The 52,128-nt window shown below is 67.0% G+C and carries 53 protein-coding genes; 25 read left to right on the top strand and 28 right to left on the bottom strand.

Features of this window, described 5'->3' with window-relative positions; translation table 11 throughout:
* The first annotated feature begins 330 nt into the window (after window positions 1-330).
* From panD to ABZ004_RS37650, 4 genes are all read left to right on the top strand, one after another.
* A complete protein-coding gene (gene panD / locus ABZ004_RS37665; RefSeq protein ID WP_355686658.1) occupies window positions 331-750 on the top strand; it encodes an aspartate 1-decarboxylase in 420 nt (139 codons plus the stop codon).
* 33 nt (window positions 751-783) lie between these two features.
* Window positions 784-2,217 carry an aminopeptidase P family protein gene (locus ABZ004_RS37660; RefSeq protein ID WP_355686657.1) on the top strand — a complete coding sequence of 478 codons (1,434 nt, stop codon included), beginning with the start codon at window positions 784-786 and terminating at the stop codon, window positions 2,215-2,217.
* A gap of 634 nt (window positions 2,218-2,851) precedes the next feature.
* Window positions 2,852-3,490, top strand: a complete 639-nt coding sequence (locus ABZ004_RS37655) for a nucleotidyltransferase domain-containing protein (RefSeq protein ID WP_355686656.1) — start codon at window positions 2,852-2,854, stop codon at window positions 3,488-3,490.
* 9 nt (window positions 3,491-3,499) lie between these two features.
* Window positions 3,500-3,913, top strand: coding sequence for a VOC family protein (locus tag ABZ004_RS37650; RefSeq protein WP_355686654.1), 414 nt, complete (start codon window positions 3,500-3,502; stop codon window positions 3,911-3,913).
* 102 nt (window positions 3,914-4,015) lie between these two features.
* Here the strand turns inward: ABZ004_RS37650 and ABZ004_RS37645 are convergent, their stop codons facing one another.
* Together ABZ004_RS37645 and ABZ004_RS37640 are read right to left on the bottom strand one after the other, a co-directional pair.
* Window positions 4,016-4,546 carry a GNAT family N-acetyltransferase gene (locus ABZ004_RS37645; protein ID WP_355686653.1) on the bottom strand — a complete coding sequence of 177 codons (531 nt, stop codon included), beginning with the start codon at window positions 4,544-4,546 and terminating at the stop codon, window positions 4,016-4,018.
* A gap of 297 nt (window positions 4,547-4,843) precedes the next feature.
* Window positions 4,844-6,799 carry a M13-type metalloendopeptidase gene (locus ABZ004_RS37640; RefSeq protein ID WP_355686651.1) on the bottom strand — a complete coding sequence of 652 codons (1,956 nt, stop codon included), beginning with the start codon at window positions 6,797-6,799 and terminating at the stop codon, window positions 4,844-4,846.
* Between the two features lie 193 nt (window positions 6,800-6,992).
* On the opposite strand from ABZ004_RS37640, the gene ABZ004_RS37635 reads away from it, so the two are divergent.
* Complete coding sequence (locus tag ABZ004_RS37635; RefSeq protein ID WP_355686649.1) at window positions 6,993-8,138, top strand: superoxide dismutase; 1,146 nt, start codon at window positions 6,993-6,995, stop codon at window positions 8,136-8,138.
* On the opposite strand, the gene ABZ004_RS37630 is transcribed toward ABZ004_RS37635, so the two are convergent.
* Complete coding sequence (locus ABZ004_RS37630; RefSeq protein ID WP_355686647.1) at window positions 8,139-8,432, bottom strand: HU family DNA-binding protein; 294 nt, start codon at window positions 8,430-8,432, stop codon at window positions 8,139-8,141. It lies immediately after the preceding gene.
* Between the two features lie 137 nt (window positions 8,433-8,569).
* Window positions 8,570-9,349 carry a phytanoyl-CoA dioxygenase family protein gene (locus tag ABZ004_RS37625; protein WP_355686645.1) on the bottom strand — a complete coding sequence of 260 codons (780 nt, stop codon included), beginning with the start codon at window positions 9,347-9,349 and terminating at the stop codon, window positions 8,570-8,572.
* A 72-nt stretch (window positions 9,350-9,421) separates the two neighbouring features.
* Between ABZ004_RS37625 and ABZ004_RS37620 the strand changes: the two genes are divergently transcribed.
* The 5 genes from ABZ004_RS37620 (at window position 9,422) to ABZ004_RS37600 (ending at window position 13,180) form a co-directional block, all read left to right on the top strand.
* Window positions 9,422-10,222: an AraC family transcriptional regulator gene (locus tag ABZ004_RS37620; RefSeq protein ID WP_355686644.1), complete on the top strand. Its 801-nt coding sequence runs from the start codon at window positions 9,422-9,424 to the stop codon at window positions 10,220-10,222.
* A gap of 94 nt (window positions 10,223-10,316) precedes the next feature.
* Window positions 10,317-11,333, top strand: a complete 1,017-nt coding sequence (locus tag ABZ004_RS37615; protein WP_355686642.1) for an LCP family protein — start codon at window positions 10,317-10,319, stop codon at window positions 11,331-11,333.
* The gene (locus ABZ004_RS37610) at window positions 11,330-12,130 is read left to right on the top strand and encodes a YndJ family protein (RefSeq protein ID WP_355686640.1); all 801 of its coding nucleotides are present in this window, start codon (window positions 11,330-11,332) and stop codon (window positions 12,128-12,130) included. Before ABZ004_RS37615 ends, ABZ004_RS37610 begins: the two co-directional genes overlap by 4 nt.
* Window positions 12,127-12,648, top strand: coding sequence for a DUF1990 domain-containing protein (locus tag ABZ004_RS37605; protein WP_355686638.1), 522 nt, complete (start codon window positions 12,127-12,129; stop codon window positions 12,646-12,648). The genes ABZ004_RS37610 and ABZ004_RS37605 overlap by 4 nt, the downstream gene beginning before the upstream one ends.
* A gap of 67 nt (window positions 12,649-12,715) precedes the next feature.
* Window positions 12,716-13,180 (top strand): GNAT family N-acetyltransferase, encoded by a 465-nt coding sequence (locus tag ABZ004_RS37600; protein ID WP_355686636.1) that lies wholly within the window; start codon window positions 12,716-12,718, stop codon window positions 13,178-13,180.
* A 48-nt stretch (window positions 13,181-13,228) separates the two neighbouring features.
* Here ABZ004_RS37600 and ABZ004_RS37595 read toward each other — a convergent pair whose 3' ends face one another.
* The 6 genes from ABZ004_RS37595 to ABZ004_RS37570 all read right to left on the bottom strand — a co-directional run bounded on the left by ABZ004_RS37595 (window position 13,229) and on the right by ABZ004_RS37570 (window position 20,010).
* Window positions 13,229-14,245 carry a BadF/BadG/BcrA/BcrD ATPase family protein gene (locus ABZ004_RS37595; RefSeq protein ID WP_355686635.1) on the bottom strand — a complete coding sequence of 339 codons (1,017 nt, stop codon included), beginning with the start codon at window positions 14,243-14,245 and terminating at the stop codon, window positions 13,229-13,231.
* Window positions 14,242-15,495 carry a 6-phospho-beta-glucosidase gene (locus ABZ004_RS37590; protein ID WP_355686633.1) on the bottom strand — a complete coding sequence of 418 codons (1,254 nt, stop codon included), beginning with the start codon at window positions 15,493-15,495 and terminating at the stop codon, window positions 14,242-14,244. Before ABZ004_RS37590 ends, ABZ004_RS37595 begins: the two co-directional genes overlap by 4 nt.
* Window positions 15,492-16,400 carry a carbohydrate ABC transporter permease gene (locus ABZ004_RS37585; RefSeq protein WP_355686632.1) on the bottom strand — a complete coding sequence of 303 codons (909 nt, stop codon included), beginning with the start codon at window positions 16,398-16,400 and terminating at the stop codon, window positions 15,492-15,494. The genes ABZ004_RS37590 and ABZ004_RS37585 overlap by 4 nt, the downstream gene beginning before the upstream one ends.
* Before the next feature lie 13 nt (window positions 16,401-16,413).
* Complete coding sequence (locus ABZ004_RS37580; protein ID WP_355686630.1) at window positions 16,414-17,391, bottom strand: sugar ABC transporter permease; 978 nt, start codon at window positions 17,389-17,391, stop codon at window positions 16,414-16,416.
* Window positions 17,391-18,719: an ABC transporter substrate-binding protein gene (locus ABZ004_RS37575; RefSeq protein WP_355686628.1), complete on the bottom strand. Its 1,329-nt coding sequence runs from the start codon at window positions 18,717-18,719 to the stop codon at window positions 17,391-17,393. Before ABZ004_RS37575 ends, ABZ004_RS37580 begins: the two co-directional genes overlap by 1 nt.
* Window positions 18,720-18,810: 91 nt before the next feature.
* Window positions 18,811-20,010: an ROK family transcriptional regulator gene (locus tag ABZ004_RS37570; RefSeq protein ID WP_355686627.1), complete on the bottom strand. Its 1,200-nt coding sequence runs from the start codon at window positions 20,008-20,010 to the stop codon at window positions 18,811-18,813.
* 166 nt (window positions 20,011-20,176) lie between these two features.
* Here ABZ004_RS37570 and ABZ004_RS37565 point away from each other — a divergent pair, with 166 nt between their 5' ends.
* Window positions 20,177-21,847, top strand: coding sequence for an ABC transporter ATP-binding protein (locus ABZ004_RS37565; RefSeq protein WP_355686662.1), 1,671 nt, complete (start codon window positions 20,177-20,179; stop codon window positions 21,845-21,847).
* Window positions 21,844-23,604: an ABC transporter ATP-binding protein gene (locus ABZ004_RS37560; RefSeq protein WP_355686625.1), complete on the top strand. Its 1,761-nt coding sequence runs from the start codon at window positions 21,844-21,846 to the stop codon at window positions 23,602-23,604. The genes ABZ004_RS37565 and ABZ004_RS37560 overlap by 4 nt, the downstream gene beginning before the upstream one ends.
* Here the strand turns inward: ABZ004_RS37560 and ABZ004_RS37555 are convergent.
* A complete protein-coding gene (locus ABZ004_RS37555; RefSeq protein WP_355686623.1) occupies window positions 23,589-23,972 on the bottom strand; it encodes a hypothetical protein in 384 nt (127 codons plus the stop codon). The genes ABZ004_RS37560 and ABZ004_RS37555 overlap by 16 nt on opposite strands.
* A complete protein-coding gene (locus tag ABZ004_RS37550; RefSeq protein ID WP_355686660.1) occupies window positions 23,972-24,640 on the bottom strand; it encodes a uracil-DNA glycosylase in 669 nt (222 codons plus the stop codon). Before ABZ004_RS37550 ends, ABZ004_RS37555 begins: the two co-directional genes overlap by 1 nt.
* A gap of 804 nt (window positions 24,641-25,444) precedes the next feature.
* Between ABZ004_RS37550 and ABZ004_RS37545 the strand changes: the two genes are divergently transcribed.
* Together ABZ004_RS37545 and ABZ004_RS37540 are read left to right on the top strand one after the other, a co-directional pair.
* Complete coding sequence (locus ABZ004_RS37545; protein ID WP_355686622.1) at window positions 25,445-25,660, top strand: hypothetical protein; 216 nt, start codon at window positions 25,445-25,447, stop codon at window positions 25,658-25,660.
* Window positions 25,661-25,794: 134 nt separating this feature from the next.
* Window positions 25,795-26,325, top strand: a complete 531-nt coding sequence (locus ABZ004_RS37540) for a hypothetical protein (protein ID WP_355686620.1) — start codon at window positions 25,795-25,797, stop codon at window positions 26,323-26,325.
* Between the two features lie 269 nt (window positions 26,326-26,594).
* Here the strand turns inward: ABZ004_RS37540 and ABZ004_RS37535 are convergent, their stop codons facing one another.
* Entirely contained in the window at window positions 26,595-27,557 is a 963-nt protein-coding gene (locus ABZ004_RS37535) for a hypothetical protein (protein ID WP_355686619.1), read from the bottom strand.
* 303 nt (window positions 27,558-27,860) lie between these two features.
* Between ABZ004_RS37535 and ABZ004_RS37530 the strand changes: the two genes are divergently transcribed.
* On the top strand, window positions 27,861-28,316 hold the full coding sequence (locus tag ABZ004_RS37530) for a GNAT family N-acetyltransferase (RefSeq protein WP_355686617.1): 456 nt from the start codon (window positions 27,861-27,863) through the stop codon (window positions 28,314-28,316).
* Window positions 28,317-28,338: 22 nt separating this feature from the next.
* Here ABZ004_RS37530 and ABZ004_RS37525 read toward each other — a convergent pair whose 3' ends face one another.
* From ABZ004_RS37525 to ABZ004_RS37515, 3 genes are read right to left on the bottom strand one after another with little or no spacing between them, the layout of a single operon-like run.
* Window positions 28,339-29,217: a neutral zinc metallopeptidase gene (locus tag ABZ004_RS37525; RefSeq protein ID WP_355686616.1), complete on the bottom strand. Its 879-nt coding sequence runs from the start codon at window positions 29,215-29,217 to the stop codon at window positions 28,339-28,341.
* Complete coding sequence (locus tag ABZ004_RS37520; RefSeq protein WP_355686614.1) at window positions 29,217-30,509, bottom strand: neutral zinc metallopeptidase; 1,293 nt, start codon at window positions 30,507-30,509, stop codon at window positions 29,217-29,219. The genes ABZ004_RS37525 and ABZ004_RS37520 overlap by 1 nt, the downstream gene beginning before the upstream one ends.
* A gap of 41 nt (window positions 30,510-30,550) precedes the next feature.
* Complete coding sequence (locus ABZ004_RS37515; RefSeq protein ID WP_355686612.1) at window positions 30,551-31,807, bottom strand: neutral zinc metallopeptidase; 1,257 nt, start codon at window positions 31,805-31,807, stop codon at window positions 30,551-30,553.
* A gap of 203 nt (window positions 31,808-32,010) precedes the next feature.
* On the opposite strand from ABZ004_RS37515, the gene ABZ004_RS37510 reads away from it, so the two are divergent.
* Complete coding sequence (locus ABZ004_RS37510) at window positions 32,011-32,778, top strand: glucose 1-dehydrogenase (protein WP_355686610.1); 768 nt, start codon at window positions 32,011-32,013, stop codon at window positions 32,776-32,778.
* 36 nt (window positions 32,779-32,814) lie between these two features.
* Window positions 32,815-33,225: a PPOX class F420-dependent oxidoreductase gene (locus ABZ004_RS37505; RefSeq protein WP_355686608.1), complete on the top strand. Its 411-nt coding sequence runs from the start codon at window positions 32,815-32,817 to the stop codon at window positions 33,223-33,225.
* 6 nt (window positions 33,226-33,231) lie between these two features.
* On the opposite strand, the gene ABZ004_RS37500 is transcribed toward ABZ004_RS37505, so the two are convergent.
* Genes ABZ004_RS37500 through ABZ004_RS37490 form a run of 3 tightly spaced genes read right to left on the bottom strand, consistent with a single transcriptional unit; the run spans window position 33,232 to window position 34,998 of the window.
* Window positions 33,232-34,023 carry a class I SAM-dependent methyltransferase gene (locus ABZ004_RS37500; protein WP_355686606.1) on the bottom strand — a complete coding sequence of 264 codons (792 nt, stop codon included), beginning with the start codon at window positions 34,021-34,023 and terminating at the stop codon, window positions 33,232-33,234.
* A gap of 50 nt (window positions 34,024-34,073) precedes the next feature.
* On the bottom strand, window positions 34,074-34,565 hold the full coding sequence (locus ABZ004_RS37495; RefSeq protein WP_355686605.1) for an NUDIX hydrolase: 492 nt from the start codon (window positions 34,563-34,565) through the stop codon (window positions 34,074-34,076).
* The gene (locus ABZ004_RS37490) at window positions 34,558-34,998 is read right to left on the bottom strand and encodes a GNAT family N-acetyltransferase (protein WP_355686603.1); all 441 of its coding nucleotides are present in this window, start codon (window positions 34,996-34,998) and stop codon (window positions 34,558-34,560) included. The genes ABZ004_RS37495 and ABZ004_RS37490 overlap by 8 nt, the downstream gene beginning before the upstream one ends.
* Before the next feature lie 170 nt (window positions 34,999-35,168).
* On the opposite strand from ABZ004_RS37490, the gene ABZ004_RS37485 reads away from it, so the two are divergent.
* Window positions 35,169-35,591, top strand: a complete 423-nt coding sequence (locus ABZ004_RS37485) for a hypothetical protein (RefSeq protein WP_355686601.1) — start codon at window positions 35,169-35,171, stop codon at window positions 35,589-35,591.
* Window positions 35,592-35,623: 32 nt separating this feature from the next.
* On the opposite strand, the gene ABZ004_RS37480 is transcribed toward ABZ004_RS37485, so the two are convergent.
* The 5 genes from ABZ004_RS37480 to ABZ004_RS37460 all read right to left on the bottom strand — a co-directional run bounded on the left by ABZ004_RS37480 (window position 35,624) and on the right by ABZ004_RS37460 (window position 40,235).
* Window positions 35,624-36,313 (bottom strand): sortase, encoded by a 690-nt coding sequence (locus ABZ004_RS37480; protein WP_355686599.1) that lies wholly within the window; start codon window positions 36,311-36,313, stop codon window positions 35,624-35,626.
* A 130-nt stretch (window positions 36,314-36,443) separates the two neighbouring features.
* A complete protein-coding gene (locus ABZ004_RS37475; RefSeq protein ID WP_355686597.1) occupies window positions 36,444-37,208 on the bottom strand; it encodes an RNA methyltransferase in 765 nt (254 codons plus the stop codon).
* The gene (locus ABZ004_RS37470) at window positions 37,205-37,393 is read right to left on the bottom strand and encodes a hypothetical protein (RefSeq protein WP_355686596.1); all 189 of its coding nucleotides are present in this window, start codon (window positions 37,391-37,393) and stop codon (window positions 37,205-37,207) included. Before ABZ004_RS37470 ends, ABZ004_RS37475 begins: the two co-directional genes overlap by 4 nt.
* A gap of 108 nt (window positions 37,394-37,501) precedes the next feature.
* A complete protein-coding gene (locus tag ABZ004_RS37465) occupies window positions 37,502-39,400 on the bottom strand; it encodes a hypothetical protein (RefSeq protein WP_355686594.1) in 1,899 nt (632 codons plus the stop codon).
* Between the two features lies 1 nt (window position 39,401).
* Window positions 39,402-40,235: a class I SAM-dependent methyltransferase gene (locus ABZ004_RS37460; RefSeq protein WP_355686592.1), complete on the bottom strand. Its 834-nt coding sequence runs from the start codon at window positions 40,233-40,235 to the stop codon at window positions 39,402-39,404.
* A 148-nt stretch (window positions 40,236-40,383) separates the two neighbouring features.
* Between ABZ004_RS37460 and ABZ004_RS37455 the strand changes: the two genes are divergently transcribed.
* Entirely contained in the window at window positions 40,384-41,883 is a 1,500-nt protein-coding gene (locus ABZ004_RS37455; RefSeq protein WP_355686590.1) for an AMP-binding protein, read from the top strand.
* A 43-nt stretch (window positions 41,884-41,926) separates the two neighbouring features.
* Window positions 41,927-43,165 carry a cytochrome P450 gene (locus ABZ004_RS37450; RefSeq protein WP_355686588.1) on the top strand — a complete coding sequence of 413 codons (1,239 nt, stop codon included), beginning with the start codon at window positions 41,927-41,929 and terminating at the stop codon, window positions 43,163-43,165.
* Here the strand turns inward: ABZ004_RS37450 and ABZ004_RS37445 are convergent.
* Genes ABZ004_RS37445 through ABZ004_RS37435 form a run of 3 tightly spaced genes read right to left on the bottom strand, consistent with a single transcriptional unit; the run spans window position 43,137 to window position 46,404 of the window.
* Window positions 43,137-43,358 carry a phosphopantetheine-binding protein gene (locus ABZ004_RS37445; RefSeq protein WP_355686586.1) on the bottom strand — a complete coding sequence of 74 codons (222 nt, stop codon included), beginning with the start codon at window positions 43,356-43,358 and terminating at the stop codon, window positions 43,137-43,139. The genes ABZ004_RS37450 and ABZ004_RS37445 overlap by 29 nt on opposite strands.
* Window positions 43,358-44,458, bottom strand: a complete 1,101-nt coding sequence (locus ABZ004_RS37440; RefSeq protein ID WP_355686585.1) for an SDR family oxidoreductase — start codon at window positions 44,456-44,458, stop codon at window positions 43,358-43,360. The genes ABZ004_RS37445 and ABZ004_RS37440 overlap by 1 nt, the downstream gene beginning before the upstream one ends.
* Window positions 44,455-46,404: an AMP-binding protein gene (locus ABZ004_RS37435; RefSeq protein WP_355686583.1), complete on the bottom strand. Its 1,950-nt coding sequence runs from the start codon at window positions 46,402-46,404 to the stop codon at window positions 44,455-44,457. The genes ABZ004_RS37440 and ABZ004_RS37435 overlap by 4 nt, the downstream gene beginning before the upstream one ends.
* 150 nt (window positions 46,405-46,554) lie before the next feature.
* On the opposite strand from ABZ004_RS37435, the gene ABZ004_RS37430 reads away from it, so the two are divergent.
* Window positions 46,555-47,883: a condensation domain-containing protein gene (locus tag ABZ004_RS37430; protein WP_355686581.1), complete on the top strand. Its 1,329-nt coding sequence runs from the start codon at window positions 46,555-46,557 to the stop codon at window positions 47,881-47,883.
* 217 nt (window positions 47,884-48,100) lie between these two features.
* Here ABZ004_RS37430 and ABZ004_RS37425 read toward each other — a convergent pair whose 3' ends face one another.
* The gene (locus ABZ004_RS37425; RefSeq protein ID WP_355686579.1) at window positions 48,101-48,433 is read right to left on the bottom strand and encodes an Lsr2 family protein; all 333 of its coding nucleotides are present in this window, start codon (window positions 48,431-48,433) and stop codon (window positions 48,101-48,103) included.
* Window positions 48,434-48,574: 141 nt separating this feature from the next.
* Between ABZ004_RS37425 and ABZ004_RS37420 the strand changes: the two genes are divergently transcribed.
* The 4 genes from ABZ004_RS37420 to ABZ004_RS37405 all read left to right on the top strand — a co-directional run bounded on the left by ABZ004_RS37420 (window position 48,575) and on the right by ABZ004_RS37405 (window position 51,985).
* Window positions 48,575-49,087, top strand: coding sequence for a VOC family protein (locus ABZ004_RS37420; protein WP_355686578.1), 513 nt, complete (start codon window positions 48,575-48,577; stop codon window positions 49,085-49,087).
* A gap of 133 nt (window positions 49,088-49,220) precedes the next feature.
* Entirely contained in the window at window positions 49,221-50,165 is a 945-nt protein-coding gene (locus tag ABZ004_RS37415) for a hypothetical protein (protein ID WP_355686576.1), read from the top strand.
* A 1-nt stretch (window position 50,166) separates the two neighbouring features.
* Entirely contained in the window at window positions 50,167-50,880 is a 714-nt protein-coding gene (locus ABZ004_RS37410; protein WP_355686574.1) for a class F sortase, read from the top strand.
* Between the two features lie 163 nt (window positions 50,881-51,043).
* Window positions 51,044-51,985: a zinc metalloprotease gene (locus ABZ004_RS37405; RefSeq protein WP_355686573.1), complete on the top strand. Its 942-nt coding sequence runs from the start codon at window positions 51,044-51,046 to the stop codon at window positions 51,983-51,985.
* Window positions 51,986-52,128: the final 143 nt, after the last annotated feature.

Raw genomic sequence — 52,128 nt, 5'->3', positions numbered from 1 at the left:
TCTACTACGTCCTCACCCGAACACGAACCACTTGACATCCATAGGAGCATCCCCAACAGTGGGGCCGCCACCCCCGGCGGCCCCACCGCCAAACCCACCCACCGCCCCACCCACACCCACCTCGCACTCACCTCGCACCCACGCCCACCTCGTCAGACCACCACCCTCCACGCCGCACCCACACTCCACGCCCACCCCGCCAGACCACCATCTCCTCACCCCACGCCCACACCTCGCCAGACCACCGTCCATTCCCCCCGCGCCAAGCCCGCAGCCTGGAAGGTGACGGCTGCCACTGACAGTGATGGGTGGGGGCTGCAAGATGTGCGCATGCTGCGCGAGATGATGAAGTCCAAGGTGCACCGGGCCACCGTTACCCAGGCGGACCTGGACTATGTCGGGTCCTGCACCCTCGACGCGACCTTGATGGAAGCGGCGAACCTGCTGCCCGGCGAGAAGGTCGACATCGTCGACATCACCAACGGCAACCGGTTGAGCACGTATCTGATCGAGGGCCCGCGCGACTCCGGCATCGTCGGCATCAACGGCGCCGCCGCGCACCTGATCCACCCCGGCGATCTCGTCATTCTGATTGCCTACGGGATGCTCGACACCGCCGAAGCCAAGATCTTCGAACCGAGCGTAGTCTTCGTGGACGAGCAGAATGCGATCACCCGCATCGGCTCGGACCCCGCCGAGGCCCTGCCCGACACCGGCACCCTCCGCGGCGATCAACTGCACACGCGCTGACCAACGAGCGCTGACGACGAGGACGGGTCGACGATGACCGAAAGCACCCAGAACGCTCCGAAGACGGCGACGCACGACAACGAGCCGCAGGAAAAACTTCGCCAGTTCATGAACTCCGGCTGGGGCGACATCGAGCGCGCCGACGTCACGCTCAGCGACGTCGGTACCTGGGCCGCGAAGCGCCGCGACGCCCTCTCGCAGGCCTTCCCCGGTGAGCGCCTGGTGATCCCCGCCGGCACGTACAAGGTCCGCTCGAACGACACCGACTACGTCTACCGTCCGCACACCGACTACGTCTGGCTGGTCGGCGATCAGACCTCCGACGCGGTCCTCGTACTGGAGCCCAACGGCACCAGCGGCCACGACTCGGTGCTCTACTTCCGCCCCCGCGCCGACCGCGCCGAGGGCGAGGAATTCTGGCGCGACCGGATGTACGGCGAACTCTGGGCCGGCCGCCGTCCCTCGCTGACCGAGACGGCCAAGGAGTTCGGGATCGAGACCCGGCACGTCGACCAGCTGGCCGGCGTACTGAAGAGTGACGTTCCCACCCGCGTACGCCGTGGCGAAGAGGGCTCGATCTCCTCGCTGCTGAGCGGCCTCGGCACCGATGCCGAGCGTGACAAGGAGCTCGCGTTCACGCTGTCCGAGCTGCGCCTGGTCAAGGACGCCTTCGAGCTCGAGCAACTCCGCGACGCCTGCGCGATCACCCACCGCGGCTTCTCCGACGTGCTCAGCGAGATGGACAAGGTCCGCAAGTACGGCGAACGCTGGATCGAAGGCACGTTCTGGCGCCGGGCTCGCGCGGAAGGCAACGACGTCGGCTACACCTCGATCGCCGCGGCCGGCCCGCACGCGACCACGCTGCACTGGATCGAGAACGACGGCCCGGTCAACGACGGCACCCTGATGCTGCTCGACATGGGCGTGGAGAACCGCAACCTCTACACCGCGGACGTCACCCGCACCTTCCCGGTCAGCGGCGAGTTCACCCCGCGTCAGCGCGAGCTCTACCAGTTGGTCCTCGACGCCCAGAACGCCGGCATCGAGGCCCTGCGCCCCGGCGTACCGTTCCGCTCCGGCCACAACGCCTCCATCGAGGTTCTGGTCCGCGGCCTCGAAGCGATGGAGTTGCTGCCGGTCTCCGCCGACGAGGCGCTCGACCCGAGCAGCGGCATCTACCAGCGCTACACCCTGCATGGCGTCAGCCACATGCTCGGCCTCGACGTCCACGACTGCGCCGCGGCCCGCAACGAGAAGTACAACAAGGGCAATGTCGAAGCCGGCTACGTCCTCACCGTCGAACCCGGCCTCTACTTCCAGGCCGAGGACCTCACCGTCCCCGAAGACCTCCGCGGCATCGGCATCCGCATCGAGGACGACATCCTCATCACCCCAGCCGGCACCGAAAACCTCTCCAACGCCCTCCCCCGAGACGTAGAAGCCCTCCAAAACTGGATGGCCTCCTAACCGTCCGCACGGCGGGAGGACCCACCCGACCTCCCGCCTACTCCGCTCCGTCGCGGCTTGCCACCGCCCCGCGCTCAGTTCCTCCTCCTGCTCGGATCCGGGACCGCTAGCGCCGGGCAGTAACGGAGCCCGTTGCCTTCTCCCTGCACCAGGGAGGACGCCAGGCGGCACTCCCGCCCGCCCCTCCCCGCCAGGCCTAACCCCGCGCCGGTGTCCTGCACCCGGAAGTCGCCGTCGGCCGGGCGATTGCTCCGCGCCCGTCCTCCCCCGCCACGCCCAGCCCACGGCGGGATTGCCTCGCGCCCGACCGAAGCCGTCCCGACGGACAGGAGGTAGCCGAGGGCAACTAGTGCACCTGAGCGCAATTCCGCCATCGGTGTACACCGTCCCAAGGTGCACTACCTGTCCGTCGGGACATCAGACCCTCAACAACAAGCACCTAGAAACCCGGCCGTCTGCAGACCAGCTGCCGGCCTCATCGCGGATGTCGTCGGCCTGGGTCCGGGCCTCCTCGAGATGCGGGCAGCCTCCCGGCAGATCGAGGGCCGGCTCCTCCTGGATGGTGGAGCCGGTCGGTTGCAAGACCCTGAGAATCCGGTCGTCTTACGGCAGCGCGCCCGGTAGCCTCCGGCGAGTGAGGCAGGAGGAGGCGCGGCGCAAGGTGGCGGCGTTGGCCGACGGACGGGATCGTTGGCTGCTCCAGACCGTGTCCGCAGTACGGGCCCATGGAGTCTGGCTCGTCGGCTCACTCGGGTCGGGGACCGGCGACGAGTGGAGCGACGTGGACCTCATCGTCGTCGGCGGCGAGTTCCTTCTCGACGAGGCGCTACTGACTCTCGAGATGCCAGGCAACGGGCCGCTCGGCGGCGCCTACACCGGCGCGATGTACGACATCGACGGTCTCCCGCTCTGGGTCGACTGGTACCGCTGGCCGTCCGGCGCCCCGATCCCTCGCGAAGCTCAGCTGCTCGCCGGCACCGGCTCTGTCGGCAGGCTCGACCTTTCAGCAACGCTCGAGCTGGTTGGCCGCGAGCCACCGGGTCCTGCACCGGATCCATACGTGTTCGCGCTTGCCATGCTCCCGTTGGCTGCGAAGCACCTTGCCCGAGGTGATCTGGAGAAGGCAGCGGCGATGGCAGCCATGTTGCAGGCGCCTTCCAACATGCCAGTGGGTGCTGCGCTCTCCGCAGTACTCGATCGGATCGAAGGGCACGAGGAAGCTACCGCAACAGTTCGCCGCTACCTTGAGATCGTGCGGGCTCTGGCGAGCTAGGAGGGTTCTGTGTCTGAGTATCCGGTTTTGCTTCATACCGTGATCGATGCCGCGGACTGCAGGGGGCTGGCGGAGTTTTATCGGGAGTTGCTTGGGCTGCGGTATCGGGAAGGGGAAGAGCCGCCGACGGATGGGAGTCCGGATGAGGCGGACTGGTTGGTGTTGCTTGATGGGGATGGCAAGCGGGTGGTGACCGTTCAGCGGAAGAACGACACCACGCCGCCGACCTGGCCGTCCGAAGAGGTTCCGATGCAGATGCACCTGGACTTCAAGGTTGCGACGGTCGCGGAGTTGGAGCGCCATCGCAGCCGGGCCGAGGAGTTGGGCGCGCGGCTGCTCCTCGATCGTTCAGACGATGAGGGCGAACCTCTTTACGTGCTTGCCGATCCAGCCGGGCACCCGTTCTGCCTGCTCGTGCAATAGAACCAAGCCGTCGGGAACAGAGCAGCACTGAGGCTTCAGGGACAGCGGAGTACTAGGCCCTCGGGGACAGCGGAGTGCTAAGCCTTCGGCGACAGCGGAGTGCTAAGCCTTGGGGGACAGGAAGACGACGATGTCGGTCTCGGGGCCGCGGACTTCTGGTTCCGTCCAGCCGATTCGGCGGTAGAACGCGATGGTGTCGTGCGCCTGGTTCCAGGTGAGCAACCATGCCCGCGAACCTTGTTCCTCGACCGCCGTCGTCAGAAGCCGCCGCCCGAGCCCGGTACCTCTCGATGAGGCCAGCACGCCGAGTTCGTCGATCTCGAAAGCTCCTACCAGGAGCTCCTTGACCTGCTCCTCGCCCAACCGCTTCAGCACATTCCCATAAGCGCGATCCGTCCGGAACGGCGCCGGCGTCACCCAGCCGGTAACAAACCCAGCGATCCGCCCGTCATCGCCGCGCTCCACCAACGCGCGGAATCCATCCCGGTGCGCGTCCTCCTCCAGCCGCGCCCGGAACGCAACCCGAGTCTCCTCCGGATCCCGGTGCTCCCACGGCGGCGCCGTGAACACCTCCACATACGCAGCCGTCAACTCATCGGCGATCCCCAACACATCCACCCCAAAGCTCTCCACGCCCCAAACCTACCTGCGGCCAGGATCAGCAATCCGCTACAGAAGGTGGGCTCAGCCCCTCTCGGCAGGGTTCCCCCACTCGTAGAACAAGGGGGGAAGCAGACCAGGAGGAGTGAAGCCCACTGATCGCCAGGGCTCGGGCGATCAGGCGGAGCGGCGACGGAGACCGAGACGGGGACGGCGTACCCCTGCTCGGCGAAGAGATCGACGGCGACCAGGTCCGGTGCTCTGGTCGCTGTGCTGACCGAGCACGCCGAGTACGGCGGCTGGGGTTGCGTGGCGGGCGACTCGGACCGGCTACCAGATGCGGACTCGCTCTTCCGGAGCTAGCCACATGGTGTCGGCGGGGGTTGTGGAGAAGGCGGTGTGGAATTCGTCGAGGTTGCGGACTACCGCGTTGCAGCGGAACTCCGGTGGGGAGTGGGGGTCGAGGGCGAGGCGGCGGATGACTTCGGCTTCGCGGGCCTTGGAGGACCAGGCGGCGGCCCAGGAGAGGAAGAAGCGGCGGTCGCTGGGGATGCCGTCCACCACCGGCAAAGGAGCACCAGCAAGAGAGAGCTGGTACGCCGTGTAGGCGATCGACAGGCCGCCGAGGTCGCCGATGTTTTCGCCCAGGGTGAGGGCACCGTTGACATGGTGGCCCGGGGCACCCGACGGTTCCAAGGCGTTGTACTGCTCGATGAGCTTGTTGGCGCGCTCCTCGAAGGCGGCGCGGTCCTCGTCGGTCCACCAGTCGTTGAGGTTGCCCTCGCCGTCGTACTTCGAGCCCTGGTCGTCGAAGCCGTGACCGATCTCGTGCCCGATGACGGCGCCGATCGCGCCGTAGTTGACCGCGTCGTCGGCGTCCAGGTGGAAGAACGGCGGTTGCAGGATGCCGGCCGGGAAGACGATCTCGTTCATCCGCGGGTTGTAGTACGCGTTCACCGTCTGCGGCGTCATCTTCCACTCGGTCCGGTCGACCGGCTTGCCGAGCTTGGCCAGGTCCCGCGCGGTTTCGACCGCCATCGACCGGCGGACATTGCCGACCAGATCGTCGGCGCTGATCTCGAGGGCGCTGTAGTCCTTCCACTTGTCCGGGTAGCCGATCTTCGGCGTGAACCGGCCGAGCTTGTCGAGCGCCCGCTGCCGGGTCTCCGGGCTCATCCACTCCAGCGCATTGATCCGCTGCCGGTACGCCTCGACCAGGTTCGCGACCAGCTCGACCATCCGGGCCTTCGCGGCCGGCGGGAAGTGCTCCGCGACGTACAGCTGCCCGAGCGCCTCACCGAGCGCGGACTCGACGACGCCGAGCCCCCGCTTCCACCGCTCGCGGAGCTCCTGCGCACCGGTCAGCACCCGGCCGTAGAAGGCGAAGTTCTCGTCCACGAAGATCGTGCTCAGCAGCGGGGCCGCGCTGTGCACGATCCGCCAGTTCAGCCAGACCTTCCAGTCCTCGAGATCGAGCTCCTGCAAGGCAGCAGCCGCAGCCTGCAGATACGAGGGCTCCCGCACGATCAGCGAGGCGAACGCATCCTCCGGTACGCCGGCGCCGGCCAGCCACGCCGACCAGGAAAGCCCAGGTGTCAGCGCCTCCAGAGCGGCCCGGTCGAGCTTGTTGTAGGTCAGCGTGACGTCGCGATCCTTCACCCGGTCCCAGTGCGCCGCAGCGAGCCGGGTCTCCAGTGCCATGATCCGGTCAGCGCTACCGGCCGGATCGGGCAGGCCGGCCAGCTCGAACATCCGGGCCACATGTGCGACGTACGCCGTACGCACGCTCTCGAAGTTGTCCTCGCGGTAGTACGACTCGTCGGGCAGGCTCAGGCCGCCCTGCATCACGTGCACGATGTACTCGTCGGACTTCTTGGCGTCCGCGTCGACGCCGTAGTAGAAGAGCCCGGGCACGCCCTGGAGCTCGAGATTGCCGAGCGCCTCGACGAAGCCGTCCAGGTCCTTGACCGAACCGACCAGCTCGAGCTGGTCGGCGATCGGTGTCGCGCCGAGGCTCTCGATCCGCTCGGCGTCCATGAAGGACCTGAACAGGTCACCGATCTTGCGCGCCTCGCTGCCCTCGGGGTGCTCGGTCGCGGCGGTCTTCTCGACCAGCGTCCGCACGCTCAGCTCGGCGCTGTCGATGAGCGCGATGAACGAGCCGTAGATCGCCTTGTCGGCAGGGATCTCGGTCCGGTCCAGCCACGGTCCGTTGGCATGCAGGTACAGATCGTCCTGCGGCCGGACCGTGGTGGACAGGTCGTTGAACTCGACCCCAGCTGTCATCGGCACTCCCGTTGTCCTCGATCGATCGACACACCCCGTTGCGGAAGACAGTACCCGGCGGACGGAGCGCGCCGTTCTCGTTATCCACAACCGCTGAACCGTTCAGGTCCCCCGCCCGTTGTCCTACGTTGAAAGCACAACGAAGCCGCTGAGCCGGCTGCCGCGGGCTCAGGCAACCTGGAGGTCCCCCGCCATGCCTCGCCCGCTGAACCAAAGATCGCCGTACCAAAGGTCGCAGTACCAAAGAACCGGCCGCACCCTCGCCCTGCTCGGAGTCTCCACGCTGCTCCTCGGCAGCCTCACCGCCTCCGCCCTCACCGCCGCCACGGCCGCCCCCGCACCAACGTCCGCAGCGCCAACGTCCGCAGCGACGACGTCCGCAGCGCCGACGATCGCGACACCGGCCGCCCGCCCGATGACCGTCTCCGGCCACCACGACGACATGAACTGCGACCCCATCCGCTTCGGCACCACAAGCACAGCGAACCCCGCAGCCACCAGCACAGCGCACACGGCAGCGGTCTTCCCCACCCACATCGATCTCCCGGCCAACTTCCAGCCCGAAGGCATCGCGATCAAAGGCACCACCGCGTACTTCGGATCGCGCCTCGACGGCGACATCTACGCGGCCGATCTCCGCACCGGCAAAGGCCGCGTCATCACCCAAGGCCCCGGCACACCTTCACTAGGCCTCAAGATCGACAACCACGGCCGCCTCTTCGTCTCCGGCGGCTCCGGCGGCGACGGCCGGGTGATCGACACCAGAACCGGCAAGCTGCTCGCCAGCTACAAGTTCACGACCGACACATCAACCTTCGTCAACGACGTCATCCTGACCAAGAACGCCGCCTGGTTCACCGATTCGCGCCAACCCGTCCTCTACAAGCTCTCCAGCCGAGGCAAGGTCACCACACTCCCGCTCAGCGGCGACTACGTCCACGACCCCGTCAACCTGAACGCGAACGGCATCTCGCTCACCCCCGATGGCCGTGCCCTGATCATCGTCCAGTCGTCCACAGGCTTCCTGTTCCGGGTCGACCCGCGAACCGGCGTGGCCCGCAAGGTAGACCTCGGCGGCGCAGTGATGACGGCCGGCGACGGTCTCCTGCGCAGCAACGACACCCTGTACGTCGTTCAGAACCGGCTGAACAAGATCGCCGTTCTCGACCTGACCCGCGACGGGCGCAGCGGCCGGCTGGTCCGCGAGATCACCAGCGCCGACTTCGACGTACCGACGACCGCGGCCTTCTTCGGCAACAGGATCTACCTGCCGAACGCCCGCTTCACGACGCCGCCGACGCCCACCACGCCGTACTGGGCGACGGCAGTCCGGCGTTAGTCAGTTGATCGTGCGGAGGTTGCCGCGGGCGGCGGCCTTCAGGCGGCTTCCGCACGAGAGGCGGACGGAGTAGGCGGCCGGGATCGAGAGCGGCTCGCCGGTCTGCGGGTTCCGGCCGGTGCGCGGCGCGCGCAGCACCCGCTCGATGCTCAGCAGACCGGTCAGCGAGACCTTGTCCCCCTTGTGCACGGCCTCGGTGACGACGTCGCCGAGCGCGTCGAGGACCTTCTCGGCCTGGTTGCGCGGGATGCCCGCCTTGCCCGCCACACCGGCGACCAGCTCGTTGCGATTCACGGCTCTCCTCAGGATTCGAGACCCCCGCAGCGGCACACGTACGCCGCTCCGGCCGGTCGCGAAAACCTTAACCGAAATGAATGTCGTTAGCGAGAGGAGTCCGGAATCCGGTCGAAATCCGCCGCCGCGACGCCAGATCAGAGCCCGTCCTGGTCGTGCCAATCCGACTGCCACCGCGCATCCACAGCATCATCGGCCCGCTGATACCGAATGTCCGTCGACAGCCGGACGCCCGCCGAGACGTTGTCCAGCGCCGCATGAATCGTGTGCGCCGTATGGACCACGACATCCCCGGCCGCATAGTCCGCAACCAGCCAGCGCGCGTCGTACTCTGCCGCCAAAGCCGGCAGATCAGCCGTGATCGAGGCCGCCGGCCGCTGCGACTGCCGGTCCTCCCGCAACACCCGGTGATGGCTCCCTTCGAGGTAGGTCAACCCGCCCAGAGCCACCGGACAATCACCCAGCGGGATCCACGCCGACAGCACCTGATCGGTCCCTTCGCGCAGATAGACCAGGTCGTAGTGCGCCTGCGTCGCCGTCCCGACCCCGTTCTCGCCCGGCCGCGTCTGCCGGATGATCTTCCGCCGATGCAGAAACGCCTCCCCGCCCAGGAACCACTCGAACCACCCCCGCAACCCAGCACAGAACGCCGCGTACTCCGCCCCCGGCACGATCTCCCCGAACAACACCTTCCGAAACGCAGCCCGATCCTCCACCGCCGGAATCCGCGCGAAGTAGTACTCCCGAAACGCCCGTACGTCGTCCGCCGCCAGCAACCCTCGCAGGAACAGATACCCGTCCCGCGTCAACCGAGCCCGTAACGCATCCCGATCCCCGAACTCCTCCTCCGGTACTGCGGCAAGCCACCCCAAGCGCCCAGGAGATTCATCCAGCACATACCCGTTAGAAGTCGGCATACCCCAGATCCCATCAGCCCTCGCCGCGAAGCTGAATGGACTAGAGCAACCATTTCTTGGACTCTTGTCACCATGACCGACTGGTCGACCTACCTGACCCCAAGCACTGTCCATCGGCAACTTGGACTCTTCTGCCTCGGAGCCGGCGAGCAGCGAACAGCCGCCGCCAACGAACGCGCCCTCGGCTGCCACGCCGTCGTCTTCCTCCGCCACGGCACCGGTCACCTCCTCCACGGCCCCGGCCGCACCCTCCACGAGGTGACCGCACCCGCGCTCCTCTGGCTCTTCCCCGGCGTCCTGCACGGCTACCGTCCCGCCACCGCGTGGGACCAGGCCTGGGCCCTCTTCGGCGGCCCGGCGACCGATGCCCTCACCACCCTCGGCCAGCTGGACCAGACCAGTCCCGTACGCCGGTACGCCGACCCGCGGCCGCTCGAGCGCGCCTTCACCCGGCTGCTCCGGATCGCCCGCGCGCCTACCCCCGAAGTACCGGCTGCCGGTGCCCTGTTCGACCTGATCGCCACGGCGACCGCAACCGGCGAGGACGGCATCACCGACCAGCTCAAGCAGCTCGCCCGCCGACCCGCCTCGATCCAGACCTACGCCGCGGAACTCAACCTCTCCGTCAGAGAACTCCGGGAGGCCGTCCGGCGAGCGACCGGATCGACACCGCAGGAGGTGGTCCTGACGGCTCGGCTGAACGAGGCGAAGACGTTGCTGGCCGAGTCGGATCTCCCGATCGCGACGATCGCGCGGCAGGTCGGGTACGACGACCCGGCGTACTTCAGCAGGCTGTTCAGCGCCCGCGTCGGGCAGTCACCACGCGAGTTCCGCCGGATTGGTTCGATCGCAGGCCCGAATTCATCCCTTTGACCGAGGCCGGCCCGGTCCACGGTCTGAAAGTATCGGGGCGGAACCCTCCGCCGGGGTGACGCGGAGCGTGCGGCGTTCCCGATACGGTCGAGGCATGAGTCAACAACAGCCCCTCGACCAGCGCTACCCCGGTTTGCCCGTTCACACGAAGCGGCGCAACTGGTTCGGCCGGCTCATCGGACTGATCGTTCTGTTGTTCATCCTGATGCTGATCTGCGTGCCGTTGTACGCGTGGAGCCGGATCGACAAGGTCGACGCGTTCCCGGCCGGCAAGCGCCCGGCGGAGACCTCCGGTACGACGTACCTGATGGTCGGATCCGACAGCCGGGAAGGGCTGAGCACGGCCGAGAAGAAGAAGCTCGGCACCGGCAGCACCGGAGGTCAGCGGACCGACTCGATCATGCTGATGCACGTACCCGAGTCCGGCCCGACGGTGCTGATCAGCGTGCCGCGCGACAGCTACCTGCCGATTCCGGGACACGGCAAGGACAAGATCAACGCCGCGTTCTCATTCAAGGACGGCGGTCCGAAGCTGCTGATCCAGGCTCTGGAGAACTACTCCGGCTTGCGCATCGACCACTACGTCGAGGTCGGCTTCGGCGGCTTCGCCTCGATCATCGACAGCGTCGGCGGCGTGCAGATGTGCTTGCCCAAGGCAATGAAGGACCCGCTGGCCCACATCAACCTGCTGAAGGGCTGCCAGCAACTCGACGGCACCAAGGCGCTCGGCTACGTGCGATCCCGGCACGTCGACGCGTCCGGGGACCTCGCCCGGGTGGAACGGCAGCGCGAGATGATCGGTGCCGTGGCGAAGAAGGCGGTCACCTGGAAGACGGTCATCAACCCGGTCCGGTACTACAACGTCGCCACCTCCGGCGCCGATGCGCTCACCGTGGACAAGCAGATGGGCCCGTTCGATCTGTTCAAGTTCGCCCGCGGAATGAAGGCGGTCTCGAGCGGTGGCAACGGCATCACGCTGACCTTGCCGGTCGCCAAGGCCAACTACCGGACTCCCGGTGGCGCCTCCGCAGTCCTCCTGGACGACGTGAAGTGTCGCGCTCTCTTCAAGGCGCTCAAGGAAGACAAGACCACAGGTCTGAAGGCCGCTTGACCGTCCTGATCCATCTGGTCGTGAGCCTGGGCATGCTCGTCATCGTGCCGCTCGGGCTCACCCTGATTCCCGGTACGACGACCGTCCGCCGCTGGTGGGCGGTCGTCGCCGTACCCGGCGCGGTGTCGCTCTGGCTCCCCCGCGGCCCGCTCTCGATCACCCTGGCGTCGATCTACCTCGCCGGAACGCTCACCCTCGTAGCACACGCAGCCGCAGACTTCAGCAAGCGAAGGACCTTACGAGCAAGAGAGATCGCGCTCTACACCGCTTTGGCGACACCCTGCATCGCAGCACTAGCGCTAGTAGCCGAGCGCGCGTCGTACGAGCTGTTCGGCTTCAAGCTGACAGTCCTTTCCCTGACCGTCGCCCACTTCCACTTCGCCGGCTTCACCGCAGCGCTGATAGCAAGTCTCGTAGCTGGCCCAGGGCGAGCAGCGACGGCAGCGGCAATCAGCGTGCCGTTGGGAACCGGCATCGTGTTGCTCGGCTTCTTCCTGGGTGACCCGGTCGAGCTCGCAGGCGCCGTAGTACTGACAGTCGGCATGTGGCTGGTGGGCTGGGCCCTCTGGCGCAGGTCCCGAGACACGGATCGCCTGACCGCAGTACTGCTCACCATCTCTGCCGCTGTGCTGGTGGTCACGATGCTGCTGGCGGTGAGTTGGGCGTTGGGGCATGTGGTGTCGACGCCCTACCTGCCGTTGGAGTGGATGGTTGCCACACATGGTGTTGCGAACGCGGTTGGGTTTGGGCTCTGTGGGTTACTGGCCTGGCGACGACTGAAAGTGGGTGAGGGATGAAGCTGGCGGATCTGAGTGGGCTGAGGTTCAACTACGACGTGGTGGGCTCGACGCGTGACGAGGCGACGCCGGTCGGGTATCACCGGATGGAGCTGACGGAGCCGATCGGCCACGGCGACGAGGTGTTTCGCCGGGCGGCGGAGGCGTTGATGAGCTGGAAGATGCACAGCGCCGCCGGCGTACGGATCAAGGCGACCGACAGCCCGGCAGTGATCGGCACGAACTCACTCGGCCGACTCGGCATCGGATCGCTCGGTCTACCGATCCCGTGCCGCGTGGTGTGGACAGTGGACGAGCCGGACCGCGTCGGCTTCGGCTACGGCACCCTGACCGGGCATCCCGAGGCAGGTGAGGAGTCGTTCCTGATCACCCGCGAGGGCGACGAGGTGTTCTTCACCCTGCGCGCCTACAGCCGCCCAGCAACCTGGTACACCCAGCTCGGCGGACCACTAGGCCGCCGAGCCCAAGCCTTCTTCGCCCACCGCTACGCCACCACACTCAAACGCCTCGCGCGGTAGTGGACTGGGGAAACAGCCGGGAATTGGATCTGTAGGAGATCACCGGCCGGCCACCAGACTGACAGGCATGCCATCTGTCGAAGTCCGGTCAGCCACGCCCGAAGACATTCCCCAGCTCGTCGACGCCTATCAGTGGTTGTTCGCGCCACCCGGCACCACTCCGCAGGACTGGGACCCGAAGACCGCCACCGACCGCATCGCCCGCACCATCGAGGGCCAAGGCAGCAACCTCCTGGTGGCCGTCGACGGCGACGAGGTGGTTGGCTTCTGCTCGATGTATCTCGACCTCGTGTCGATCCGGTTCGGCCAGCGCTGCTGGGTCGAGGACCTCGCCGTCGACCCCGGCCGCAGGTCAGCAGGCTCCGGCGCCGCTCTCCTCAAGGCCGCCTGGCAATGGGCGGCAGCGAACGGCGCCTCGCACCTGGAGCTCGACTCCGGCATGGCACGCGTCGACGCACACCGCTTCTACGACCGGCACCAGCCCGCCACCCACTCGATCACCTTCGGCTGGAACAAAGCGCCACAGCAGTAGGGCGGTCCCGCACGGATCGGGACCGCCCTGGCTCAGGACCCGCCTGGCTCAGGCTGCCGATGGTGGCGCGAAAGCCGCCCGCAGTTGCGCGTGCGCGGTAGGAGCCGCCTTCGTGCGATCGAGCCCTAGCAGCGCAGCGCCGACGACAGGCGGTACGTCGACCACGTGCGGCACCGCCTTCGGAGCAGCGGCCGACAGCAGTCGCACGACCTGTTCCATCAACAGCGGGTGCCCAGCAGTCAGTACGCCGCCGCCCAGCACCACGTCCGTCGGCTCATCCAGCAGGTCGAGGCGCCGCATCGCCACGACAGCCATAGCGACCACCTCTTCCGCCTGGTGCCGAACCACTTCCGCCGCGACCGCGTCTCCACCGGCAGCAACCTGGAAGAGAATGGGCGTCGCCTCCAACCGACGGACGAAGGGGATGTCTCCAAGGTGCACTGCTTCGATCAACGCAGTCATCGACCCGACGCCGTAGTGCGCAGGCAAGGCAGTCGTCAGCGCAGTAGCAGGTCCACGACCGTCATCAGCTCGCGCCGCAGCCCAGAACGCTTCGTCCGCCAATTGCTGCCCGCCACCCCAGTCCCCAGAGATCTTGCCGACCGCCGGAAACCTCGCAGTACGACCATCAGGCAGCAGACCAGCGCAGTTGATCCCTGCACCGCACACAACAGCCACGCCCCGAGGCTCATCAACCCCGGAACGCAGCAGAGCGAACGTGTCGTTCGTGACGTACACAGACTCGGCCCAGCCGAACTGTTCAAACGCTGCTGTGATCCGCTCTTCCTCGATCGGCAGATCCGCGTTCGCCATACAAGCAGAGATCTGCTGCACCAACGGCACCTCGCCAATGATCAACCCTGCTTCAAGAGCCGCCGCAGCGACCAGCGGAGCAAGGGCCTCGACAGCAGCGAACGCGCCGACGACGTGCGGCTCGAAGCCACCACCCCGCGCAGTACCGAGCACTCGCCCGTCCGCGGACACCAGGGCCACGTCGGTCTTGCTGTTGCCGGCGTCGAAGGCGAGCACACCTCCCGGCACCTGCACCCCACTCGTCATCGTCATGCCCACGGAAGGTACTCGCGGTTGTGCGCGAGCAGCTTGTCGGTCAAGGCGTTCGCATACTCGATCTGCCCGACGAGTGGATGCGCCAGCAGTGCGTTGAACACCCTCTCCGCACCACCCTTCAACGCAGCGTCCAGAGCTAGATTCTCGTACGCCGTGACGTTGGCCACCAGCCCCGCGTACAACGGTTCGAGGGGCGAGATCGGCAGCGGCGTCGTACCGGCAGCACCGACTGTTGCCGGCACCTCGATCACCGCGTCGTCCGGGAGGAACGGCAGCGCCCCGTTGTTCAGGGTGTTGACGACCTGGACGTCACCGGTGTCGTTCAGCAGCGATGACGCGAGTGCTACCGCCGCCTCCGAGTAGTAGGCGCCACCGCGCTGCTCCAGCAACGCAGGCTTCTCGTCCAGCGTCGGATCGGCGTACAGGTCGAGCAGCTCCTGCTCGATCTTCGCCACCTCGGCAGCACGCGACGGCTTGGTGAGCAGCTCGCGGACCACCTCGTCGTGCGCGTAGTAGTAACGCAGGTAGTACGACGGGACGACGCCGAGCTGCAGCAACAGCTCACGCGGCAGGTGCAGGTCGTCGGCCAGCTCCTGGCCGTGTGCGGCGAGCAGCTTCGGCAGCACGTTCTCGCCGTTCACCGTGACGGCGCGTTCCCAGGTGAGGTGGTTCAGCCCGATGTGGTCGAGCGCGACCTCCTCCGGCGTGACGCCGAGGAACTTGGCGAACCGGCGCTGGAACCCGATCGCCACGTTGCACAGGCCGACGGCCTTGTGCCCCTCGGTCAGCAACGCGCGGGTGACGATCCCGACCGGATTGGTGAAGTCGATGATCCACGCGTCCGGGTTGGTCCTGCGGACCCGCTCGGCGATGTCCAGTACGACGGGAACCGTGCGCAGCGCCTTGGCCAGGCCGCCCGCGCCGGTCGTCTCCTGACCGACGCAACCGCAGTCGAGCGGCCAGGTCTCGTCCTGGTTCCGCGCGGCCTGCCCGCCGACTCTGAGCTGCAGGAGAACGGCGTCCGCGCCTTCGATCCCCTCGTCCAGGTTGGACGTGGTGACGACCCGGCCCGGGTGCCCCTGCTTGGCGAAGATGCGTTGCGCGAGCCCACCGACCAGGTCGAGCCGGTCCTTGGCCGGATCGACCAGGACCAGTTCGGTGACCGGGAGCGAGTCGCGCAACCGGGCGAACCCGTCGATGAGTTCAGGCGTATAGGTGGATCCGCCACCGACGACTGTGAGTTTCAACCTTTGACCCCTGTGAGTGTGACGCCTTCGATGAAGGCCTTTTGGGCGAAGAAGAACAGGATGATCACCGGCGCCATCACCAGCAGGGTCGCTGCCATGGTGAGGTTCCAGTTGGTGTGGTGGGCGCCCTTGAAGGACTCCAGGCCGTAGCTGAGGGTCCAGGCGGCCGGATTCTCGCTGGCGTAGATCTGTGGTCCGAAGTAGTCGTTCCAACAATAGAAGAACTGGAACAACGCGACCGCCGCGATGGCCGGCTTCGCCATCGGCAGGATGACCCGGACGAGCGCCTTGAAGTCGCTGCAGCCGTCCACCTTGGCAGCGTCGACGTACTCCTTCGGGATGGTCAGCAGGAACTGGCGGAGCAGGAAGATCGAGAATGCGTCGGTGAACGCCATCGGGATGATCAGCGGCCACAACGTCCCGGCCAGGTGCAGCTGCTTGGCCCAGAACAGGTACATCGGCACGATCACGACCTGGGGCGGCAGCATCATCGTGGAGATCACCAGCAGCATGGCGAAGTTACGTCCGCGGAACTTGAAGCGCGCGAGCGCATAGGCGACCGGGATGCTGGAGAGCAAGGTCAACGCGGTGCCCAACCCGGCGTACAGAAGGGTGTTCTTCCACCAGGTGAGGAAGCCTGGCGTCTCCCAGACGGTCCGCAGGTTCTCCCAGTGCCAGCTGTCCGGCCAGAGGTTCCTGGTCAGCGCCTGCTGGTCGCTCATCAGCGCGGTCAGGAAGACGAACACGAACGGCAACACGAAGAACAACGCCGCCGCGATCGCCAGCGAGTGGACGGCGACCCAGTTCAGGAACCTCGTACGCCGTACCGCGCGCCCCGCCGCGGTCAGGCCCGGCGGAGTCGTGATCGGCAGATCCAGTTCACGATCGATCAGTAAGTTGCTCATGGCAAGCAGTCCCTCAGTCGTCCGTGGCCAGGAAGCCACTGCCGCGGCGCATCAGGAACGCCGTGAACACCATCGCCAGCGCGAACAGCACCAGCGCGATCACACAGGCACCACCGGTGTCGAACCGCTGGAACCCCAAGTGGTACACGAGTTGCGGCAGGGTCAGCGTCGACTTGTCCGGATACCCCGGCTCGAACTGTTGCCCCGAGCCACCGATCACACCGCTTGCCACCTTTCCGGCGATCAGCGGCTGGGTGTAGTACTGCATGGTCTGGATCACGCCGGTGATCACCGCGAACAGCACGATCGGCTGGATGTTCGGCATGGTGACGAAGCGGAACCGCTGCCACCAGCCGGCACCGTCGAGCGAGGCGGCTTCGTACTGCTCCTGCGGTACGTCGAGCAGCGAGGCCATGAAGATCACCATCAGGTCGCCGATTCCCCACAGAGCCAGGAGAGTCAGCGCCGGCTTCGACCACTGCGGGTCGTTGAACCAGCCCGGCTGTGGCAGCCCGAGCGAGCCGAGGATGTTGTTCACTGGCCCGGTGCCCGGGTTGAGCAGGAACGCGAACGCCATCGTCGCGGCCACCGGCGGCGCCAGGTAGGGCAGGTAGAAGGCGGTCCGGAAGAATCCGGCGCCAGTCTTCACCTTGGTGATCAGCAGGCCGATGCCGAGTCCGAAAAGGACTCGCAGCGTCACCATCACGATGACCAGCCAGAGCGTGTTACGCAGCGCCGGCCAGAAGAACGGGTAGTCGGTGAAGACGTAGGTCCAGTTCTTCAGCCCGACCCAGGTGGGCGCCGTGAACCCGTCGTACTTCATGAAGCTGAAGTAGACCGTCGAGATCAGCGGGTAGAGGAAGAAGACGCCGACGCCGATCAGCCAGGGTGAGAGGAAGGCGAGATTCCGCAGGCGTTCGCCGCGGCGTTTCCGCCGCAGGCCCTCGCTGGGCCTGAGCCTGCGGCTCGGTGCGATCGTGGTAGCTGTCATCACTTGGCCTGCGCGATGTCCTTGTCGACCTGCGCGTCCGTCTTGGCCAGGCCTGCCGCAAGGTCGGTCTCCTTGCCGGACTCGAAGGCGTAGGCGAAGTCCTGCAGGGTGAGCTGGTAGGCGCCGCCGTTCGAGCTGGCCGGCGTCGTGCTGCTCTTCGGGTGCTGGGCGATCTCGAGGAACGTCTTGAAGTTCTCGTCCGCGGTGAGCTTGGGCGACTTCAGCGCGTCGAGCGTGGACGGCACGTTGTGGATCGCGTTCGCGAAGCTGACCACCGCGTCGGTGTCGGTCGTCATGAACTTGGTGAGCTCCCAGGCAGCGTTCTGCTTCTGGCTGGTGTTCGCGATGCCGATGATCGTGCCGGACAGGTAGCCCTTGCCGTAGGTGTCGGCCTGGTCGTCGGGGACCGGGAAGGGCGCGACGCCGATGTCGAACTTGACGCCGGCTTCCTTGGCCATCCCGAGCCGCCACTCGCCGTCGATCGCCATCGCGACCTGGCCGGTGTGGAACGGGTTCTTGGCGCCGAACTCGTCGCCGAAGGTGGCCCGGTACTTCTCCAGCTTGGCGAAGCCGCCGAGCTCCTTGACCAGGTTGCCCTGCCACTTCAGCATGCTCGCGAAGGCTGGGTCGGCGGCCAGGTTCGACTTGCCCTCGGCGGTGAAGTAGGTCGGGTTCCACTGCGCCGCGAAGTGCGTGGTGGTCGACTCGAAGCCGTGGAAGTTCGGCATGAAGCCGAGCTGCGAGAAGCTGTCGCCCTTGACCTTGGTGAGCTTCTTCGCGGCCGCGTCGAACTCGGACAGGGTCTTCGGCGGGGCGGCGATCCCGGCCGCCTTGAACGCGTCCTTGTTGTAGTACAGGCCGTACGCATCGTTCAGCAGCGGCAGTGTGCAGCGGGTGCCCTGGAACTGGGTGTAGTCCTGCAGCGGCTTCGGGAACGTCTTGTCCAGGTCGATGCCGGACTTATCCAGAAAGGGCTTGAGGTCCGCGAATACATGCGACGCGCAGAACGTTCCGACGTTGTCGGTGGTGAACGAGGAGACCACGTCGGGCGAGTTCGGGCCGCCGACGCGCAGCGCCTGCTTGATCTTGTCGTCGGCGATGTTGCCGACCACCTTGACCTTGATGTTCGGGAACTTCGCCTCGAACGCCTTCACGTTGGCGTCGATGGCGGCCACCTCGCTCGGCGCGCTCCAGCCGTGCCAGAAGGTGATCGTGGTCTCCTTGGTGGCGTCGTCGCTGGCCTTCGGCGCGGCCGACGTACCGGTGCAGGCGGTACTGAGCAGCGCGATCGCCGCGGCGGCGAGGACGGCTCGGTGAACTCGGGGCATTCCGTGTCTCCTGATCTGGCGTGCATGAGGGTGTGCGGATCCACCGGCGCAAGGGCGTCCTTGTCCGTAGCGGGTGGGTTTCTGTGGCGGTCTAGTCGGTACTGCCCCCGCTCGTCGATCCGGCAGTGTCGAAGACTGCGTCGCGGGTAGTGGCCAGGGCGGACTGCAGGGCCCCGGCGAGAACGGGATCGGTGTGGATGGCGGTCATGAGCAGCCGGGGTCGCGGCACTGCGAGCTCGGCGAGTTCGTCCTGGACCAGGCCGCGCAGCCGCTCGCCGCCGGCCGTGATGACGCCGCCGGAGAGCACGATCAGCTCCGGGTCGACCACGGCGACGATCGCGGCCAGACCGACGGCGAGGCGATGCGCGAACTCGTTCAGCAAGGTGTCGCCGGGCCCGGGGATCTGCAGCGCGCCGGCGATCGCGGCTTCCGGCGTACGGGCCTTGAGGCCAAGTGAGCGGGCCAGGTCGAGGACCGGCTCGCCACCGGCGAGTTCCTGGAAACCACCGGCGTTGTTGCGGCCGACGTTGCGGACGAGCGGCGTACCGGGCAGTGGCAGGAAGGCGACCTCGCCGGCGCCGCCGGTCGCACCGCGGAGCAGCCGGCCGCCGATCACGATCGCGGCCCCGATGCCTTCCTCGCCCCAGAGCAGGACGAAGTTGTCGCTGTCCCGGGCGTGCCCGACCTGCCGCTCGGCGACGGCGGCGAGGTTCACGTCATTCTCGACCTCGAGCGGTACTGCGATGGCTTCGGCGAGCTCGTCGAGCAGGTGCGGCGCGTGCCAGCCGGGGAGGTGGGTCGCATACCTGAGGCGGCCGGTGGTCGGGTCGAAACCACCGGGGGTGCCGATGGAGACGCGGTGCAGGCGGTCCTTGCTCAGCCCGGCTTCGCCGAGGGCGCCGTCGATCGTCTTGACCACCCGCTCGACCGTGCCCTTCGCGCTCCGGCCGGGAGTCGGCAGCTCGAAGGTGCCGACGACCTTGCCGGTGAGGTCCGCGACGGCGGCCCGGAAGCGGGCCGGGGTGACGTCGAGGCCGGCGACGTACGCGAAGCCGCCGTTGATCTCGTAGAGCTGGGCGTTGGGGCCGGGGCGGCCGCCGCTGGTGCCGCTGGCGCGGACGAGGCCGGCGCTCTCCAGCCGCGCGAGGAGCTGGGAGGCGGTCGGCTTGGAGAGTCCGGTGAGATTTCCGAGGGTGGTGCGGGACAGCGGGCCCTCGGTGAGCAGTAGGTCGAGGGCGGAGCGATCGTTCATCGCGCGGAGCAGACGGGGCGTGCCCGGGGTGCTTGCCACGACCCTGCCTCCCTCGCTCCCGAACTGTTAGGAAACTTTCCTATTAACGCGAGACCGTACGGAGATATCCCGGCACTGTCAATCGATGAGCAGGTCACGGTTGGGCGACCTGGTCAGCAAGTTAGGATGCCCTAACTTAACTTTGTGAGGGGTTTGTTCTGTGGCGATGTCGTCGGGGCAGGTCTTGCGCCGAGCTGTCCGGCGGCACCGTGGCCGACTGGCTCTTGGTGTCTTCTGGCTGTCGCTCCATCAGGCGACGGAGGCAGCCGTTCCGGTGGCGATCGGGGTCTTCGTCGACCAAGCTGTCTCGACCGGTGAGCTGAAGCCGCTGCTGTGGTGCGTACTGATGCTCTTCGCCCTCTTCGCCGTTCTCTCGAACGCCTGGAAGACGGGTGCTCGCCAGGTAGTCCGAGCGATCGAGTACGAGACCCACCTGCTTCGCCTGGAGATCACCAAGCGCGTCCTGGATCCCCGCGGTCACCAGACCGGCATGAAGGCCGGCGAACTGCTCTCCATTGCCACCTCCGACGCCGAGAAGGCCTCCCTCGTACTACGTGCCGTCTCACTCGGCTTCGCCGGCACTACTGCGCTTGCCGTGTCCTCGGTAGCGCTCCTGCTGGTCGACGTACCGCTAGGGCTCGGTGTTGTCATCGGCGTGCCGCTGCTGGTGCTGGGGATCCAGTCGCTCTCACCACTGCTCACTAGGCGGACGTCATCGCAACAGGCGGCCGTAGCTTCCTCCACTGCGCTCGCCACCGACTTGGTGAGCGGCCTACGGACTCTGCGGGGCATCGGTGCTCAGCACAACGCGGCTGAGCGATACCGGCGGTCTAGTCAGGCGACGTTGAAGGCGACACTGCGAGCTGCGAACACCAATGGTCTGCAGGACGGCGTCACTACAGCCGCTGGTGGTCTACTGCTCGCAGCGGTGGCCGGTGTTGCAGGGTGGTTCGCCCTGAACGGCCGGATCACCATCGGCGAGTTCATCACGGTCGTCGGCCTCGCACAGTTCGTTGCTGAACCAGTAGGGATCCTCGGGTACTGCGGGCAGCTGGCCGCGGTTGCTCGGGCGTCCGCTGGGCGACTGGCCGACGTACTGGGCTCTCCTGCGCTGATCCCTACTGGTACCGGTGTTGTGCTGGATCCTTCTCAGCCGTTGCTAGCACTGGAGAAGGTGAGCTACAGGTCGCTCGCTGACTTCAGCTTGTCTCTTGAAGCAGGCGAGTCGCTGGGTGTGCTCTGCTACGACCCGCGCGACGCTGACTCACTACTGGCGATCCTTGCCGGCCGTGCTCTTCCTACGTCGGGCCGAGTTGTTGTCGGTGGTACTCCTGTCGAGGAGCTCGACATAGATCTCGTACGCCGGTCGCTGCTGGTCGAGCAGCACGACACGGACCTCTTCGAGGGGACACTTCGGACGAACCTTCTTGCTGGGCGCTCGGCGACAGACTCTTCGTTGGAGGCTGCGGTCTCTGCCGCTGCTGCGTCTGATGTGGTCGCAGAGGGTCTTGACTCACCCGTGGCCGATCGCGGTCGGACCCTTTCCGGTGGACAACGCCAGCGACTCGGACTCGCTCGTGCACTGCTGGCCGAACCGCCTGTGCTGGTGCTGCACGATCCCAGTACCGCGGTTGACGCGGTCACCGAGGAGAGCTTGGCCTCCGGCTTGGTCGAGGCTCGCGCTGGCTTGGCGACGCTGATGCTGACGAGCAGCCCTGCCTTGCTGGGAAGGATGCACCGGATCCTGGTTGTCTCGGAGGGAACCGTGACCACCAACGGCCGGCACGCAGAACTAGCCAACAACGATCCCGCCTACCAGGAAGCAGTACTCCGATGAGTTCGTCCGAACTGCTTCCTGTTGCGGGGTCGAAGGCGACCTGGACTGTGCTGTGGAAGGAGATCCGGCGACTTCCGGGGTTGTCTGTTGTTGCTGCGGTCGTGATCACCTTGGCCAGTGCGGCAGGGCTGGTGGCACCGTGGGCACTTGGTGTGCTCGTGGACGACATCTCCGACGGCGCTTCGCAAGATTCCGTAGTACGGGTTGTCATCTTGATCGGTGGTGCCGCTGTCTTGTCCGGGGCGCTCACTGCTGTGGGTGTGACGCTAGTGGCGAGGGTTGGCGAGACGGTGCTCGCGCGGTTGCGGGAGCAGGTGATGGATCGCGTTCTGCAACTACCTGCGCCTGTTTTGGACAAGGTACGAACGGGCGACCTGCTGTCTCGTGTCGGTGATGACGTGTCGGCTGTAGCTGCTGCACTGACCGAGGTCGGTCCCGTGCTGTTGTCTGCATCGTTGACGATTGTGCTGACGGCTGCGGGGATGTTCGCGTTGGACTGGCGACTTGGGTTGGCCGGGATGTTGGCAGTACCGATGTACTTGCTGGCGTTGCGTTGGTACCTGCCGCGCTCGGCACCGTTCTACAGTCGCGAGCGGGTGGCGATGGGCGAACGGTCGGAGACGATCATCGCCTCATTGCGTGGCTCTGCGACTGTGCGGGCTTACCAGTTGGAGGATGCGCAACTGGAGCAGATCCGCGATCGCTCGGCGACGGCACGCGACCTTTCCCTGCAGGTGTTCAAGATCTTCAGCTTCTTCTCGTCGCGGATCAACCATGCCGAGCTGACCGGGCTCTGCGCGATCCTCGTCGCGGGGTTCTTCCTGGTTCGCGGCGGCGCGGTGACGGTCGGTGCGACGACTGCGGCTGCGCTGTACTTCCACAGGTTGTTCAACCCGATCGGGTCGCTGCTGATGCAGTTCGACCAGGTGCAGACTGCCGCTGCCGGGTTGGCGCGACTAGTCGGCGTACTGGAGCTTCCGTCACTCGAGGAACCACCTCCTGGTCCCGGCCCTGCCGACGCGTCGCTGGAACTAGTTGCTGTGAGCCACTCTTACGACGGACCGATCGTGGTCGACAGCGTGAACCTACGGCTGGAGCCAGGCGAGCGGGTTGCTCTAGTCGGCGCCAGCGGGGCTGGGAAGACGACGCTGGCTGCTATCGCGGCCGGCGTACTGGTGCCGACTGCCGGAAAGGTTCTGCTGGGTGGTGTGGACATCCAGGAGCTTGGTGAGTCGCGTACACGAGCGCAGGTTGCGCTGCTCAGCCAGGAGATCCATGTGTTCTCGGGGCCACTGGTTGACGACGTACGACTTGCTAGGACTTCTGCGACTGTTGATGAAGTCGAGGCAGCGTTGTCGAAGGTTGGTGCACTCGCTTGGGTCCGAGCGCTACCAGAGGGCCTGGACACCGCGGTCGGTGAGAACGGCCATCAACTGACCGGCGCCCAGTCACAGCAGGTCGCGCTGGCCCGCCTCGTGCTCGCGGACCCGGCGGTCGCAGTACTGGACGAAGCCACCGCAGAAGCAGGCAGCTCCGGCGCCCGAGACCTAGAACGAGCCAGTGCCGCCGCCACCGAAGGCCGCACGACCCTCATCGTCGCCCACCGCCTCACCCAAGCCGAGCAAGCCGACCGCATCATCGTCCTGGACCACGGCCGCATCGTAGAGTCCGGCACCCACACCGACCTGCTAGCCGCCAACACCCGCTACGCCCACCTCTGGCACAGCTGGACCGGCACCCCTCAACCAGCCCGGTAACGCCGCCGCCCCAGGACGACAACCAACAAGCCATAGGCGACCCCAAGTGCGGCGGAGATAGCAACACTCAGCCAAGCATCCAAGGACATCGGCAAAAGCAGGTACGCGAAGATTCCGGCGAACGAGGCCGCGGCGAGTCCGAGAAGTACGGGATGGCGCTGCTGCCAAGCCCAGCTTCGCCCGTCATGCAAACCTTTCGGCTGGACGGCGATGGCGACCAAGATCGGGCACAGGATGAGAGCCCACAGGGCGTTCCGCACACTGGGCTCGACGATCAGGCGGACGGCAAACAACACCGCTGCCACGGCGGCGAAGGTCCGCCGTACTCGTCCCGGGGGTTGGGACAGCTTCACCACCGACTTGCGCACTAAGGGAGTCGCCAGTCGACTGGGGTGCCGCCTTGTTCGATCAGCAACGCGTTCACTCGACTGAACGGGCGTGAGCCGAAGAAGCCGCGGTCAGCTGACATCGGACTCGGGTGTGCGCTCTCGACGTACGGCGTACTGCCGAGCATCGGCTTGAGCGTCTGCGCGTCCCTCCCCCACAGCAGCGCCACCAGCGGCCCACCACGCTTCACCAACGCGTGAATCGCCTGCTCAGTAACGGCTTCCCAACCCTTGCCCCGATGCGATCCGGACTTCCCCGGCTGCACCGTGAGCACCCTGTTCAGCATCAACACACCCTGCTCGGCCCACGGCGTCAGGTCACCGTTGGACGGCGCCGGCACGCCCAGATCCGCCATCAACTCTTTGTAGATGTTCGCCAGGCTGCGCGGAATCGGCCGCACATCGGGCGCCACTGAGAAGCTCAAACCCACCGGATGCCCCGGCGTCGGATAGGGATCCTGCCCCACCACCAGCACCTTCACCTGCTCCAACGGCTGCTTGAAGGCCCGCAACACATTCTCGCCCGCCGGTAGATACGGCCGCCCGGCCGCGATCTCCGCCCGCAGGAACTCCCCCATCTTCGCCACAGTGTCCTGAACCGGCTCCAACGCCTCAGCCCAGTCCGCAGCCACCAGATCACCCAACGCCATAGGACTCACCCGCCAACCTTCCCACCCACCCCGCCCGCAACGCCAACCGCTGCCCCTTACCGTGCTGTGCAACCGGCAGAGGAGGCGTTGACGTGGCGAGCGAGGTTGTCGAAGAGTGGTTGCGGGACTGGTGCGAGGCGGAGTTGGGAGCTGTGCCGGTCAAGCAGCTGATGGCGGCTTCAGTGATGTCGGACGTGACGGCTCTGCGACTGACGGACGGCCGGGAGGTCGTGGTCAAGCGCCGGCCCGATCCGACCGGGCGAGCGACTACCTGTCTGGCCGTGCAAGCGACTGTCGCTGCGGCGGGACTGCCGTGCGCCCGGCTGCTCACCGAAGTCAAGGCAGTGGACGGCTTCGCAGTACACGCTGAGGAGTGGCTACCGGGCGGGGAGAGCGAGCGCGCCACCGACGGTGCTGCGGCTGAGCGATCGGCACGCTTGTACGCCGCTGTCACCCGGGTAACCAGTCGGCTGAAGCTCCCGCCGCCGCTGCCCAATCCGGAGTGGGTCCGGTGGGATCACGACGGTCCTGGCTACTGGCCGCCGAACGCGTTGCATGACCGTCGGCCAGGAGCGGACTCGTTGCCGGGCGACCTGGTCACCATCGCTGGCCGAGCAAGGAAGCGCCTGCTGGCTTCAACGCTGCAGCACGTGCTCGGGCACGCCGACTGGGAGGCGCAGAATCTCCGCTGGAACGGTTCCCAACCTCACGTCGTACACGACTGGGACAGCATCGCCTGGCTACCGGAAGCCGCCCTGGCCGGCGCCGCATCCGGAGCCTTCGCCAGCAACGAGACGCCGACCCTTGCCCCCCCTCGCCAGCTCCGAGGCGTTCCTCGACGCCTACCAGCACGAACGCGGCACCGCCTTCACCACCGACGAGCTAGAGATCGCCTGGGCAGCCAGCCTCTGGCCCGCCCTGCACAACGCCCGCGCCGAGATCCTCTGGAACCACCCACCCACCGCCCTAACCGCCCTCCTCAACCAGGCCGAGGCCCGCCTACAACGCGCCGCAGCCTGACCGTCCAGTCGTGTTCGCGTGTTGCTCGTCTGGCGGCTTGGTCGTGGCTGGTAGAAAAGTCGGCGGCCCCACAAGGTATGAGCTTGTGGGGCCTTGTCGTGGCCTGGGCTTGACTGGGATGTAATCATGATTACATGAGTACACAGCAAGAGGGTGAGCGAGTGAGGGGTTGGCTGACCGGCCGGCTCCCCTCGGACTGGTTCGACGGCGAACCAGAGGTGAGTATCGACCGCGACGAGATCCTCGTGGTCGGCAAGATTCCGGCTCCACAGCAGAACGGCGAGGTCAGCGCGGCTGAGCGCTCCGCCGCCGAGGAGGGCCGGATCAAGCAGTTCCGGGAGGACACCCGGGAGAAGCGGATCGAGATCGCCCGCGAACTCGAGCACGCGACCCGCAAGAAGGTCGCCTGGGGCGTCCAGGCCGGCGAGACCCGCACGGTCTTCACGTCGCTGTCCGCACCGGTGATGACGCGGCTCCGGCAGCCCGAGCGCCAAGTGCTGGACACGCTCGTCGACGCCGGCGTGGCACGCTCCCGCAGCGACGCCCTCGGCTGGTGCGTCAAGCTCGTCGCCCAGCACAGCGAGAACTGGCTAGCCGAACTCCGCGACGCCATGACCAAGGTAGAAGACGTCCGCCGAGCCGGCCCCGACACCACCGAGAGCTAACAGCCAGCCCACGTACGACATACGCAAGCTCAGCACGCACTACGCGCACCGGCTCGCCCCGTACTGCGTACGCGCTCGGCCTGTACGCCGCACGCGGACTCGGCCGCCCACCGGCCTGACCCGCCATGCGCGGGGCCCGGCGTCCGGGCGTGAATGCGATGGGGAGCGCGCCCCGGAGTTGGGGACAGCGGGCTCGATTGGATTCGATCGAGCCCGCTGTCTGCCTCAGGCCGGGCGGTGGGAGGTGGCCCAGTCCGGCCCGGAGGGGTCTACCGGTTTTCGCCGCCACCGGGCCAGTTGCCGCCGGCACCGCTCGTGCCGTTGGAACCGGTGGTGCCATTGGAACCAGTTCCGTTGGACCAGCCGGCGGCGTGCTGGGCACCGTGGGCGGCCGGGTACGGCGCCTCGGCGCTGCCCTGCTCAGCCGGATAACCGGCCTGCCCCTGACCCGAGGCGTACCCACCCCGGCTCTGCGCCGGGTCATAGCCGCCCTGGTCATAGCCGGCCTGGTTCTGGGCATATGCCTGACCAGCCATGCCGTTCGAGGCAGCGCCATTGGCGTCAGCAGCAGCCTTCATTGCGGAACCGCGCTCGAAGAGAGTCTGCAGAGCCTGCGCCGCCAGCTCGCGGCCCCCGAGGCCGAAAGCGAGGCCGAGCGCCAGTGCGGCACCACCGAGCACGATCAGCAACGTATTGCCGGTGAGCTGAACAGCAATACCCAGCTGCGTCAGCGCAGCAAAAGCCGCGTACACCAGAATCGCGTACTTCCCGACCTTCGCCAGCGTCTCGTTCCCGGTGGCACCCCGAATGATCGCTGCCAGGAAATTCGCGAACAGCGCCGCCAGGCAGACGATCACAATGGCAGCGAAGATCCGCGGGATATAGCCGAGCATGTCGCTCATGAAGTTCGAGATCTCCGGTACGCCGAGCGCGGAGGCGAACATCGTGAAGCTGATCAGGAACACGAACCAGAACACAACCTGGCCGAGCATCGCCGAGGCCGTCAGCCCCGTACCGGAGCGCTGCAGGACGCCGGAGACCCCGGCGCGTTCCATCCATTGGTCGAAACCGACCCGGCCGAGCAGCTTCCCGACCAGCTTCCCGAGAACCCGCGCGACGATGTAGCCGATCACCAGGATGACCAGCCCGCCGAGCAGGTTCGGAATGAACCCGAGCAACTTGCTGAAGGCATCCTCGAACGGTTGGGTGAAGTCGATTGCCAGTGCGGACATCGGCCTTCCTCTCCGATTGGCCCGCGTCCGCCGCCACGCACCCGTCCGCGCGACTCCGGCTACGGGCGGATTGCAGTGGTGTCTGATCCTCTCGTTCCCGTCGCCGCACCCCGCAAACCCTGTTCAGTAACGCAATGTGATTGCTTAAGGCAAGAACAGTCACCACCACCCCGTACGCCGGTTCCCCGCCGCCCGCCCCGATCCCCTCGGCCCAACCCGTACGCCGGTTCCCCGGCGCCCGCCCGATCCCCTCGGCCCAACCCGTACGCCGGGGCCGCGGCGGCTCCTTGAGACGATGTCCCTATGACCGATGTCGTGATCCGCCGCGCCACCCTCGACGACGTCCCCTCGATCGTCGCCATGCTCGCCGACGACCCGCTCGGAGCGACCCGGGAGTCGCCCGCCGACCTCACGCCGTACCAGCGTGCCTTCGCCGCCATCGACGCCGATCCCAACCAGCTCCTGGTCGTTGCCGACCGCAACGACGAGGTGATCGGCACCCTCCAGCTCACCTTCATCCCCGGCCTGTCCCGCCAAGGCGCCACCAGAGCATTGGTCGAGGCAGTCCGGGTCGCGGAATCAGCCCGCAACACCGGCCTGGGCACCACCTTGATGGAGTGGTCGATCACCGAAGCCCGCGCCCGTGGCTGCCTGATGCTCCAGCTCACCTCGGACAAAACCCGCACCGACGCCCACCGCTTCTACACCGACCGCCTCAACTTCACCAACTCCCACGAAGGCTTCAAACTCGCCCTCTAGTGGAGACATCACTTACAGGCATCTAGTACACTTGGTCGTCGGCGGCTTTCCAGGTGTTGCAGGAGCCGGGTGACGCGGACGCAAAGGCAGCACTGGTCCAACGTTCATTGCTGTCGCCCGAACCGTGATCCCGCAAGCCGCCGATTTCGTCACCAGTAGACAGGTCGTCCTGCAGCGCGAACAGGCGTTCACCCGTCAGGCCCAGTGCTTGCCTGCTTCCACCAAGGAAGGCGGCGCCGAAGCAACTCGCCTGCAGCTCCATCCGCCGGCTGGTCTCGAGTTGCGCCTCGCCCGCCGCATTCTCCGCGCGATCGTCGTAGAAGGCACCGATGCCGACCAGTTCCTGCACGTGGTGTCCGTACTCGTGCGACACCACTCCCATCAGCGCACCCTGGATCCAGATCTGCTCGTCCCGGCGCTTCGAGACGTACTCGGACCAGTCGAGATAGATCTTGTGATCCGTCGAGCAGTAGAACGCCACGGCATCACCGTCGGAGTCTCCGCACGCCGAGCTCGTTCTGCCCTTGTAGACAGTGAAATCGGGCGGCAGGAAGTAGAAGCCGGCGCGAGTGAGCAGCGCACTCCAACTACGGTTGAGGCAGGCGACCAGGGCTCGGCCGTAGCCGGCGACCGCCGTACTAGACGCCAACCGAGCGGTAGGCGGTCGACATCTGCTCGCCGGCACCTTGCCCGCGCGGTACAGCGCGTTGTCCGTGAGTGTCGACTCGTTGTCGACCCAGTCGCTCGCAACCGTGCCCGTACTGCGGGGCGCCGGGCTGGTCGATATAGACACTGGCGCCGCGACAGCGACAGGTGCTGGCTTGGGATCGCCTTGTAGTGCTACTCCGGCTCCTGCTGCGAGCAGTACGAGCACGCCCAGCAAGTAGGCCGGTCTGAGCATTAGGAGACTCTGGCTGGGGGTGCGGTGTAGGTGTTGCAAGAGGCAGGGCTGGCGGACCTGAAGGCGGGACCGGCCCAGGCCCACTGGTTCTTGCGGGAGCCGTGGTCGCGGATCTTCTTGGGGTTGTACTCGTCGCCGCTGTGCTGGATCTCGTACTGCCAGGAGTCGTACTTCAAGCCCTTGAAGCCGAGGGTCGCCTTGTTCGCGCCCAGGAAGGCAGCGCCGAAGCAGGTTGCCTGGAGCTCCAGGCGCCGGGTCTCCTCGAGCTTGGCGGCCTTGGTCTTCGCCCATCCTTCACGCGAGTCCGAGGAGATTCCGATGTTGGTGAGGAACTGCACGTGGTGCCCGTACTCGTGCACCAGCGTGTTCATCATCCAGGTTCGCGCGCCGAGCGGGTTCTTCTTGTAGTTCTTGAGGTCGTCCTGCCAGTCCATGTTGATCGACTCGTCGTCAGGGCAGTAGTACGCGATGCTCGTCTCGCCCGTGCAGGTGGACGCGGTCTGCTTGCTCACCAGCGTGAGTTGCGGCGGCCGGAACGGGTAGCCGGCCTTGCGGACTAGTGGCGCCCACGCATTGTTCAAGCAGGGCAGCAGAGCCTGGTAGTAGCGCAGGATGGCCGACTGGCTGTTCGGCTTGATGGTCGGCTCAGTGCACCTGACCGACGGCACCTTGCCGACCGAGTAGATCTTGTTCTGCTTCACCCGTACTTCGTCCGGCACCGGCGTGGCGGTCACGGTGACCGTCGGCTGGGGCGGAGCGGGCAGCGGCGCTTCAGACTTCTGCACCGACGGCCTGGCGAGCGGGTTCTGCACCGAGCTGTCGTAGGAGTCCGCCAGCTTGAGACTGGCGATCCCACCACCGGCTAGCAGCGCCAGCAAGAGCACCCCGAGCCCAGCGATCGCAGGCTTCGACATGCGCCGCGACGGCTTGATCTCGGTGTGACCGGCCGCGAACTGCGGCGCCGCCCGGGTCGACGGCGAGTTCCAGCCAACCCGAGGCGCACCACCCGGCTGGCGAGCCCCCTGCAGCGGTACTACGGGCGCTCCGGTCAACGGAGCTGCCGGCGGAGCGCCGTACTGGTTCTGGCCAAACTGACTAGCACTGCCAGCCGTACGCGGCGGCACCGCCTTCTTCAGCGACGGGTCGAGCTGGTTCTGCACCGGCTGAGCCTTGCCCAGACTGAGTTGCGGACGGCTGACCGGTCGCGCGGGCGGCGTACCGGCGTCGCCTGTCGCCTCGCCGGCGCCTCCGGGCAAGAAGTGCCCGGGCTTCGGCGCTTCTTCGTCCGCCATCAGTACTCCCCAGTCCTCAGATTCGGTCAGTCCTCACGGCGTCAGCCGACCGTGTTCGCCGCTGCAGCGAAAGTGTTGCAGGAGCCAGGGTCGGCGGCGTTGAAGCCGCGGGTCCGCCACAGTTCCGTGCTCTTGCGCGACCCATGGTCTCGCACCTTGTCCTTGGTCACCTCATCGCCTTCGAGCTTGCCCTGCCGCTGCCACTCCTTCAGCAGCTCGCCCTGGAGCGGGAAAGCCGCCTTCTCGGCGCCGAAGAATGCCCCGGAGAGGCAGGTCGCCTGGAGGGCCTGGCGCCGCTTGTGCTCCAGCCGGGCGGCTTCGTTCGGAGCCTGGTCGCTCAGGTTGACCGAGGCATCGAAGATCCCGATCAGCTTCTGGACGTGGACCGCATAGGCGTACCCGAAGGCGTCCGCTTCGGCGATCCGAGCCGCTGCCTTGCTCTTCGGGTAGTGCTCGACCAGGTCCTGCCAGGGCATCGCAATGCCGCCGTCACCGCTGTCGCAGTACGACGACGCAACGTCCTTCTGTACGCCGCAAGCTGTCTCCTGGCCCTCGTCGAAGATGATCAGCTGCGGCTCGTGGAACTCGTAACCGGCGTTCTCGACCACCGGTTGCCACGACTTGTTCATGCACTTGAGCAGCACTTCGTAGTACGAGCGGACGTTCTCCTTCGAGGTCGGCCGGAACGCGGGCTCCTTGCACTTCACCGACGCCAGCTTGCCGTTCGCGTAGAGCTTGTTCTCCTTCTCCACCACGGGATCCGGCACCGGCTCGCTGGTCGGCTCCGACTTGGTCGGCGTGTCACCGGGCAGCGACGGCGTGGCGCCGATCGGGCTGGCCACGAAATCGTCGTACTTCGACAGCAGCTTCGCCGCGCCGGCCACACCCGCACCGGCGACCAGCAGGACACCGACCACGATCCCGGCGACGAGCGCCTTCGACCGCTTCTTCTCCACGAACGGGATCGGATCAGGCTGGTACCGCGCCTTGAACGCGGTCGCGGCCGGGTCTCCGGGAGGCGGCGGGCCGAGCCGTGACCCACTGAGCTGCGACGGACCCGCCTGAGTCGGCCCGCCGAGGCGGGGAGTCGGCGCCGTCAGCGGAGCGGTGTCACCCGGTACGACGGGTTTGCGCGGCGACGCCGAGCTGTCAGCGCCCGCACCGCCGGGCAGGAAGTGGCCCGGCTTGGGCGACGAGCCTCCACCGGGCAGGGTGCCCCCTCCGGCTCCGTCGGGCAGGAAGTGACCAGGTTTCGGTGCCGAGCCTTCGTCCGGCTTGGCCGAGTCGTCGTTCGGCATGATGTGGGGCTCCCCAGGTGTCCTCGTTCGCGGTGCTGGACATAGCACCGGCTGACAGGACTCGCCGTGTCCCCCCGGCCGACCTGCCGGAAGATGATATGGCGAGATACCGCCGGTAGCGAACCAAATTGCAGCTATTGACACCGGTTCGCGACCTCCCGTGAGCTGTCCACCTACATTCCGTAGCCATCTGGGGGTCCCCAATGAGTGTTCTGGACAGCTTCGCCTTGCCGGGCCGCCGCGTCCTCGTCACCGGCGGGAACAGAGGTCTCGGGCGCGCTTTCGCCCTCGCCCTGGCCGAAGCCGGTGCCGACGTGGCGATCGTGGCTCGTGACGCCGGGCGCAACGCGGCCGTCGTGGCGGAGATCGAGGCACGCGGGCGGCGGGCACTCGCCGTACAGGCTGATATCACCGTCCGGTCCGAGGTCACCGCGATGGTCGACGAGGTCACCGCGGCGTTCGGCGGGATCGACGTTCTGGTGAACAACGCGGGCATCGCGATCCATCGGCCGGCGCTCGAGGTCCCGGACGAGGAGTGGCAGCAGGTGATGGATCTGAATGTGACCGCCTTGTGGAACTGCAGTACCGCGGTCGCGCGCGGAATGATCGACGCCGGCGGCGGGGTGATCGTCAATGTCGGGAGCATGTCGGCCCAGATCGTGAACCGCCCGCAGTGGCAGGCGTCGTACAACGCCTCCAAAGCCGCCGTTCACCACCTGACCAAGAGCCTCGCCGCCGAGTGGGCTCCGCACAACATCCGCGTCAACGCCATCGCCCCCGGCTACGTCAAAACCGAGATGGCGCCCGTAGACCTCCCCGAATTCCGTCAGAACTGGATCCTCGACGCCCCGCTCCAGCGCTACGCCAGCCCCGAAGAGATCGCCCCCTCGGTCGTCTACCTGGCCAGCGCCGCCTCCTCCTTCATGACCGGCTCGGTCCTCCTCATCGACGGCGGCTACAACGTTTACTAGAGCTAGTGCCCCGACACGGGCACTAAGGTTTCTCGCATGCCTGATGGAGCATTGTTGACCGGGGTGGCCCGCGACTTGGTGGACGGACCCAATACGGGGGTGCTGGCCACGATCAATCCCGACGGTGCGCCGCAGACCTCCGTGGTGTGGGTGGGGCGGGACGGGGACGACGTGCTGATCTCGACGACCGCGGGGCTGCGGAAGGAGACCAACCTGCGGCGCGATCCGCGGGCGAGTCTGCTGATCGTGGACAAGGACGATCCGGCCCGGTACGTCGAGATCCGCGGCACCGCGACCGTCTCCGAGGACGTCGGCCGGGCGCTCGCGGTTCAGTTGAACGAGAAGTACGTGGGTCCCGGCGCCGGCCAGGAGTATCTGGCCCTACCGCCGGAGATCGTTCGCGCCGTCATCCGGATCACCCCGGACAAGGTCCGCGTCCGCGCCTGAAGCTGCTCACACCCGGCCGAAGGCCAGGAAGTGGAAGCTGGCGGAGATCATCCGTGGGTCGGCTTCCACAACGCGCGCCATGGCGACGGCCGCCGGGAGAAGAGTGGGAACTTCTTCCGGGGTGGCGTTGTCGAGGGTAGGCGCGGCCGGGCCTTCAACACCCAGTACGGCGACGTCGCGCAGGCCGGCGGATTCGAATTCGGCACGGAGCTCGTCCACGTGATGGAAATGCGCGTTGGTGAAGCCGTCGGGATCGTCGTGATGGCGGCCGGTCGCGAGCAAGTCGGTGAAGAGGTGAAGGTTCTCCTCGGTCAGCAGGCCGCTGCAACCGTATTCGAGCAGCCCCGCATAGCGACTGATACCTGCAGCAACTACCAGTCCGCCGGACCGGGTGACGCGCCGCGCTTCCGACAACGCCTGTGCCCGATCAGCCCCATCCACCAAATGATAGAGCGGCCCCAACAGCAACGTCACATCAAAGCTGTTGGTCTCCTGAGCCAATGAACGCGCATCGCCCACTGAAGCGGTAAAACCACCTACCGCAGCAGCCCTTTCCACATGCTCCACCACCGGATCCACCAAATGGACGGCATAGCCGTCACCGGCAAGCCAGACAGCATGGATCCCGGTCGCCCCACCCACATCCAGAACGGTTGCCGGAGGCACCGGCAGAAATCGCCGCAACAACTCCTGCGTCCGCACGAACTCCAACTGCCCGTGCCCACTACGGATCAGCCGGTCGTCTTCGCGATACCGGTCCCGATAAAACCCACGAATCAACGGATCGAGTTCAGCCATGCCCCGATGATCCCGCCCCGAAATTCCCTGCACACCCCGTTAACGATCGCCTACCCTCGCAGTACGTCGTATGTCCGCTCCCGGAACGGCAGCGCCTGATCAAAGGTGAATGTCCAAACCCGACGGCCGGTACTGCGAAGCTCAGCCGCCGCCGGTTGCGCCAACGGCGGATAAGGCAGCTTCTCCACCAGCGAAAGCGCCTCCGCCACCGGAAACCACCGGACCTCACGGACCGATCCGTCGGGGTCGTGGATCAGGAAATCCCCGTCCGGCACCTCCGCACGGTAGTTCCACGCGCAACTCCGGACCGAACCATCGAGGCTCTGCACCAATACCTCTGCGACCAGGGTCAACCCACTGACCGGTACGACGAGACCTGTCTCCTCCCGCAACTCACGAACGGCGCCCTCCTCGGGAGACTCGCCTGGTTCGATCGCGCCGGACGGCAGGTTCCACCGCTCCTCGTCCCAGCCTTCGTAGTGCTCGCGGACCAGGGCGACCCGGTCTCCGCGGAAGGCGAGCACTCCGGCGTAGTCAGGCATCCAGGCTCATCTCGAAGTCGGTTTCGCCGTACTCGTTCGGGCCGGACTCGGTGAAGGAGGCGGCGCGCAGGATGGCGAGGCTGGGCAGGTTGGTGGGTTCGACGGCGGCGTGGATGAAGCGGGCGCCGTTCTCCGAAGCGAGCCGGATGACCTCGTCCAGGGTGGGCCGGCCGAGTCCCGTGCCGCGGCGCGCGGGCGCCACGTAGTACGAGATCTCGGCTTCGGCGTCGATGATCTCCAGGTCGATGAAACCGATCGGTCCACTGTCGTCGAAGGTGATCCAGCCGAACCGGCCGGGCGCCGACAGCAACGGCGTCCAGCGCTCGACGGCGCGCCCGTAGAACCCGCCGAAGACAGCGCTGCCGACAGGATCATCGGCCAGCCACTGCTCGACCTGCCGCAGTCCCTCGTCGTCGATCGCCCGCACCCGCATCCCCAAACCCTGCCCGCCCCCGCAACACTTTGTCGACCCCACCAACTCGGTCGCCCGCAGCGAGCACTCTCTGGGTTCCCTCGCCGGACTCGCCCTCGCCACAGCCCGCAGACCGGACCGCGAACCGGGCTGAGGCTGGGTGGGGTTGGCATGGGTGCAATGCTGGGCGCATGAGTTGGGCTATCTATGCGATGCGAGGCCCGGGCGGCGTACGGCGGCTCGAGGACATTCCCGAAGGCTATGAGCCGCCCTCACTCGGTTCGGCGGACGACGTCGTGGCCGTGGTCAAGGAGGTGGCGCCGGGGGTGGACGCGACCAAGCGGTCCTGGCTGCTGCTGAAGAGCGACGACTACGACGTCGAGATGACGATCGGCAAGGGCGTCGAGGTCCGCGACATCACCTTCTACCTGAACGACGGTCCGCGCTCGATCCCGGTGGTGATGGAGATCAGCCGCCGGCTCGGCGTCACGGCGTACGACACGGAGTCCGGCAACTTCCTCACCGAGGAGTCGAAACCGCCGGTCCCACCACCGCTCACCGACGACGAGATCAAGGCCAACAAACCGAAATGGTGGAAGTTCGGCCGCAGCTGAGGACCAGGCCTGAGGACCAGGCAGGCTGAGTACTACGCGGGCCGGGTCGCGACCAGCCTGGCGATCTTGTTGATCCGATGCTCAGGATTGTTCAGGGCATCCTTCCAATAGTTGCCCTGAGCATGATCTTCCGCCGTCGCACACGTCGACAGCGTGATCATCGCCTGCGTCGCCGGCTCACCAGGCCGCCCCGGCACCGCCGCATTCTGCCGCGCCTTCTCAGCCGGCTTCCGGAACGAGATCACCATCGTCTGCACGACCTGATAGTCGTAGACCAGCCCGTCGTCCGTGACCAGCACATGATCACCATTCCGTACGTCGGGCAGCTGCGCGAACGGCCGCCCGTGCTCCGTCCGATGCCCGGTCACGATGAAGTTCCCGATCTCCCCGGCTCCGACGCCGCCACCCGGCCCGCGCGGATTCGCCGCCACCCCGCGATTCTGGATCGTGGTCCCGGGAGCATCGTCGGCGGTCCCCTGGTAGGCGACCACCCGCAACCCCCGCAGCCCGATCGCCGGGATGGCCAGCGTCGCCACCGAGGTGGTAGTAGTCCGCTGCACCGTCGGACTCGGCGCCGAAGGCTCAACCGACGGCTTCACCGGCGACGACTTCACCGGAGATGACGGCGCAGCGGACGGCGTACTCGCCAGCTTCTCGGTGGTATCCGAACACCCCACCAGACCGACGAGCAGCACGCCCACCAGCACGAACCGCCTCACCATCTTCGCAACGTAGCTCGGCCGGAAAAATCAGGCCGGCGCGTGCTCCTTCAGCACCGTCATGAACGCGCGCATCCACCCCGGATGATCCGGCCAGGCCGGGGTCCGCCGGACATCGGCGAGGGTCAACCCCTCAGCGGTTGGTGACCTCGAAGGCTACGACGGCGGCGGCTACGGCGACGTTGAGGGACTCGACGCCGTGGTGGAGCGGGATCAGAAGGTCCTCGTCGGTAGGCACCGTGACGCCGTTGGTTTCGCCGCCGAGGACGAAGACCGAGCGCGGTTCCAGGGATGCCTTGAACAAAGACGTGGACGAGTGGGAGGACAGCCCATAGATCCGGTAGCCCGCGGCCCGGAGTTCATCCACGGCAGCCTTGGCAGTCGGAGCGTTCACGATCGGGGCCTGAAAAGCGACGCCAGCGGAAGCCTTGATCACCAGCGGGCCCACATGCGGCGTACCGGCGCGCGGCAGGATCACACCGTCGAAGCCGGCGCCCGTCGCCGTCCGCAGGATCATCCCGACGTTGCCCGGATTCGTCACGCCGTCCAGCAGGAAAACGTTGGTCGGCCGTTTTCCGCGGTCCCGGACGAAGTTCTGCAGCGGCATCATCCGGGGCGCGTTGATGTCCGCGACCACACCCTGGTCGTGCTTGCTGTTGCCGGCCAGCCATTGCACCCGACTCGGCGTCGCCCGCTGCACCGGCGTACCGGATCGGTCGGCGGCGCGGAGGATCTCCTGCAGCGACTGCCCGGTCGCGTTGTCCGCGACCACCACCTTCGCCACCGACAGACCGGGATCGTTGAGCGCCTCGAGCACCGGTTTCCGCCCGAAGATCGTGATCCACTTGTCCCGCGGCGACAGCCCGGTCCGATCGTCGCTTTCCTGCCGTGCATTCACCCCCGTACCTTAGCCCCGCCCTGTCCGTACACGTTCTGGTACCGATCGTGCAGCCGCCGGACCTGCTCGGCCGGGATCCGGACCGGCTCCCCACCTTGCCGGGCGAGATGGACCGTCCGGGCAGCGTTCTCGCAGAGAACCGCAGCCTTCACCGCGGCACGCGCCGTCGCCCCGATGGTGAACACGCCGTGGCTGGTATCCGCGCGCCGACACGTTCCCCGAGGTACAGGCGACCAGCCCATGCTTCACCAGCTCCAGGTGCAGCGCCACCAGCTCGGTCCGAATCGCGATGCTCATCGGGTCCGCATCCTGGCCACCTCGACGACGTCCGCCGTACCGGCCGGGACCATCGCGAACGGCTGCTCGTCGCCGAGCAGCGGCGAATACAGCGGCACGAACCCCTGGTCCAGCAGCGCGACCAGGAAGTCGATCGTGACGATCCCGCGCGCGTCGATCACCCCGGTCCCGTGACACGGCGCGACCGACGCACCGCTCAGCGGCCCGAACGCCGCCCGTCCCGGTCGGGCCCGCTGGGTGAACCGCAGCGACCCCGGGACGAGGTCGTCCAGATATCCGTACTCCGCGTCGGCCACCGACGTGCTCAGATACTCCAGCGCGGCAGCCCACCCGGCGCGCAGTACGGCCTGACGAGTCGCTCGCAGCTCAGCAGGTTCCGCAGGCCCGACCTCGTAGAGATCGGCGAACACCTGCTGAGAAGACACCGAGCCGTTGACCGGAACGGAGAACACCAGCGACCGGAACAACGCGACGAAGTTCTGCAACGGGTCGAGCGCACCAGCGCGTCGCAGGGTCCCAAGCGGATCGTCGGCGATGTCGAGGCCTTCGAAAATTCGCTCGTACGCCGTGCGTAGGTCCGTCTTGCGCTCCGCGTGCCCCCGGAGCACCTGCGACTCGTAGCGCCGGGTCGCCAACTCCTCGACATCCTCGATCCGGACGAAGTCCGCACCGACCGCTTCGACGTACCTGTTCATCGTCTGCAGACCATCGGCGAACCGGTGGCCCGGATGGGGGCGGAAGTGCTCGCCGTCGGCGATCAGGCTGAAGTCGAGAACTCCGGGTGGATAGACGATGCGCAGCGTCTCGACGAGTTCGACGATCCGGACGAGCATCGCGAGCTCGGCCAGGTCCGGCAGCGGACCGGCTGCCTTCAGCCGGCTCGAGTGATGCTTGGTCGCGAAGAACGTCATGCTCAGCCGCAGCGGTTCGCCGCGTGCGATCCCGGTCCCGAGATCGTTTCGGAGATCTGTGAGCCGGTAGTGCGACCGAGCCCCGGCCCGGAACTGCCGCTGCTGAATCACCTGATGGATCGCCTCAGCCGAGTCATTGGTTGCCCTGAGCACCTTTTCGGCAGTCGCCGCCGCACTCCGGTGAGCCGCCGTGACGAGTCGGGCGATCAACGCACCGGTCTGCGCCTCGGACAGCTTTACCGCACGCTGCATCGCCAACGGACTCGGCCGAAGCTCCCCCAGCGGGAGCGCCGACAAGGTCGTCACATGGGACGTCGCCGGCTCATGCCCCCAGCCAGCAGGCACCCGCTCGAGCTGCTCATTCTTCAACTCGGCCACCACCTCCTCCGGCTGATCGGACAACCGTCCACCGAGGTGGAAGAGTTCAGCAGCGAAGCGGGACCACCCCGGCGGCCGTGGACCGAGGTAGCGCACGACCGGCGCAGCCAACTTCTTTCCACGACGCCGAGCAGCCTCCCGCTCCTTCACCAACTCGACGGCGTCCCGCACAGCGAGCTGATCCGAGAGGGGCACCGAGTGCACGTAGGGTGCCCACCGCTCGTCCGCCCCCAGCAACTCCGCCGCCGCCTCGCCGAGAAACCGCAGCTCGCCCCGCACCACTTCTTCAGCCCCTGGAATCGCCAACAGATCCGCCGGCCCGTGCAACAACCTTTCCTGGACTGAAATGACAACCCGGCCTGTCGGAGCTCCACCGTCGTCGAGTTCGAACTCGGTCAGCGGAGAACCGGCATCAACCAGCAGTACGCCGTACAGGTCCAAACCTCGCCGGAAAACCCTGACTAGCGGGCGGACCAGGTATTCCAGGGGATCCGCGCAGACCAGCTGGGAAGCCGGAGCACCAGGAGTGCCCGGCGGAGCGGCGTACAGATCAAGGATCGGATCGGCGGCGTACAGCGAAAGGATCAGGTCGGTGGCGAGGTCCATCTCAGTCGGTCGGGCGGCGCCCGATCAGCACCTGGGTCCAGATCGGCTCGACGAAGACGCCACCCGGTTCGGTCGCCAGCAGTTCGCGGCGCAGGTCGGCGCGGAAACCGTCGAGCCGATCGCCCAGTGCGACCGGAGTGAGATCAGGCAAGGTCAGCTGCAACCCGATCAGCTCGTCCACCCTGTGGGTCCGCTGCCAGCGCAAGTCATAGGCCTCGACCTCCGAGAACGCCGACTCTTCCAGCACGACCCGCTGCGCCGCCCGCTGCTGGGTATACGTCCGCTGATCGCCGATCCCATCACCGCGCCACCGCCGACGGCTCGACACCCACCGGGCCCTCGTCGAGTGGACCGCCTCGGCCCAGTCCGGCCGATCCGGGGTGTCCGGCCCGGTCCCGCTCATGCTGCCCGTGATGATCACGACCACCCCTCCGGGCCGGATCAACTGATCGAGAGCAGCCAGCGTCGCCGGCCGATCCATCCAATGGAAGGAGGCCGCCATCAGCGCCAGATCGAACGGCCCGATCCCGAGCTCCAGCAGCTCCGCCGAACTCCCCAGCACCCAGTCGATGCCGGACACCCCACGCGCCGCGGCCAGCTCACGCCCGGCCGCCAGCATGTCCGGGTCAGGATCGACGGCCGTCACCGCACCGGCCGCCGCCACCAGCCCGAAGGTGGCCATCCCCGGCCCGCAGCCCAGGTCGAGCGCGGACTGCCGGCCGTCCAGTCCGGTCCGGCGGGTCAGTTCGGCGAAGATCTCGCCCGGATACTCGCTGCGGTACCGGACGTAGCTCTCGGCCGCACCCGCGAACAATCCGGCAGTGTTGTTGCCCACGGCACCGATCCTCACTGTCGCTTCCCCAGTGCCGCTCAAGGTAGCCGCGGCCAAGGGTTAGCCGGAGCACTCTTGCACCACAGTCGAAACGATCGCGCCGGCCGGCCGATCCGAAGTACCATCCGCCGACCCCCGCCGGAGGAGACAGATGCGCATCACCATCGGGACCCGGATCGGCCGGCTGGCGGCCGAGCACCCGGACCGGACCGCGGTCGTCAGCGTCGATGCACGCGGCAACCGTTCCGCGCTCACCTGGGCCGAACTCGACCACCAAACCAACCTTGCCGCTGACGGCCTGGCCGCCCTCGGCGTCACCGCGGCCAGCACCGTACCGATCGCCCTGCCCGCCGGACTCGGCCACCTCCGCGCCACCCTCGGCGCCTGGAAACTCGGTGCCCTGGTCATCCCGATCGACCCGGCCGCCACCCCCCGCGAACGCGCCGCCTTCGCAAGCACGGTAGGCGACCACTTCCTGGTCGACTCGACCGCCTGGTACGACGACGCGCAACCGCTCGCATCCCCCCGGTCCGGCGACGACCCGGGACCGCTCGCATCCGCCCGGTCCGGCGACGACGCGCGACCTGTGGCAGCGTCCCGCAGTACTGGAGTTGGTACGCCGCGGTCCGCGTCGTTGACGGGCGGCACGACCGGGTTGCCGCGCGTCATCCTGCGAGCCAAGCCCTGGGTCTACGACGAGGGCGAGTTCCTCTCCGCCAGCGACACCGCAAGAGGCGTTCGTCCCGGCCAGGTGCAACTCGTCGTGCTCCCGATGTACCACGCGGGTTTCACGGCGCTCTACCAAGGACTCGTCCTCGACCACCTCCTGGTGATCATGGAACGCTTCGTCCCGTCACTGTGGCCGAAACTCGTTGCGGAGTACGGCGTCCAGCACATCCGCATCGTCCCGGCGTACCTACGGATGCTCCTCGACGTCCCAGGCCTCGCCGACTACGACCTGTCCAGCATCGAGTCGCTCCACCATGGCGCAGGTCCTTGCCCTGAGCACCTGAAACGCCGCTGGATCGAGCTGCTCGGACCGGAGAAGATCATCGAGGACTACGCCAGCCAGGAGCGGATCGGCTCGGTGATCATCCGCGGCGACGAGTGGCTCGAACACCCCGGCAGCGTCGGTCGCCCGGCCGACGGCCAGGTCCGCATCCTCGACGACCACGGCGAACCAGTTGCTAAAGGCACCATCGGTCAGATCTACTTCCGCGGCACCAGCCGACCGCAGTACGTCGGAGCTGGTCCCGAGCTGGCCGAACACGACGGCTACTTGTCCGTCGGTGATCTCGGCCGTCTCGACAGCGACGGCTACCTCTACCTCGTCGACCGCTTGTCGAGCGTCCTCAACGTCGGCGGTCAGAACGTCTACCCGGCCGAGATCGAAGCCGTCTTGTCGGCTCATCCGGGCGTCGCCGACGTCGCCGTGACCGGCGTACCGCACGACTATCTAGGCCAGAGCGTGCACGCCCTGATCGTGCCCACCGATCCGGACGATCCAGTCAACCCCACAGAACTCGAGACCTACAGCCGCACGCATCTCACTGCAGGCAAGGCGCCGCTGTCGTACGCAATCGTCCAAGAACTCCCCCGACGCACCAGCGGCAAGCTCCGCCGCGACAGATTGAGCGGAATCGACCGATGACGGACATCGACCTGACCAGCGACCGGCTGAGCGGAGCCGGCCGATGACCGACATCGACCTGACCAGGTCGGCCTTCTGGCGGCTCTCCGAGGCCGAGCGCGACCAGGCTTTCGCCGTACTGCGAGCCGAGGCGGCGCCCAGGTTCTTCGCCGGCGGAAGCAAGCTCGAGTGGGGATTGCCCAGCGGACAAGGCTTCCATGCCTTGGTCACCCATGCCGATGTCACCGAAGCCACCCGGCGGCCCGACGACTTCCGCTCCGGTCAGGGCGCGGTGAGCGTGATGGATCTCCCGGTCGAGTTCAACGAAGGATTCAGCTCGCTGCTGAGCATGGACGGTGATCGGCATCGCCGCGTCCGCCGGATCGTCACCCGGGCGTTCGCACCGCGCACCCTGGACCAGCTGAGCGGCACGGTCGACAAGGTTGCCGCCGAACTGGTCTCCGCGGCGGTCGAACGCGGCGAAGGCGATTTCGTTGCGGACATTGCAGCACCGCTCCCGCTAAGGATCATCTGCGCGATGACCGGGGTGCCGCCGTCGGAGTACGACTTCGTACTCGAGCGGTCGAGCCGGATCCTCGGCGCCTTCGACCCGGAGTACGCGGCCGGGCATCCCGATCTGGCGACGAACATCCTCACCGCGGGCGCCGATCTGGTCCAACTGGTCGACGATCTCGTCCGGCAGCGGGAAAGCGATCCGCGCGACGACCTGGTCACCACACTGGTGCAGGCAGAGATCGAAGGCGAGCGACTGACCCGCGCCGAGATCGCGTCCTTCTTCATCCTGTTGCTTGTCGCAGGCAACGAAACTACCCGGCATGCGATCAGCAACGGATTCCTGTTACTGGAAGACAATCCGGACCAGCGGGACCTGCTGCTGGCCGACTACGGCCGGTACGGCGGATCGGCGGCCGAGGAGGTCGTCCGGCTGACCTCACCCACGGTGTGGATGCGGCGGACGGTCTTCCGCGACTGCGAGCTGAACGGGCACCAGTACGCCGAGGGCGATCGCGTGCTGCTGTTCTACTGGTCGGCCAACCGGGACGAGAAGGTCTTCACCGACCCACACCGCTTCGACGTCCGACGCGACCCGAATCCACACGTCGGGTACGGCGCAGGCGGTCCGCACCATTGTCTCGGCGCCTTCCTGGCGAGGATCGAGCTCACCGCGGTCTTCCGGGAACTCCTTCATCAGGCGCCGGCCATCCGGCGTACCGGCGAGCCCGACCGGCTCGAGTCGAGTTTCGTCAACGGCATCAAGCGTCTGGGCTACCGGATCGGGTAACCAGCTCGGCGAACTCGGCGACGGTGGGGTCCTCGAACAGTTCGAAGACCTCAACCTGTACGCCGTACTCCGCCTCGATCCGGGAAAGGATCCGGAACGCGGCGAGCGAATGTCCGCCCGCCTCGAAGAACGTGGTGTCCGGCCCGCAGTCGGCGCCGAGCACGTCCGACCAGATTCGCTGCATCTGCTCCATCAGGTCCCTCCCACCAGTGACTGGACATAGTTGCTGACCAGTCGATCGAGCACGTCGTCGGAAACGGTCGGCGGCTCATCGACGCCAAGTACCGTCAGATTGTCCCGGCGGAACTCGATGGATCGCGAGATGTACTTGCCCGTGTAGGTCATCCGCGCCTCCAGCACCCGCTCGAGCTGGTTCAAAGGAGCGACCGCGACCTCAGCCGCCGGAGCGATCCGCAGCTGCACCGGCAGATGCGCGCTGATCGCCTCGGCCACCTTCGCCGCCGACACCGAGGCCCGGTCGACCAGATGCACCACCGGCCGGTCCAGTACGCCGAGGTCGCGCGCGGCCAGGTCGGTCATCCACCGCACACACGCGTCGACCGGCACCAGGTGCAGCTCCGCGTTGGGATCGCCGACCACTCGCAACTTCTCGCCCGGGCGACGCCGGGTGATCGTGTGAATCGCACGGATGTAGTCGTAGAGCCCGTAATCCGTCGCCGCGCGCCCCGACTGCGAGTCGCCGACGATCTGACCGAGCCGCAGAACCGCTCCAGGTACGGGTTTGTCGGCGAAGAGCAGCTCGGCCTCGCGCTTCGTGTACTCGTAGTAGTTCCTGAACTCATGCGGCTCCGCGGCGTGATGCCAGCTCTCGGGCACAGGCGCCGTGACGAGGCCGCAGCTGTAGGCCGAGCTCACCTGGAAGAACCGCGACCCCGCTTCGGCGTACCGATGGAAGATCTCCAAAGCCGTCCGAGTGCCGTCGACGTTCGTTTGATACAGCTCTTCGTGATTGCCCGGCCGGAAGGTGATCGCCGCGGCCAGATGCCAGTAGTCACAGGGCTCGTCGAACAACGCTGCCAGCTCGTTCTGCCCCAGCCCGAACTCGGCCTCGTCCAGTGCCCAGGTGAACACCCGGAGGTCGCTGAGATCGAGATCGCCGGATCCAGTTGCCGCATCGGCGACCATCCGGCGTACGGCGTCCTCCGGCTGCCGGGCCAGCGCGATCACCGGGTGCCCACTAGCGAGCAGGTGGTGGATCAGGTTGGCCCCGACGAAGCCGGTGCTGCCATCGACGACGTTCGTCCGCTGCACCGCTCGCGACGCTGCGTTCATCCGCCGTACCGCTGCCAGAGTTCGCGCCGCCGCGCCTTGCCGCTCGACGTCCGCAGCACCAGCCCGCGCGGCCCGGTCTCGATCCGCACCTCGGCCCCGCCCGTCTCCCGGCGCAGGATCGCGTCAACCTCCGTACGCCGTACGTCGCTCAGCTTCTCCTCGCAGACCAGCACGACGGTCTCGCGCCCGGCCGCGATCCCGAGCGCCACCGCGATCCGACCCGCCGAAAGCTCTGCCTCGGCAACGAGCCGGGCTTCCAGCTCCTCCGCGAACACGTGCCGCCCGCGAACCTTCAGGCTGTCGCCGGACCGGCCGACGACGACAATCTGCTCGCCGTACCAGAAGCCCGCATCCCCGGTCCGCAGCTGAGTTCCCTCCAGCCGGGTCGCCGACGACGTCGATCCACCCAGATGAGCGAGCGTGCTCACCGACGGTCCCGTCACGGCGATCTCACCGAGATGCCCTCGCGGCAGCGGCAGCCCTTCGTCGTCGAGGATGACGACGTCGAGCCCCGGATGGGGAGCACCGCAACAGGTCACCCAACCCGGCCCTGCCGGGACCACATCCAGCGTTGCCACATCGAGCACCGAGACCAGCTCCCCGGAAACCATCGTCGACCAGTCCGGCTTGACCGCCAGCGGGATCTCACCGGTGGTCCCCGTGACGGCCAGCGTCGCCTCGGCCAGCCCGTACGCCGGGCGGAAGACCTCAAGCCGGAAGCCCAACGGTTCGAGGAGAGTCGTGAATCGCTGCAGGACCAAAGGATCCACCCGTTCGGCGCCCACGATCGCCACCCGCCAGGCAGAGAAGTCCATCCCCTCCAGCGCCTCCGGCCGGACCCTGCTGAGCGTGTAGGCGAAGCCGAAGGTCGGGGCCACCGCCACCGCGGCCCGATCGTTGCCGAAGCACCGCAACCAGCGAGCCGGATCGCGAACGAACTGGTCGGGTCGCATCGTCCGCAACGGGCTCTGGTTCACGATCGGGGTGAGCAGGCAACCGATCAGCCCCATGTCGTGGTGCAGCGGCAACCAACTGACGGTGAGCTCGTCGCGGCCGAGGCCGAGCCAGCTCCGGATCATCTCGATGTTCGCCTCGAGGTTGGCGACCGTCAGCCGCACGCCGCGCGGACGGCCGGATGATCCGGACGTGAACTGCAGCAGGGCGATCGCGGCGGGATCGGCCCGGACCTGCGCGGGCTCGTCGTTCGGATTGTCCAGGGTCGCGACGGACCTACTGGGGGCGGAGCGGTTCAGCTCGACGACCGGGCAGGTCAGGCCGGCCCGGGTCGTCGCCGCCGTCAGATGATCGACTAGCCCCGCATCGGCGAGCACGAGCGCGGGATCCGCGAGGCCGAGGATGTGCGCGGCGTGATCGATGTAGTTGTCCAGGGCACCGAGAGCGAGCGGCGGCGCCAGCGGCGAGGGCACTCCACCGGCCGCGAGCACACCGAAGAACGCCGTGACGAACTCGTCCACCCGCGCCAGCGTGAGCGATACGACCTCGCCGTCGCTGATGCCCTGAGACCGCAGACGGCCCGCCGTGGCGAGCACTCCTGCGGCGAGTTCGGCGTACGACGTGCTCTGCCACTCCCCGCTGTCGTCCAGCCAGGAGATGCCCGCGTCGGCGCGCGGCAACGTCAGCCAGCCGAGCAGACCACCAGTGGAGCCGCTGGTCCCGGGGGACTCGCTGCCTCCGCGGCCGCTCGCCCGGTGATCGAGCCGCCCGGTGATGAACACGGTCAGGTCCGCCACCGAACTGATGTCGACGACCTCGCCCTCGTCGAAGGGTTCGAGCCCGAACTCGATCTGCAGGCTGACCATCAGTTCCATCAGCCGCAGCGAGTCGTAGCCGAGGTCCTCCACCAGCCGCGCCTGCTCGTCCGGACTCACCGGTCCGTCCGGGGCGTGGTCGCCGACGAGCGCGGCGACCCGGGTCGCGACTGCCATACCGTCTCCTTCGCTCCGGCCGGTCAAGCCGCGAGCCTATGAGTGGGGACGGGTCACCACCGGAACCCTTGCAGCGCAGTCGAAAGGTGTTGACAGGCCCGGCCGGCTTTGGTTTCGTCCGGCCGGTACTACTACTCGGAGGGGCGCCGAATGCGGGTACCACTGGCCTTCCCGCAGCACCTGTTGCGGTTCCTCGACGTGCTGCATCCCGGCCAGGCGGCGGGTGCTTCGTTCGTGATCAGCGCGGCGTACCGGTTGACGGGACCCGTCGACGACGAGTTGCTCCGGCTCGCGGTGGACGACGTCACGGCTCGGCATGACGCACTGCGGTCGACGCTTCAGAACAAAGCAAGGGAAGCAAGTGAAAGCGGGGGGTGGGGGGAGGGCGAAGGGTTGCCGTGGCAGGAGATCGCCGATCCACTTCCGGGCCGGTTGCAGGTGATCGAGGTGGCCGATCCCGATGATTGGCTGGACGAGCTGGACACTCTTGATCATCCGGGCGATGTGCCGCCGTTGCTCTGGGTGTACTACGCGCGCCTCGGCCCGGCGGACGGCGTACTGGCGTTGGTTGCGCATCACTCGGCTGCTGATGCTTGGTCGATGGATCTGCTGATCCAGGATCTCGCCCGGTGTTACACCGCCCGGCGCGTCGGCGAGTTGCTGCCGATTGTTGCCTCCAGCACCTATGCCGACTTCGCTGTGGCCGATCAAGCTCGAAGGGACAGTCCGCAGTCGATCCGCGCGATCGACTACTGGTCCGAAAAGCTGGCCGAGGTCTCCGTCTCGTCGTTGCCGACCGACCGGCCGCGCAGGTTGAAGGACGACGGGGTGCGGGCGCAATTACGGTTCGCTCTTGACCCGGGGCTGGCGGCAAGGCTCACTGCGACCGGGCGACGGACTCGGTGTTCGCCGTTCATGGTGCACCTCACGGCGTACGCGCTGACGTTGCACCGGCTGACCGGCAGTACGGATATCACCGTTCCCACCCTCACCTCCGGCCGCGGCCGAACCGAGCTGGACGGAACGGTCGGCTTCTTCCTCAACGCCCTGCTACTGCGAACAGATCTCACCGGCAATCCCTCGGCCCAAGAGGTGCTCGCCCGCGTCCGCGCCACCTGTTTAGATGCCTATCGCAACGAACTGCCAGTACTGCGACTGCTGGAGGAAGTCCCGGACGCCGGGCTGTTACTCGCCGACGAATCCTTCCTCCTGCTGCCCTTCCAGCACATCCCCGTCCAGCCCCGGAAGACTCGCACCTTCGGTCCAGACACCACCTACGTCTCCTTCGACCGACGCCCCGGACCGCGGCCGCACGGCGTAGCTGTCCCGCTGGACGGCCTCTGGACCATCGATCAACACGCCCCCGACCAGCTCACCGCCAAGATCTCCTACACCCCCGGCCTTTTCGACTCCCACACCATCCAGTCCTACGCCAACACGTATCTGGACTGTCTCCTTCAGCTAACTCCCACCAACTGAACCGATAAACCGGCGGTCCCGGTCTGCGCTACCTTCGGGCGGACGGGAAGGCGCCTTCCCGATATCAGCGGATCACCGGGCATCGTTGCCGTCGCGAGGACTATGGCTGTGGTCACCGATCTGCGCTCTGGGCGCCGCGCGAATGGCGCTGGACGCCTTCTTCGCGGACCTTCTCACCGTCCCCGGCAGTTAGTTCTCATCCGGGGACGGTGGCGGTTCAGTTCGCTGCTTCGAAGGCTTCGCGGATCTCGCTCGGGATCCGGCCGCGGTCGTTGACCTCGTAGCCGTTGGCCCGGGCCCACTCCTTGATCGTGCGCGGGTCGGCGCCGATGGCGGTCCGCTTGATCCGGGCGCCCTTCGAGGTACGGACCTGGCGGCCGGCCTCGATATAGGGGGTGAGGGTCTTCCGGAGGGCATTGCTGTTCTTCGCCGTCAGGTCGATCTCGTAGGTCTTCCCGTCCAAGGCAAAGGTGAGGGTGCCACCTTTCCCGGCCGGAATATTGGTCCCGTCCAGATCGTCGGTGAGAAATACCTCTGTGCGTTGCGCCATAAACGTTTCACCCTCCACTGAAGAACAGATGTTGCCCCTAGCATGCATCACCGCTGGTGCCACTCCCGCCGTCGGCACTCGACTGGCCTTCGGTTGAGTCCTCAACTACTGTAGAGGTCAGCGATCAGGGAAGAGGAAGTCATGGCGATCTTTCGGTTGAATCATGCGGTTCTGTACGTGCGCGACGTGGCCGAAAGCGTGGCCTTCTACCGCGATGTACTGGGCTTCGATTACACCGAGGGCGGTGACGCGTTCCAGAAGGCGGCCTTCCTCCGCGCACCGGGATCGACGAATGACCACGACCTCGGGCTGTTCGAGGTCGGCGCCCAGGCCGGGCCGTCCGGCGCGGGACAGACCACGGTCGGGATGTACCACCTGGCCTGGGAAGTGGACACGCTCGGTGACCTCGAGGACCTGGCGAAGAAACTGGCCGACGCCCGCGCCCTGGTCGGTTCGACCAACCACGGCACCACCAAGTCCCTGTACGCCAAGGACCCGAACGGGCTGGAGTTCGAGGTCGTCTGGATCATCCCGGCCGACCTGCTCACCGACGCGGATCGGGAGGGACACGGCGCTCTGGACCTGCCGGCCGAAGTCGCGAAGTACGGGCGGGAAACCCGCGGCGGACTGGGCATCTCCCGGCCGCTCGCTTGAATCTTCAGGGGCGATCCAAGTACCTGATCGTTACAGAGAGTTGTTGACCGAGGCAACGGAAAGCGGATACTGCAAGTGAGATCCCCTTCCTGAATCGAGGCCGGCGATGGCTAGCTCAGGCATACATTCCCGCGTGGGCAACGTCGTTGCCGCGGCCGGAGCGTTCGTGTTTCTGGGTGGCGCCGTGCTGGCGATGATCCCCACTGCCTCCGCGACGCCGGCGATTGTTGCCGCGGTCCCCGAAGCAGATCCGCCGGGAAACAACGGCACGATCAAGATCGAGGGCACCGACATCCAGAGCGGCCCGCCGGACAACAATCCGCATCAGGGCTGCTCCTTCGTCGTCGAGTTCTACAACTACGACAAGGGCGACCTGCACGCGACCGTGCTCTTCGAGGACCAGGCCCCGACCGCGGACGGCGGCCTGAAGGTCACCTCCGGCAACCTGAACCCGTTCATCGGTGAGGATGCGGCCGGCGGCGGCAACGATCTGGACGCCAAGGAGACCTACACCCTGTCGTTCACCGGGCAGCCCCACCCGCAGCAGGGCTACCACGTGAAGATCACCATTCACGCCCAGGGCTCCATCGGCAACGACACCAAGCACAAGGTCTTCTGGGTCGAGGGCTGCACGCCGCCCACCACCCCACCGACCACGCCTCCTACGACTCCCCCGACGACCCCGCCCACCACGCCTCCGACGACACCGCCGACCACTCCCCCCACGACACCGCCTACCACGCCTCCCACGCCTCCCACGACACCGCCTACCACGCCTCCGACAACGCCACCGAGCACACCGCCGACGACGCCCGCCACGACGCCGACCAGCGGCTCGAGTTCTCCGGCGACGTCATCGACCAGCAGCACCAGCGTTCCGGCCACGACGCACTCGAGTTCGCCGACCACCGGCGTACCGACAGCTGTCGATGCCGGTCTCGGCGGTCCTTCCGCGGAGACTGGTGCGCGGAGCGGACCGCTCAGCACGCTGGGCGCCTGGCTACTGGTCGCCGGTGGAGTGATGCTGGCGGCGGGTGCCGCTATCGCACTCAGGCGGCGAGGCAGGCACAGTAGCTGACGTGACCACCGCCCGACGTCGCGGTCGACCTGCTCCACTCCGGTGGAGCGGGTCGATCGCTCTGGCCGGCATCGCCTTGGCCCTGGCCGGCGGCTACCTCCAATTCGGCAACCAGGCAGGCGCCGCCGCACCCGATCCCTCGCCCACGTCTACGCAGCCACCTGGCACAAGCCAGGGCATCGGGCCAGGGACCGATGCAGGACGACCAGGCACCGGTACGGCGTCAGCCGGGACGACCCACCGGCCCGGAAGCGCTGCCCGGCCGACTTTGACCGCGCGACCTGGTATTCCCTTCCGGCTCGCCGTCCCCAAGCTCGGCATCTCTGCTCCGGTGGTGGAAATCTCAACTGAGCAAGGATCGCTGACCCCACCCTCGAACCCGCAGAAGCTCGGCTGGTGGTCCGGCGGCGCCCAACCGGGTGCCCGGATCGGATCGGCCGTCATCACCGGCCATACGGTGCACACGGGCGGCGGCGCGTTCGACAACCTGGGCAGCCTCCGGCCGGGCGATGCCGTCCAGGTGACAACTTCGCGGGGACGACTCAGCTATCGGGTCACCGGCGTCACGGCGTACCGGAAGCAGAGCTTGGCAAAGAACGCCGGTCAGGTCTTCAACCAATACGTGCCAGGGCGCCTGGTCTTGATCACCTGCGAGGACTGGAACGGCAAGGTCTACCTGAGCAACACCGTTGTCATTGCCCAGCGAGTCTCCTGAAATGTAGCCGACAGTAATCGATCGCAGACAACGAAGTGAGCCGAAGGATTTCCCTGAATTCCGGGAATTCGGCGGCTGATCGCTTTTCGTTCTGCACCTGGCATCGCAGTATTTCCGGCAACCGGCCGCCCGCCCAGCGGCCCGATCCGGAGGAGCGCAGCCCATGCGATCTCTCATCACCCGTTCCCGGGTGCTCGCCGTCGTCCTGACCGGCGCAGCACTCACCCTCAGTCCGCTCGGCAGCCAGGCCATCAGTGCGAGCAAGCCTGCCGACGCGTCGAGCGACTGCTTCGTCCCGCCGGCCGGCGCCGCCGCCAAGGGTGGCCGCGGTGCGGACACCAGGGACATGACGGTCGCCGAACAGAAGGCGATCGAAGCCCGGACCGCCCAGCTGCTGAAGGCCAAGGCCGCCCGCGGCATCGGCGTACCGCAGGGCGCGCTGGCCGCGGCGAGCGTTCCCGTCTACATCAACGTGATGCGCGACTCGGCCGGCAACGGTGACGTCACCGACTCGCAGATCACCCAGCAGATCGCCGTACTGAACAAGACCTTCGGCGGCCAGGAGTCGTCATCGGCCGCGAACACCGGCTTCACCTTCTACCTGGCTGGTACGACGCGCTACAACAACACCAACTGGCACAAGGACAAGCAGAGCAGCACCTACCGCAAGCAGACCCGCAAGGGCGGCAAGAACGCCCTGAACATCTGGCTGGTCGACTTCGCCTACCTCGGCATCGCGACCTTCCCGTGGGACTACGAGCGCAACCCCGGCATCGACGGCATCCGCGTGCAGTACACCTCGCTGCCGGGCGGTTCGGCGACGAACTACAACCTCGGTGAGACCGCGACCCACGAAGCAGGTCACTGGTTCGGGCTCTACCACACCTTCCAGGGTGGTTGTACGGCGACGAACGACGAGGTCGCCGACACTCCGGCGCAGAGCAGCTCCACCAACGGCTGCCCCGAGGGCCGCGATTCCTGTTCCCTGCCAGGGCTCGACCCGATCCACAACTACATGGACTACTCCTACGACACCTGCTACACCCAGTTCACGCCGGGCCAGAGCACCCGGATCAGCAACATGTGGACCGCCTACCGCGCCTGACTTTCGCGCAACCTCCGCGGGGGGCCCGCGGGTGGGGCGGGCGGGGGGGGGGTGGTCGGGGGAGCGGGAGGTGGAGGGGGGGGTGGCTGAGGGAGGGGGGGGGGTGGCGGGGGTGGGGCGGCCGCTGGTGCTCCGCGCCCCGG

Source organism: Kribbella sp. NPDC006257 (assembly GCF_040613535.1).
Taxonomy (GTDB): domain Bacteria; phylum Actinomycetota; class Actinomycetes; order Propionibacteriales; family Kribbellaceae; genus Kribbella.
Note: the sequence above shows the minus strand (reverse complement) of the source record. Positions and strands in the feature narration are given on the sequence as shown.

What these genes read in the sequence shown, in the direction of transcription:
- ABZ004_RS37480 (WP_355686599.1), bottom strand. Translation starts at nt 36,313, where the DNA reads ATGGTGAGGCGGTTCGTGCTGGTGGGCGTGCTGCTCGTCGGTCTGGTG.
- ABZ004_RS37550 (WP_355686660.1), bottom strand. Translation starts at nt 24,640, where the DNA reads ATGGCGTTGGGTGATCTGGTGGCTGCGGACTGGGCTGAGGCGTTGGAG.
- ABZ004_RS37625 (WP_355686645.1), bottom strand. Translation starts at nt 9,349, where the DNA reads ATGCCGACTTCTAACGGGTATGTGCTGGATGAATCTCCTGGGCGCTTG.
- ABZ004_RS37425 (WP_355686579.1), bottom strand. Translation starts at nt 48,433, where the DNA reads ATGGCGCAACGCACAGAGGTATTTCTCACCGACGATCTGGACGGGACC.
- ABZ004_RS37600 (WP_355686636.1), top strand. Translation starts at nt 12,716, where the DNA reads ATGCCATCTGTCGAAGTCCGGTCAGCCACGCCCGAAGACATTCCCCAG.
- panD (WP_355686658.1), top strand. Translation starts at nt 331, where the DNA reads ATGCTGCGCGAGATGATGAAGTCCAAGGTGCACCGGGCCACCGTTACC.
- ABZ004_RS37575 (WP_355686628.1), bottom strand. Translation starts at nt 18,719, where the DNA reads ATGCCCCGAGTTCACCGAGCCGTCCTCGCCGCCGCGGCGATCGCGCTG.
- ABZ004_RS37585 (WP_355686632.1), bottom strand. Translation starts at nt 16,400, where the DNA reads ATGAGCAACTTACTGATCGATCGTGAACTGGATCTGCCGATCACGACT.
- ABZ004_RS37505 (WP_355686608.1), top strand. Translation starts at nt 32,815, where the DNA reads ATGCCTGATGGAGCATTGTTGACCGGGGTGGCCCGCGACTTGGTGGAC.
- ABZ004_RS37560 (WP_355686625.1), top strand. Translation starts at nt 21,844, where the DNA reads ATGAGTTCGTCCGAACTGCTTCCTGTTGCGGGGTCGAAGGCGACCTGG.
- ABZ004_RS37490 (WP_355686603.1), bottom strand. Translation starts at nt 34,998, where the DNA reads ATGCGGGTGCGGGCGATCGACGACGAGGGACTGCGGCAGGTCGAGCAG.
- ABZ004_RS37435 (WP_355686583.1), bottom strand. Translation starts at nt 46,404, where the DNA reads ATGGCAGTCGCGACCCGGGTCGCCGCGCTCGTCGGCGACCACGCCCCG.
- ABZ004_RS37615 (WP_355686642.1), top strand. Translation starts at nt 10,317, where the DNA reads ATGAGTCAACAACAGCCCCTCGACCAGCGCTACCCCGGTTTGCCCGTT.
- ABZ004_RS37500 (WP_355686606.1), bottom strand. Translation starts at nt 34,023, where the DNA reads ATGGCTGAACTCGATCCGTTGATTCGTGGGTTTTATCGGGACCGGTAT.
- ABZ004_RS37540 (WP_355686620.1), top strand. Translation starts at nt 25,795, where the DNA reads ATGAGTACACAGCAAGAGGGTGAGCGAGTGAGGGGTTGGCTGACCGGC.
- ABZ004_RS37450 (WP_355686588.1), top strand. Translation starts at nt 41,927, where the DNA reads ATGACCGACATCGACCTGACCAGGTCGGCCTTCTGGCGGCTCTCCGAG.
- ABZ004_RS37660 (WP_355686657.1), top strand. Translation starts at nt 784, where the DNA reads ATGACCGAAAGCACCCAGAACGCTCCGAAGACGGCGACGCACGACAAC.
- ABZ004_RS37465 (WP_355686594.1), bottom strand. Translation starts at nt 39,400, where the DNA reads ATGGACCTCGCCACCGACCTGATCCTTTCGCTGTACGCCGCCGATCCG.
- ABZ004_RS37510 (WP_355686610.1), top strand. Translation starts at nt 32,011, where the DNA reads ATGAGTGTTCTGGACAGCTTCGCCTTGCCGGGCCGCCGCGTCCTCGTC.
- ABZ004_RS37605 (WP_355686638.1), top strand. Translation starts at nt 12,127, where the DNA reads ATGAAGCTGGCGGATCTGAGTGGGCTGAGGTTCAACTACGACGTGGTG.
- ABZ004_RS37405 (WP_355686573.1), top strand. Translation starts at nt 51,044, where the DNA reads ATGCGATCTCTCATCACCCGTTCCCGGGTGCTCGCCGTCGTCCTGACC.
- ABZ004_RS37525 (WP_355686616.1), bottom strand. Translation starts at nt 29,217, where the DNA reads ATGCTCAGACCGGCCTACTTGCTGGGCGTGCTCGTACTGCTCGCAGCA.
- ABZ004_RS37530 (WP_355686617.1), top strand. Translation starts at nt 27,861, where the DNA reads ATGACCGATGTCGTGATCCGCCGCGCCACCCTCGACGACGTCCCCTCG.
- ABZ004_RS37640 (WP_355686651.1), bottom strand. Translation starts at nt 6,799, where the DNA reads ATGACAGCTGGGGTCGAGTTCAACGACCTGTCCACCACGGTCCGGCCG.
- ABZ004_RS37485 (WP_355686601.1), top strand. Translation starts at nt 35,169, where the DNA reads ATGAGTTGGGCTATCTATGCGATGCGAGGCCCGGGCGGCGTACGGCGG.
- ABZ004_RS37430 (WP_355686581.1), top strand. Translation starts at nt 46,555, where the DNA reads ATGCGGGTACCACTGGCCTTCCCGCAGCACCTGTTGCGGTTCCTCGAC.
- ABZ004_RS37420 (WP_355686578.1), top strand. Translation starts at nt 48,575, where the DNA reads ATGGCGATCTTTCGGTTGAATCATGCGGTTCTGTACGTGCGCGACGTG.
- ABZ004_RS37580 (WP_355686630.1), bottom strand. Translation starts at nt 17,391, where the DNA reads ATGACAGCTACCACGATCGCACCGAGCCGCAGGCTCAGGCCCAGCGAG.
- ABZ004_RS37440 (WP_355686585.1), bottom strand. Translation starts at nt 44,458, where the DNA reads ATGAACGCAGCGTCGCGAGCGGTGCAGCGGACGAACGTCGTCGATGGC.
- ABZ004_RS37620 (WP_355686644.1), top strand. Translation starts at nt 9,422, where the DNA reads ATGACCGACTGGTCGACCTACCTGACCCCAAGCACTGTCCATCGGCAA.
- ABZ004_RS37565 (WP_355686662.1), top strand. Translation starts at nt 20,177, where the DNA reads ATGTCGTCGGGGCAGGTCTTGCGCCGAGCTGTCCGGCGGCACCGTGGC.
- ABZ004_RS37535 (WP_355686619.1), bottom strand. Translation starts at nt 27,557, where the DNA reads ATGTCCGCACTGGCAATCGACTTCACCCAACCGTTCGAGGATGCCTTC.
- ABZ004_RS37455 (WP_355686590.1), top strand. Translation starts at nt 40,384, where the DNA reads ATGCGCATCACCATCGGGACCCGGATCGGCCGGCTGGCGGCCGAGCAC.
- ABZ004_RS37520 (WP_355686614.1), bottom strand. Translation starts at nt 30,509, where the DNA reads ATGGCGGACGAAGAAGCGCCGAAGCCCGGGCACTTCTTGCCCGGAGGC.
- ABZ004_RS37595 (WP_355686635.1), bottom strand. Translation starts at nt 14,245, where the DNA reads ATGACGATGACGAGTGGGGTGCAGGTGCCGGGAGGTGTGCTCGCCTTC.
- ABZ004_RS37445 (WP_355686586.1), bottom strand. Translation starts at nt 43,358, where the DNA reads ATGGAGCAGATGCAGCGAATCTGGTCGGACGTGCTCGGCGCCGACTGC.
- ABZ004_RS37635 (WP_355686649.1), top strand. Translation starts at nt 6,993, where the DNA reads ATGCCTCGCCCGCTGAACCAAAGATCGCCGTACCAAAGGTCGCAGTAC.
- ABZ004_RS37515 (WP_355686612.1), bottom strand. Translation starts at nt 31,807, where the DNA reads ATGCCGAACGACGACTCGGCCAAGCCGGACGAAGGCTCGGCACCGAAA.
- ABZ004_RS37495 (WP_355686605.1), bottom strand. Translation starts at nt 34,565, where the DNA reads ATGCCTGACTACGCCGGAGTGCTCGCCTTCCGCGGAGACCGGGTCGCC.